This is a genomic window from Rhizobium albus, from assembly GCA_030160035.1.
Classification (GTDB): Bacteria; Pseudomonadota; Alphaproteobacteria; order Rhizobiales; family Rhizobiaceae; genus Georhizobium; species Georhizobium albus.
Genome location: BSNO01000001.1, coordinates 1,365,015 through 1,421,827 on the forward strand (window position 1 = coordinate 1,365,015; position 56,813 = coordinate 1,421,827).

Here is a 56,813-nt window from a genome sequence, read left to right on the forward strand (position 1 = left end):
GCTACAACGAAGAGCGTGTCCACGGCGCCGACGAAAACATTGGGCATTCCGCCAACGCGACCAATTTCATGACCCCGAAGACGGAGATGGAGCGCATCTTCCGCGATGAGGTCCTTCGGCTTGCGGCCGACGCGCCCTTTGCCCGGCGTCTCGTCAATTCTGGCCGGCTGTCGCTGCCCTGTTCGCTGGAAGGGCTGTCGCTGCAGACGCCGTGCGACGCCGGCGCACCCGTCAAACCGGGCACTGTTCTGCCCGATGCGCCGTTGCTCAAGGGCAACCGCTCGACCTGGCTGGTGAACGAGATCGGCGGCGAATTCTGCCTGCTGACCACGGAACGTGACCGGCCAATGTCGCATGGCCTGCCGACGATCCAGATTGCGGCCGATGCTTCGACCAGCGACGACTGCCTCATCGATCTGGACGGTCATGCGCTTAAGCGGCTCGGTCAGGGTTTCACCTATCTCGTTCGGCCGGACCAGCACATCGCGGCAGCGTTCGTCGCCCCCAGCGCCGACGACATTGCCACTGCACACCAACGGGCGCTTGGAGGCGGCCGATGACCGACATCCTGCAAGACCGGCTGGGCCCCGCCGGCGATCGGTTCTATGCCGAGCTCATGACGGCGCAACGCGCTCTCTCCAACGAAGAAGCACAGCGCTTCAATGCACGGCTCATCCTCCTGATGGCGAACGCCATAGGCGATGGCGAGACGCTGTCTGCGCTGATCCGCGAGGCTGCGCGGAACAAGGCCTGAAGTCTCTTCCGTTTTAACGTTGGAGCGCCTATCCCTCGCGCTCCAACGCATGAAGGGAGATTGCGCCATGGCATGGCAGCCGGCTGAAAACCGTTACGAAACGATGCGCTACAACCGTTGCGGCCGCAGCGGATTGAGGCTTCCCGCGATCTCCCTCGGTCTCTGGCACAATTTCGGCGACGACACGCCCCATCAGACCAAGCGCGACATTTGCCGCCGCGCCTTCGATCTGGGCATCACCCATTTCGACCTCGCCAACAATTACGGCCCGCCGCCCGGATCGGCCGAAACGGCCTTTGGCGAAATCTTGCGTACCGATTTTGCCGGCTACCGCGATCAGCTCATCATCTCCTCCAAGGCCGGCTACGACATGTGGCCGGGGCCCTATGGCGAGTGGGGCAGCCGCAAATACGTGATTGCCTCCTGCGACCAGAGCCTGAAGCGGATGGGTCTCGACTATGTCGACATCTTCTATTCGCACCGCTTCGATCCGGAGACGCCGCTTGAAGAAACGATGATGGCGCTCGACCAGATCGTGCGTTCGGGCAAGGCCCTTTATGCGGGCATCTCGTCCTACAACGCCCAGCGGACGCGGGAAGCTGCGGCGATCCTCAAGGACCTCGGCACGCCGTGTCTCATCCACCAGCCGAGCTATTCGATGCTCAACCGCTGGGTCGAAGATGACGGCCTTCTCGATGCGCTCGACGATCTCGGCATCGGCTCGATCGTCTTCTCGCCGCTCGCCCAGGGCATGCTCACGACCAAGTATCTGCAGGGCGTGCCGGAAGACAGCCGCGCCAGCCAGGGCAAATCCCTGATGCCGGAGTTCCTCAACGACAACAACCTCGCCAATATCCGCGCGCTGAACGAGATCGCCGAGAAACGCGGCCAGACGCTGGCGCAAATGGCCATTGCCTGGGTTCTGCGCCGTGGCCGCGTCACCTCGGCGCTCATCGGTGCCAGCCGCGTGTCGCAGGTGGAAGATTGCGTCGGTGCGCTCGCCAATCTCGATTTCACCGACGCCGAACTGGCCGAAATCGACAGCTACGCCCGTGAGGCCGACATCAATCTCTGGGCCGCATCGGCAGAGCGCAAAGGGCCTGCACGGAAAAAGAAGTGAAGCGTCGGCTTTTGCTCAAGAAATGAGCATCGGCAGCGGTTGTGTTTTGTCGCGGCCGCTGTCACCAATCGTTGCGACGGTGCCTTGATCTTCAAGGTGAAACGGGAAGCCGGTGAAAAGCCGGCGCCGCCCCCGCGACTGTCAGGGACGACGCCCCTCCATCATGCCACTGGTGCGCTTCTTGCATCGGGAAGGCGGAGGGGATTGGTCCCGAGCCAGGAGACCGGCCGTCAGCCACGCGGCAAAGCCGCAGATACGACCCAAAGATGGGGCGGAGGGCCCCGAAAGGATTTGATATGCGCATACTGACCACACTTGCAGCCTTCGCGCTTTCGACCGGGGCGGCCTTTGCCCATCCCGGTCATGGCGGCCATGACAATGCAAGCTTCGCCTATGGTTTCATGCACCCGCTGGGGGGCCTGGATCACCTGCTTGCCATGATCGCCGTCGGCTTCCTGGCGTATCTGGTTGCTGAGCGGACCAGCGCCAACCGCCCGCTCTGGCTCGTCCCCGCAGCCTTTGTCGGCGCCATGGCGATCGGCGGTGTTCTTGGCGCATTCGCCTTCGATCTGCCGCTCGTTGAACTCGGCATCGGCTTGTCGATCGTCGCCATCGGCGCAGCCGCCGCGTTCGGTCGCCAGATACCGGTCGCAGCAGCCATGGCTCTCGTTGGCTTCTTCGCCATCTTCCACGGTCATGCGCACGGCACCGAAATGCCGCAGGACAGCGCAGGGCTCGCCTATGGCCTCGGCTTCATGGCGGCAACGGCTCTGCTCCATGCTGCAGGCATCGCTGCTGGCCTTGGCATCGGCAAGCTGTCGCGCTCGCAGGGCGTGCTCGCAGCGCGCGCCGGTGGCGGCGTGATGGCGCTTGCGGGTGTTGCGATCGTCGCCGGCATCATCTGATAGTTTCCGGACTGCGAACAACTCGATCAAAAAAAGGCCCCGGCAGCGCTGCCGGGGCCTTTTTTGTCGAGATTTCACGAAGTGCAGCGATCAGCTTTCTTCGCCGAGACATGTCGTGAAAGACGTCGCCATGTTGCGGAGCAGTTCGAAGTAGAGATCCGGCCCATCGGCGATTTCCGCGCCTTCGGGATCCAGCACGCCGGCCTTCGCATCCGTGCCTTCGATCACGACGTTGACGATCCGGGGCTCGAATTGCGGCTCGGCGAAGACGCAGGCGGCATCCAATTCGTTGACGCGCTGGCGCAGTTCGGAGATGCGTTCCGCACCCGGCGCCACTTCCGGGCTGATCGTGATCGCGCCGGCAGCCTGGAGACCGAACCGGTTCTCGAAATAGTGATAGGCATCGTGGAAGACGATGAACGGCCGATCGGCAACCGGTTCGACGGTCGCAGCGATTTCGGTCGACAGCTCGTCGATTCGTGCCGTCAATGCTTCTGCATTGCTGCGATAGGTGTCGGCGTTGTCCGGATCGGCATCGGCCAGAGCGGCCTCGATCGCGCCGACCATCAGCTTGGCATTTTCCGGGTCTAGCCAATAATGCGGATCCGTGCCGGAATGATCGTGCCCGGCATGGTCATCGCTGGAATGATCGTGAGCCGCGTGGTCCTCGTGGCCATGGTCATGCGCAGCGCCTGCTTCCTCGGCGTGATCGTGGCCCTGCTCGTGATGATGGTCTTCGTTGTGGCCGTGGTCATCATGGCCGTGATCATGATCGTCATGGCTGTGGTCGTGATCGTCGTGCGCGTGCTCTTCGTGGGCATGGGCATGACCATCGCCATGGTCACCGTGATCATGCGCCTCGAAGGCGCCGCCTTCGCGGAACTCAAGTCGCGTCATGCCTTCGGTCTGTTCCAGCGTCACCACGCGCGCATTGGCGCTCAACGTGTCGAGCGGCTGATTGAGGAATGGCTCGAGCCCCGGACCCACCCAGAACACGAGCGGCGCGTCCTGGAGCATGGCTGCATCCGATGGGCGCAGCGTATAAGTGTGTGGGGACGCGGCGCCCTTGACGAGAAGTTCCGGTTCGTCCACGCCTTCCATGACGCCTGCGACCAGCGAGTGGATCGGCTTGATCGACGTAACGACACCGTCAAGCGCCAAGGCGGGGGAGGCTGTCAGGGCAGTCGCTGCCATGAACGCGGCGGCCGACGATGCGATGAGTGCGGAAGATTTCATGCCTGTCCCTCAGTTTCTGGGTCGATTGTAATCATATAACGTTTCTTGTGTAACGCTATAACGTGTGCCATATGCGGTGACAAGCGCCGAAATGGCGCATCGAAAGGGTTGATGGTGCAGCGGACAAACCTTGTGGAGATGAGCGGCGTCGGGGTCCGGCGCGGCGGGCGCTGGTTGGTGCGCGGCGTCGATTTCACCATTTCGCCCGGTGAGATCGTCACGCTGATCGGTCCGAACGGGTCCGGCAAGTCGACCACGGCCAAGACTGCCATCGGGTTGATGAAGGCGGACGAGGGCGTTGTTTCCCGCAAAGCCGATCTGACCATCGGCTACGTGCCGCAGAAGCTCGCCATCGACTGGACGCTGCCCTTGTCCGTGCGGCGGCTGATGACGCTGACCGGAAACCAGCCTCGCGCCGAAATCGACCAAGCGCTCGAGGCTGTGGGCATTGCTCACCTGGCCGATGCCGAGGTCCAGCATCTCTCGGGCGGCGAGTTTCAGCGCGCACTGATGGCGCGGGCCATGGTGCGCCGCCCTGATCTCCTCATTCTCGACGAGCCGGTTCAAGGCGTCGACTTTTCCGGCGAGATCGAGCTTTACGACCTGATCAAGCAGATCCGCGATAGGACCGGCTGCGGCATTCTGCTGATTTCCCACGATCTGCATGTGGTGATGGCGGAAACCGATACGGTCATCTGCCTCAACGGCCATGTGTGCTGCCGCGGCGCGCCGGAGATCGTGGCAAAGAGCCCGGAGTATCTGCAATTGTTCGGCGCGCGTGCTGCTTCGACCTTGGCGGTCTACAGTCATAACCACGACCACACCCATCTGCCCGACGGTCGGGTCAAGCATGCCGATGGTTCGGTCACGGACCATTGCCATCCCGATGATGGCCATCACCACGACCATGCCGGCGAGCATCATCATCATGCCGATGGCGCGTCGGTTACGGCCCATAAGCATGAGGATGGGCACAAGGGACATCACCATGCTGGATGACTTTTTCACCCGCGCGCTGCTTGCCGGTATCGGGGTGGCCATCACGGTCGGTCCGCTCGGCTGCTTCATCGTATGGCGGCGCATGGCCTATTTCGGCGACACCATGGCGCATTCGGCGCTGCTCGGCGTCGCCATCGCGTTTCTCTTCGACATCAACCTGATGGTCGGGGTCTTCGTCGTCGCGGCGCTCGTTTCGTCTGCGTTGCTTCTCCTGCAGCGGCGCCAGTCGCTCTCGACCGATGCGCTGCTCGGGATCCTGTCGCATTCGACGCTGGCGCTTGGCCTCGTCATGGTCGCCTTCATGACCTGGGTGCGCATCGACCTGATGGGCTTCCTCTTCGGCGATATCCTCGCAGTCTCGCGCACGGACATCGCTTTCATCTGGGGTGGCGGCGCGCTGGTGCTCGCCGGCGTCGCCTGGCTCTGGCGCCCACTGCTGGCTTCGACGGTCAATGCCGAGCTTGCCGAAGCGGAAGGCATGCATCCGGAACGTGCACGCGTCGCCTTCATGCTCCTGATGGCGCTCCTGATCGCGATCGCCATGAAGATCGTCGGCATTCTGCTCATCACCTCGTTGCTGATCATCCCCGCAGCGACCGCGCGACGTTTCTCCGGCACGCCGGAAATGATGGCGGTCATGGCCTCGCTGATCGGCGTTGTCGCCGTCGTTTCGGGCTTGTTCGGTTCGTTGCAGTTCGATACGCCTTCGGGACCGTCGATCGTGGTTGCCGCGCTTGCCCTGTTCCTTGTCAGCCAGATCGCGCCGGTGGTTCGCAGATCCGGGCCACAGCCGCAGGAGGGAGGTCGTCGATGACCAGCCACGTTCACGAACGTCCACTGAGCGATCTGACCAAGAACCAGAAGCTCGTCTTCGATGCGCTGAGCAGTGCGGACGGACCTTTGAGCGCCTACACGATCCTCGACCAGCTTCGCGACGAGGGTTTTCGGGCGCCGCTACAGGTTTATCGCGCACTCGACAAGCTGCAGGAACTCGGCCTCGTCCATCGACTTGAAAGTCTCAATTCCTTCATTGCCTGCGCCCACCCCCATTGCGCGAGCCACGGCATGATCGGTTTCGCGATCTGCGAGAATTGCGGGCAGGTGGAGGAGTTTTCCGACGCCGAGATCGAGACGCGGCTTGGGACATGGATGCGCGAACGCGCCTTCAAGCCGCGCAAGACGACGGTGGAACTGCGTGGCCTCTGCGCGACCTGCTCGACCCACTGAAAGCGGCCATCCAATAACTGGATACAACCGTTTGCCCCCGGGGAGTTGATCCGTCTTGCGCATCCTCGTTTTCAACGCGGGCAGTTCCAGCCTCAAGTTCGGTGTCTTTGACATGGATGGCGCCACAGTCCGCCATCGCCTCAAGGCGACGGTGGATCGGCTCGGCCGGTCCTCGGCGGAATTGAAGTTTGTCGTCGATGGCCGGGAAAGCCGAGAAGACGTTGATGCGACCGCGCTCGAAGCTGCCATCGCGGCCGTGCCAGCTATCCTTCAGCGCTTCGACCTCGGCGCGATCGACGCCATTGGCCACCGCATCGCCCATGGAGGCGAAAGGTTTGCCGCTCCGGCAATCATCGACGAATTGGTCATCGCAGCCATTGAAGCGCTCGCGCCGCTTGCACCTTTGCACAATCCCGGCGGCCTCGCTGGAATACGTCATGCCAGGGCGACATGGCCGGGCAAACCGCAGATCGCGGTCTTCGACACGTCCTTCCATCTGAAGAGCCCGCCGAGGGCGACGACCTATGCCGTGCCGGCCGCGTGGCGTGAGGCTGGGCTGCGGCGCTTCGGCTTCCATGGAACATCGCACAAATACGTCGCGTTGCGCGCCGCCGAAGCACTCGGCGAGAACCTCCGCGACCTGAGGGTGATCAGCCTTCATCTCGGCAATGGTGCGAGCGCCTGCGCCATCCAGCTCGGTGAGAGCATCGACAGCTCCATGGGCATGACGCCACTCGAGGGGCTCGTCATGGGCACGCGTTCGGGAGATGTCGACCCCGGCATATTCGGGTATCTTCAGCGTAATCTCGGGCTCGACGCAGAAGCCGTCGAAAAGGCGCTCTATGAAGAAAGCGGCTTGAAGGGCCTCACCGGGACCGCCGACATGCGGGACGTGGAGGAGATGGCCGCAGAGGGTGATGCGGCGGCGCAGCTTGCCATCGAAATCTATACCTACCGCGCCCGCAAATATGTCGGCGCCTACGCGGCGGCTATGGGCGGGATCGATGCGCTGGTGTTCACCGGCGGCATCGGCGAGAACTCCGCCACGATGCGCCGGCGCATCTGCGAGGGTCTCGGTTTTCTCGGGCTCATGCTGGACACCGATCGCAACGAGCATGTCGATCTCACCGATCAAGCCGCGCCGCAGATCCAGGCCCACGGCTCGCGTGTGCGGGTGCTCGTTACGGAAACGGCGGAGCAATTGATGATTGCCCGCGAAGTCAGCGCCTTGCTCAAAACGCCAGCGGACAGCGCCCTGACCGTGCCGGTCGCAATCTCCGCCCGCCATGTGCATCTCGATCAGGATGCGGTCGATGCTCTGTTCGGGAACTGTTACAGCCTGAGCCCGGCTGGTCAGCTGCGCCAACAGGGCCATTGGGTCGCCAAGGAACGCCTGGCGCTAGAAGGACCGCGCGGTCGGCTGGACAATGTCGCAATCCTCGGCCCGTTGCGTGCCAGAACCCAGATCGAGATTTCGCGGACGGATGGCTTCGCGCTCGGCATCGCCCCGCCGGTGCGCGACAGTGGCAAGCTCGATGGCACACCGGTCGTTCGGCTCATTGGTCCGGCTGGCGCCATCGACAGCGACGGGCTCATCATCGCCGCACGGCACATCCATACCAATCCGACGGACGCCGCCCGGCTTGGACTGAAGGATGGCGATGAAGTCGATGTTCGAGTCGGCCAGGGCGATCGCGCCCTGACGCTGTCTGGAACACTGGTTCGCGTTTCACCAAACGCCTTCACCGAGATGCACATCGATACGGACGAGGCCAACGCCGCCGGCATCGAAGGGCAGGCGGATGGGGCGCTTGTTGCTGTGGCTGCCACCATCAAGCCGTCCGCTCCCGTCTGACACCAGACTTGCCGTCGCAGTCCTAATACCCGATATGTCGGGACTAAAGCGGCCGCTACCAAGCGGCAACCATCCAAGTTCCGCCAGGCAGGCCATGACCTACCCCCAGCATACTTTCGCCGTCGCACCCATGATGGATTGGACAGACAGGCATTGTCGGTTTCTCCATCGGCTGCTGACGAAGCGGAGCCTGCTCTATACCGAGATGGTCGTCGCCGATGCCGTCATCCATGGCGACCGGAACCGGCTTCTCGGCTTCGATCCAATCGAGCATCCTGTCGCGCTTCAGATCGGCGGATCGGACCCCGAAAAGCTCGCCGAAGCAGCCCGGATCGGCGCCGAATTCGGCTATGACGAGATCAACCTAAACTGCGGCTGTCCGTCCGACAGGGTCCAGTCAGGCACTTTCGGTGCCTGCCTCATGCAGACGCCTGAACTCGTCGCCAAGGGTGTCGCGGCGATGCGGAGCGCGGTGTCGATCCCGGTGACCGTGAAATGCCGGATCGGCGTCGATGACCAGGATCCGGAAGAAGCGCTGGACGCGCTTGCATCGGCCGTTCTGGACGCTGGCGCAGATGCGCTCTGGGTGCACGCCCGCAAGGCCTGGCTGCAGGGGCTTAGTCCCAAGGAAAATCGGGATATCCCGCCGCTCGACTACGACCGCGTCTATCGGCTCAAGCAGAAATTCCCGCGTGTTTTCATCGGGATCAATGGCGGCGTTCAGGATTTGAATCAGGCCGCCGAGCATCTGCGCCATGTCGATGGTGTCATGATGGGAAGGGCTGCCTACCACAATGCGACTCAACTGGCTGACGTGGACCGGCTAATCTATGGCGAGGATTCTGCGCCGGTGGACTGGGCGGACGTGCGGGACGCAATGATGGAGCACGCAGCTCGCCACATGGCGGCAGGCGGGAGGCTGGTGCACGTCACGCGCCACATGATCGGTCTCTTCCAGGGTGTTCCGGGTGCTCGAAGGTTCCGGCAAATCCTGTCGGAGCGTTCCAGCCAGCTTGGGGCAGGTCCCGAAGTCGTCGCCGAAGCGTTTGCTGCTATGGACGGGCTCGACAGCTGTCTGGCTGCGTGAGGTCTGTTGCGCCTACAACCGGACAGCGGTAGCATTTCTCGCTGAGCGAAGATGTCTCTTCGCCTTCGCCGAGCGAGGAGGCTCTGTATGTCGTTTCTTTCCGCAAAATCGGTAGGTGTTTCGCTTGTTCTTCTGTCGATCCTGTCGGGCTGCGTCGTCGTAGAGGACGGGCCACGTCCGTACCCGCCCGGTCCTCCCGGGCCGCCGCCCGGACCGCAGGTTTGTCCCCAGATCTACGCGCCCGTATGCGGCGATCGCAACGGCCGGCTCGAGACTTTGCCCAACCAGTGCGTGGCGCGTGCCCAGGGCTTCCGGATCGTGGCCGATGGCGAATGTCGCCGGCCTGGCCCGCCACCGCGCCCCGGCTTCCCCGGAGGACCCGGGCCTGGTCCAGGCTGGGGCGGTCCTGGTGGACCTGGCCCCGGCTGGGGTGGTGGTCCCGGACCCGGTCGCCCCGGCGGTCCCGGCATCTGCACCCGCGAATATGCGCCCGTCTGCGGCCGTCGCGGTCCGCAGTTCCAGACCTTCGGCAATGCCTGCGAAGCGGACAATTCCGGCTTCCGCGTCGTGGCTCAGGGTCCCTGCTGAGACTCAGAAAAACTTCGACCCAATCAAATCAAGGGCGGCTTTCGAGCCGCCCTTTGTCGTTTGATGCTTCGCGAAGGCGTTGATGGCTCAAACAAAAAAGGGCGACCCGAGGGTCGCCCTTTCATGTGTGCCGGACCGTTCCAAGGAACGGCCGAAAGTATCAGCGCCTAGAGCTGCTGCAGGTTGACAGCCTTGTCGCCCTTGCCGCGGCGATCGGCTTCCGTGTCGAAGGAGACCTTGTCGCCTTCGTTGAGGTGCGCGATGCCGGAAGCCTGGAGAGCGGAGATATGGACGAAAACGTCCTTTGCGCCACCATCCGGCGTGATGAAGCCGTAGCCTTTGTCAGTGTTGAAGAACTTTACGGTGCCCGTCTGAGCCATGGTACTGGGTCCTTTTCCCGGTTGTTTCCGACCGCCGCGCGCCTATCGCGCGGATGGCCAGGCCGCGATCTGCGGCGGTGTCGAGCAGTCACGTACGGGGAAAGAACGTCAGTCCAGTCTCCGGGTCAGCACATCCCGAACAGCTTGAGCGTATGCATGAGTTGAAAACAAACGCAAGTAAATTTGCGAAGGGCGTTTCTGCGCCCCCTGTCACTCTATCGCCTCATTAGGCCGGCAGCAGGAGCCCAGTTTTGCGTAAAGAGGGTTTTTCATGGGCGATCAGCTGGCAATTGGCCGGTCTTTGGGCGTGCGTGCCATTACAGGGATCACAATCGTCGTGTCACTCAGCGGCTGCGTGGCGGGCAACGCGATCGACGAAATGGCAACGGGCTCCATTGCACCGGTATCGGCGCCAGTGGCCTACAGCGAGAAAGAGCGCGAGTGCCTGGAACGCGCGATCTTTTTCGAATCCAACCGGTCCAGTGAAGAAGGTCTCGTTGCCGTCGGCACTGTCGTCATGAACCGCGTGGAGGCAGATGAGTTCCCCGATACGATCTGCGAGGTCGTCGGTCAGAAGAACCAGTTCGCCCCCGGTGTGCTTTCTCGTGAACTGCCGCGGGAAAAGGTGCCGGATGTCGTCGCTGCCGCCGACAAGGTCCTCGACGGCCATCGTCATCCGGACTTGGACGCCGCCAAGTTTTTCCACATGGCTGGCCTGACCTTCCCTTACAAGAACATGCATTACCGGCTCGAGGCGGGCGGGAATGCGTTCTACGAGCGGCACTGACCGCTAGAGGTCGCACCGGTCAGTTGCGCGTCGACTGGCCGGAAATGTCGATGCGCATAATGCGGTCGAACTTGGCGATGAGTTGGGCCGCACCGTCGTCGGTCAGAAGCTCATTCAACTCGGCCAAACTGGCCCATTTGCGGATGCGCTGACCCTGCTCGGGCCAGCGCTCGAGCATTTCTTCCACCTGCAGCGCAAAGAGCAGCACGGTCACCGAGATGGGGCGTGGACGCTGTTTCGTCGTGCGATAGACGCCGATCGGCTCCCCATGCAGCCTGCCGCGCACGCCCGCTTCCTCCAGCGCCTCCTGCGCAGCCGACTGAGCCGCCGTTTTGCCTTTGACGAGACCGCCCTTGGGGAGAATCCAGCGACCGGTTCCCCGTGACGTGACCACGAGGTAATCGACGACGCCGGGTTTGCGCAGCCGATAGGGCAGAGCCCCATACTGGATGAGGCTCCCCTCGCGCATCTGGTCGAAAGTCGCGGGCGTCGAATGCATGGAAGTCCAAGCGAATCAGCTGGATGTCAGAACTTCATGATGCGGGCGCGTGGGCCGTCGTGTAAAGAACAAGCGCGTCTTGAGCCGTTGATCGGCCAAGCTTTCAAGCAAAAACCGGCTTCTTCTGCTTCGTCGTGTAGATGCTGTCGTCGTCGATGGGCGGAATGCTTTGCAAGACGCGCCGCGGCGGAAGGATCGCGATCGCTTCCGTGCCTTCGCGCAGCTTCGAGCGCAGCACGAACTGACCGCCATGCTTGGCGAGGATAGCCTGAACGATCGGCAAGCCGAGCCCGGTGCCCTGTTCAGCGCTTTTGATGGCGACGGAACCTTGCCCGAATGCCGACAGCACGATCGGTATTTCTTCTTCGGGAATGCCTGGGCCGTCATCGACCACGGACAGATACTGGCCGCCACCGGCCGTCCAGCCAACCTTGACGGTGACGATGCCGTTTTGCGGCGTGAACTTCACAGCATTCGACAACAGGTTAAGCACCACCTGCCGCATCGCACGTTCATCAACCCAGACGAGCGGCAGGGACGGCTCGACCTGTGCGCGAATGTCGATGTGCTTGCTGCGTGCTTTCAGCTGCACCATGCCGATGCAGTCCTCTGCAATCTCGACAAGCGACAGGGCCTCCTCGGTCAGATCGTACCGGCCGGCCTCGATCCTCGACAGGTCCAGGATCTCGTTGATGAGGTTGAGCAGATGTTCGCCGGAGCGGTGGATGTCGGCGGCATAATCCTTGTAGGTCGGATTCGGCATTGGCCCCAGGACCTCCTGGCTCATCACCTCCGAGAACCCGAGGATGGCGTTGAGCGGGGTGCGGAGCTCATGGCTCATGGAGGCGAGGAATCGAGACTTCGCCAGATTTGCCTCTTCAGCGCGGCGGCGTGCTTCGTCGGATACGGCGTTCGCCACTTCCAACTCCGCGATCAACGCCACCTTTTCCGACTGGAAGGAGAGCAGCGTCAGGTTGGAAACATAAAGACGGTTCGAAATGAACACGAAGTAGCAGAAGGCGGCGCCGAGCACGGCGGCCATGCCGAGATCGTAGGGGCTCCCGTGCAAATAGGCACTGAGGCCAAAAGCAATCACAGGTGGACCGAAAGACGCGATGATCGCCCGCTTCAGCGTGAATGTCGCCATCGCGGAGGCGGCGAGGGCAACGAGCAGGATGACGCCCTTGTAGAACGAGAAGGAAGGGCCGGAACAGGTCGCACAATCCTGATAGGCAAAGATCGCCCAGCACAATCCGATCATCAGATGCGCCACGAGAAAGCGGATGGTCCACTTTCGCGTCGTGGCCGGGTCGAAGCTTTTCGCTGATGCCCGCCGCGCCAGGAACACCAGAATGGCGTAGGCGGCCAGTGTGAGTGCCGACCAAGGGATCAGTTCGAAGGATTCGCCGAAATAGATGCTGATGCCCGTTGCGGCCAGAACCAGCAACGGCATCGCTGCCGCGCCCTGCAGCAGCGAATTGATGTGCAGCAGCATCATCTCGCGCGCGAAATGGTGGCTCAGCGGTTGGCGAAACTGAAGTCGTTCACGGGTTGCGCGCACGGCTTGAGACACGCCGGCATTGCGCTGCGGGCGTGATCGGTCGACGATATTCTTGTCGCCGGTGCTCTCGAGTGCGATCGTCATCGTCCGTCTTGGTCATGCGGTTCTTTGCAGGAAGGTTAACGAGAATTTATTAAGAAGACCCTTCGACGGAGATGCCGCGCGGACACGCCATCCGATTGCGGCTAGCGCGGCGAGCCCCTAGAACCTAGCTCGAAGCACGAGGAAAAGCTCTCGTGCGGCACTGGGAGGAAATTCGGTTCATGAAGCTTTATGATGGTGGCAAGGCGCCAAACCCGAGGCGTGTCTCGATCTTCCTGGCTGAAAAAGGCGTCGAGATAGAGCGTGTTCCAGTCGATATGGGCGCGCTCGGCCACAAGAGCGATGCGTTCAGCAAACTTAATCCCTTGCAGCGTTTGCCTGTTTTGGAGCTTGATGATGGAACGGTGCTGACGGAGTCAGTCGCCATCTGTCGCTACATCGAGACACTTCATCCTGAGCCCAACCTTTTCGGCCACCGCGGTCTGGAAGAAGCGCAGGTCGAAATGTGGAACCGGCGCGTGGAACTGCACTTTCTCAATTCCGTCGCGGCCGTCTTCAGGCACCTGCATCCCGCGATGAAGGACTGGGAAGTTCCGCAGGTGAAGGAATGGGGCGAAGCCAATCGACCGCGCGTCACCGAATTCCTGGCTTTGCTGGATGGTGAGCTCGCGCACCGCGATTTCATCGCCGGCGACCGGTTCACCATCGCCGACATTTCGGCCATGGTTTCCGTCGGCTTCATGAAACCGGCGAAGATCGACATGCCGGAGCACCTTGCTCATCTGCGCGCCTGGCATGAGCGCGTCAGCGCGCGTCCGAGCGCGCGCGCCTGACGGTTTCACATTGGCCACATCCGACGATGACAGCCTGATTGCACTCGGCGAACGCATCGCGGCGTGCCGCATCTGCCGCGATCGTCCGGATCCACGCGCGAGACCGCTGCCCCATGAGCCGCGCCCGGTGTGCGTGTTGTCGTCCACGGCGCGGATCGTCATCTGCGGGCAAGCGCCGGGCACCCGCGTCCATGCATCCGGTCGTCCTTTCACGGACCCGTCCGGAGATCGCTTGCGCACATGGCTGGGGGTAGGTGAGGATGAGTTCTATGATCCGGCGCGGTTTACCATCGTGCCGATGGGGTTCTGCTTTCCTGGGCTAGATGCCAAGGGCGGCGACCGTCCGCCCCGGCGCGAGTGTCGTGCCAACTGGCATGACACGGTCTTTGCCACCATGCCCCAGATCGATCTCGTCCTGGCCGTCGGCCGGTACGCCCAGGATTACCATCTGCCGCAGTGGCGCGGCCGGTCGCTTCACGACGTCGTCCAGTCGTGGGAGGAGATCGCCGAAGAAACCGCGCGGGCAGGGCGGTGCATCATCCCGCTGCCTCATCCCTCCTGGCGCAACAATGCGTGGCTGTCGCGCAATGCCTGGTTCGACGAGAAGCTGGTTCCTCATTTGCAAAAAGAGGTCGCCGCACGTCTCAAGCACGCTGTCGATCAGCGAGAGCATTGAGGCGGCAGAAGCGCTGTGCTAGAGCGCAGATGAGAGAAGTCTTGGAACAGCATTCCATCAGGTCGGCTGCGTCCGGGCATCCACGCAAAACCATTCTAGAGAAGTCCGTCCATGGATCGTCTTGATCGCAAAATCCTCCGTCTTCTGCAGGAAGACTCGACGCTGGCTGTCGCCGACCTTGCCAAGAAGGTGGGCTTGTCGACGACCCCTTGCTGGCGGCGCATTCAGAAGCTCGAGGAAGAGGGCGTCATCCGCAAGCGGGTCGCTCTGCTCGACCCGGCGAAGGTCAATGCCCAGGTCACGGTCTTCGTGTCGATCCGGACGAGTGCGCATAGTCATGAATGGCTGAAGCGCTTTTCGGAAGTGGTGGTGGATTTTCCGGAAGTGGTCGAGTTCTACCGGATGAGCGGTGATGTCGACTATCTGTTGCGCGTGGTGGTGCCCGACATCGCGGCCTACGACAATTTCTACAAGCGCCTGATCCAGCGCATCGAAATCCGCGACGTATCGTCGAGCTTCGCGATGCAGCAGATCAAGTACACGACGGAGCTACCGCTCGATTATCTCGTTGTGGATGGCGGGCGCTCCAGCGATTCCTGAGGTCACTCGTCGACCGGCGCAGCCATGCCGAGCGTCCGGATCGGCTCGAAGAATTCGTAGATCATCCCCACGAATTCCGGTTTGCCGTCTGCGGTCTCACGGTATTTCCCGACGGTGCGGATGAAGCGATATTCGCTCTCGCGCGATCGCAACCGTATGATCGCGTGGAAGGGCGCCCGGATGATCGTGGCTTGCTCGACCATCTCGAGCATCGCGTTGAGATCATTCGGATGGATGGCCGCATTGGCTTCCGTGAGAGAGATGGGCCCATCCCGATATTCCATACCGAAGATGTCGAAGACGCCGCGCGTCCAATAGGTGAGCCCCTGCTCGATATCCGTGCGCCAGAAACCGGTGCGTCGGAAATAGGAGGACAGGTCGCAGACGTCGTCCGCGGTCAGTCCGATCTGTTCGAACTGCGGTCGTGCTCCGGTCAGCGTGTCGAGATCGTATCGGATAAGCACCAGAAGCATCCGTGGTCAGGTTTGCCGCGACTTCTCCGCCCGGCTGCTTCTGGTGTATGATACCCCTACTAACGGCCTGTAAACACGATTTGTCAGATACCGTGTCAATATCGTGTGGAAACGCTATTTCTCCAGGCGAGCCAACAGCGAGGATGTATCCCAGCGGTTGCCGCCCATCTTCTGAACTTCCGCATAGAACTGATCGACGAGGGCTGCGACCGGCAGAGACGCGCCGTTGCGCCGTGCTTCATCGAGCACAATGGACAGGTCTTTTCGCATCCAGTCGACTGCGAAACCGTGCTCGTACTGACCCTGCACCATGGTCTTGTAGCGGTTTTCCATCTGCCAGGAGCCCGCGGCTCCCTTCGAGATGACGTCCACGACAGCCGCAATGTCGAGCCCTGCCTTCATGCCGAAGTGCAGGCCTTCCGAGAGGCCCTGAACGAGGCCGGCGATGCAGATCTGGTTGACCATCTTGGTCAGCTGGCCAGCGCCGACGTCTCCCATGCGACCAACCATCTTCGCATAGGATTCGATGACCGGCTTTGCCTTGTCGAACGTCGCCTGGTCGCCACCGACCATCACGGTCAGCGCGCCGTTTTCGGCGCCTGCCTGGCCGCCGGACACGGGGGCATCGAGAAAGCCGAAGCCCTTGTCGTTGGCCACCGCGGCAAGCTCCCGCGCGACTTCTGCAGAAGCAGTCGTGTTGTCGATGAAGACCGCGCCGGCTTTGACACCATGGAAAGCACCGTCGGGACCTGTGGTCACAGCGCGCAGATCATCGTCATTTCCGACGCAGCTGAAGACGAAATCGGCATCCTTGGCGCATTCGGCCGGCGTCGGCCGCGATGCCCCGTTGAACTCGGCGGCCCACCTTTCCGCCTTGGCGGCGCTGCGGTTATATACCGTGACGTCGTGGCCACCACGATTCTTCAGGTGACCGGCCATGGGATAGCCCATGACGCCAAGACCGATGAAAGCGACTTTCGCCATTGCGTTCTCTCCTCATTCAAATTCAAGCCGAGCCGGCAGACGCGTTGCCAACCTGCTTAGGTGCCAACCGGAAATAGATCAATGAAGCGTGCGCTCAAAGTCCTCATTGCACTGACATTTGCGGTGCTGCCATTGGCGCTTCTCGCCGCTGGCCTCGGTGTCGTGTGGCTCGCCCGCTCGCTGCCGCCTGCAGCAGGCACGATCCAGATGGCGGGCATGAGCGGCCCGGTCACGATTGCGAGGGATGCGAATGGCGTTCCGCACATCCGCGGCACTGCGCGCAACGATGTCTTCGCAGCGCTGGGTGTTGCCCACGCACAGGATCGGCTGTGGCAGATGGAGGTGGCGCGCATGGCGGCGCAGGGCCGTCTCTCTGAAATGTTCGGCTCGACCACGCTCAATACGGATATCTTCCTGCGCAGTGTCGCCATCTACGATGCATCGGTCGCTTCGCTCGAAGCCTTGCCTGCGGCCGATCGCGAGGCACTCCAGCGCTATGCGGATGGCGTGAATGCCTGGCTGCAGCGCGACAACCGCTTCTTTGCCTCGCGCCTTCCAGTCGAATTCGTGGCGCTCGGCCATCAACCTGAGCCATGGACACCCGCCGACAGCGTCGCCGTCGTCAAGATGATGTCCGTTGGCCTCGCAGCCAATATCGGCGACGAGATCAACCGCCTCGCTTTTGCCCGCCAGGGCCTGAACTCCGAAGAGATTGCCGAGCTCATGCCTTTGGTCCCGGGGCTTGATGCACCGGCACTGCCGGACCTCATCGATTTGCTGGAGCTACGCGACGCCGCACCGCTGCGCGAAGCGGGTCTTGGCCCGCAACCGTTCGGCTTGATCGAGCATGGCGGCATGACGGGCGAGGGCGCTTCGAACAACTGGGTCGTGTCCGGCCAGCGCACCGATACAGGCCTTCCGATCCTTGCCAATGATCCGCATCTTGGCCTGAACGCGCCATCGGTCTGGTACCTCGCGCATCTGCGCGTAGACGGCGCCGACGATGAGGCCGCGCAGAACCTCGTGGGTGCAACCCTTGCCGGTGCGCCGCTCGTGCTGCTTGGCCGCAACGATAACGTTGCCTGGGGCTTCACCAACACGGGTACCGACGTTCAGGACCTCTTCATCGAGCAGGTGCGGCCAGGCGAGCCGGATCGTTACCGCACCCCGGACGGATGGGCGCTGTTTGGCAGCCGCGAAGAGACGATCGTCATTTCCGGTGCCGAGCCGCATCGTTTCACACGTCTCAGCACCAGACATGGTCCGGTTCTGCCGCCAAGCTACCGGAACCTGGATCGACTGCTGCCGGCAGACCATGTGGCGGCACTTCAATGGACGGCGCTTGCTCGCGACGACACCACCATATCGATCGGCCTTGCGCTTTGGGATTTTGAGACGGTCTCGGACTTCCAGGCCGGCATGGAAGGGTTCGTCACGCCGATGCAGTCGATCGTCGTTGCAGATCGGCAAGGCGACATTGGCTTGATTGCACCCGGCCGCGTGCCTGTTCGCCACCCCGACAATCTCGTGATGGGCCGTGCACCCGTTCCGGGGTGGGACGCGATCTATGACTGGCAGGGCTTCGTCGATTTCGAGGCGCTACCGCGCGAGATCAACCCGCAGGTCGGCGCTATCGGAACGGCCAACACGCGGATCGTCGGTGACGATTATTCGGAGATGCTGACGCTCGACTGGGACGAGCCCTATCGCCAGCAGCGCGTGGATGCACTCATCGTCGATGCCGAAGACCAGCATACGGTCGAACTGTCGGGCGCAGCGCAAGCCGACGTCTATTCGCCGGTTTTCGCCGAGCTGATGCCGATGATGCTGTCGATGGCACAAAGTGAAGGCGGGGGCGATCCTTTCGTCCTTGCGCTTTTGGCCGATTGGGATTTTCAGATGGCGCGTGAGCGCCCCGAGCCGCTCATCGCGATGGCATGGCTTCGCGAGGCGACGCGTGCGATTTTTGCCGATGATCTCGGCCCTGCCTTCGATGGCTGGTTCCAGGCGCACGGCCTCGTGATGGTCAACGTGCTCGGTGGGAATACCAGTCGCGACTGGTGCGACGATGTCGGCACCGAAGCGAGGGAAACCTGCGCCACCATCGTGCGTCAGGCGCTCGATCGCGCCCTGATCGATATCGAGCGACGCTATGGTGACGATCGGAGTGCCTGGCGCTGGGGCGAAGCACACCGTGCGGTGAGCGTGCACCAGCCTTTTGGCCAGGTCTCTCCGCTTGACCGCATCTTCAAAGTCGAAGTGGAAAGCGGTGGTGGGCCATTCACGCTCGACCGCGGCAGGACGGTGTTTTCAAACGAGGACGACCCCTTCGCGAACCGCCACGCGTCGAGCTACCGGGCGATCTACGATCTTGCCGATCTGGACGCATCCACCTTCATGATCACGACGGGTCAATCCGGCAACATCTTCTCTCGCCACTATAGCGATCTGGCCAAGCCGTGGAGCGATGTGGAAGGGCTGAGGATAGACACGGATCCTGCGAAATATGAGCCATCCGTCGAAGGCGCATGGCAAATAATTCCTTAACGCTTTCAGAGACTTTCATGGAAGCTGCTCTAGGTGTCCCGATATCGACGCACCGATGGAACTCTTTTCACGGATCGGGAGTTGATCCAGCAATCATTCGAGATGACGCCGTGGGCCAAGCCTGGGCGCTTCTATAATCGAGGCACTGTGGCTTGATCGACGGGCGTAAACCACCAACGGGTCGCCAAATCTCCGACGCTAAGGTTGCCGAACAGCTGCTCTATAGTCAGCACGCCATCGGTGACCCCTTCGCGGCGGCGATCAATGGTACCCGCATGGCCATGATCATCACGGGACCCTCGGAACAGGACAACCCGATCATCTTCGCCAACAAGGCGTTCTGTCGATTGACGGGATATGACCACGACGAGATCATCGGGCACAATTGTCGCTTCATCCAGGGTCCCGATACGAGCCGTCGTGCGGTCGAGCGGATTTCGCAAGCGATCAGGCGTGAAGAAGACGTTCATGTCGAACTGGTGAACTACCGCAAGGACGGTACACCGTTCTGGAATTCGCTGTTCCTGTCGCCCGTCCGAAACAGCGAAGGCGAAGTGAAGTTCTTCTTCGGCTCGCAGCTCGATGTCAGTGACAAGAAGCAGACGGAATTCGATCTTCATTCTGTGAACGATGAATTGCGCGAGACGAAGACGTTGCTCGAGCAGCAGATCGACGATCGCACCGGCGAGCTGATGCGGCTCCTTTCGCAGCGTTCGCGGCTGATCAACGAGCTCGATCATCGCGTCAAGAACAATCTTCAGTTGATCAACTCTCTGCTGGGGTTTGAACTTCGCCGCGATCTCGGTCCGGAAGCTCGCGAAGTGGTCAATCGGCTCCATCAGCGCATCGATGCTCTGGGCCTTGCCCATAAGGACCAGCACAACAAGGAAGCGATCGGCTATTTCCGCGTCGACACCTTCGTCCGCATTCTGGTGAGCAAGGTTCTGACCAACCACCCGCGATGGCACTCCGAGCCCACTTACCGGATGGAAGAGGTGCTGCTGCCGATCGGTAAAGCGGCCCCGCTGGCGCTCGCGCTCAACGAGTTCGTCCGCAGCCTCGTGTCCAACACCGAGGACATCGTCGACGGCGCCAAGTTGGAAATCAGCGCGCGCACGCAGAATGAGAAGCTCGTCATCGACGTCTCGTCGGCCGATTTGACGGAAGCAAGATGCCGTCGCGCCTTTGACGGCATTGAGGGATGGACGATGCGCCTCATTGAGCGGCAGCTCGAAGCGCGCATCGAATTTACGGATATGGATGGGCACTGCGGGGTGAAACTCGCGATGCCGCTGAACGGGGGTTCCCATGGCGATTGATCATCGCAAGCCGCGCAAGATCGTCATCATCGAAGACGAGGTGCTGCTGGCGCTGGATCTGGAAATGATCGCCGAGGATGTCGGCTTTACTGTTGCCGGCCAAGCCGGCCGGAAGAACGAAGCGATCGATGTCATTCAGCGCTCACGACCGGATCTATGCCTGGTCGATGTCCATCTTCTGGACGGGCCCACCGGCGTAGATGTTGCCCGCTTCGCAGTTGAGAACACAAACGCACTCGTTGTGTTCGTCACGGCCAATCGGGCCGCCTTGCCAGAAGATCTGGTCGGCGCATACGGCATCATATCGAAGCCCTACACGGTCTCAGGCGTCAAAGACGCCCTGCGCCATCTGCTCGGCGTGATCAACGACAACAATGACGCAGACGCCGTAACACCAGCGGAATTGCGCGCAGCTGCTCGCTGAACCTCAAGCCAGCGCAGCTTCAGGCCTAAAGCGCGGCGTTCTTTAGCGGAAAAGCGATCGCAACCTGTGCACCTTCCGGTGGCCAGGCGAAGTCCAGCTTGCCGCCCAATTGTCCTTCGACGCTGATCTTGGCGAGCCGGCTCCCGAAACCGCTGGGTTCGGGCGTCGATCGGATTTTGGGCCCACCGGTCTCCTTCCAATTCAAACGGAATGCATCGTCATCGGTTTCCCATTCGACGCTGATGCGTCCCTCGGATGTCGACAGCGCACCGTACTTCGCGGCATTGGTGGCCATTTCGTGGATGACCAGCGCCATGCTGGTCGCGGCCTTCGAGCCGAGGACGATAGACGGCCCCTCAATCTTCATCCGCGAACCTTCGGCGTCGACATGTGGCGCCATGATCCGCTCGACCAGATCGTGGAAGGCGATGCGCCCGCCTTCGGCATCGGACCCGGCATCGTTCATGACCATGCCGTGCGCGTGGGACAATGCGCTGAGGCGCCCGGTCAGAATTCCGGCCATCTCTTTTGGCGTCGACGCGTTGCGCGCCGTCATGGTGACCATCGAGATCGCGACAGAGAAGAGGTTCTTGACGCGGTGGTTGAGTTCGCGGAGCAGCAACTCGCGGCCGCGCGCCGATTTGACGCTCTCCGTGCGGTCCAGCCCCTGGACGAAGACACCGGTGACCTGATCAGCGCTATCGAAGATAGGATGATAGGTAAAATCGAGGAAGGCTTCGCTTTCCGGTCCGCCTTTTTCCTGCTGCAGCACGATGCGCGCGGCTTCACGGCTGATGGGCTCGCGCGTCTGATACACGCTGTCGAGCATTTCGTAGAAACCTTGGCCAGACAGCTCCGGCAAAGCCTTGCGCACCGGCTTCCCGACCAGATTTCGGCGGCCGACAAAGCGGGTGTAGGCTTCGTTGACGAAGGTGAACACATGCTCGGGGCCAGAGAGAACCGCGATCATGCCTGGTGCCTGGTTGAACAGCCGGCGGAAATCGTTGTTTTCCTCAAGAAGCGCCTTTTGTGCTTCTTCGGCCTCCTGCGCACGACGGATGAGAGCCGTTTCGAGACCAACGGTTCGGAACGGGACGAAGGTCGAGCGACGTAGGCGATGCAACTCCGTCACATCGACCGTGTTCTGCACAACGTGTGTCACCGTCCCTTCCTCATCATGGATGGGGAAGTGGATGGCCGTCCAATAGCGATCGTCGAACCCATCGCCTTTGGCATTGGGAATGGCGTAATGGATGTGCGCCAGCGTGTCGGCCTTGCCGCTGCGCAAGACGCGATTCAGCGAATCGCGCAGATCGCGCCCCGCCGGCCCATCATTCGGAAAGATATCGAAAATGCAGTTGCCGAGAAGAGCATCCAGGCTCTTGCCGGTCGCTTTGCAGTAGGCTGGATTTGCCGCGACGTAACGCAGCTGTGGGTCGAGTACCATGTAAGGGCTGGGGATTGCGTTGAACAGCTCCCCAAATCTCTCGAATTCCGCAGAAGCCACGCGCGCTTTCTTTCGATATCAAGTGCCGGCAACGACAAGTCGATCGGCAAAAGTCGGCAACGATCTCGACAGCCAGGTAGAGTGACCGAAGAGCGGGAAGCTGTGTCCGTAAAAGCGCGTCCCTCGATTTTTCAAATCACATGAACATCCCGGTAGTCATCCATCGCCCAGAAGACATGGCATTTCAAGCATTTTCACCGTTGTGCGCAATTTGAGGAAATTCTTTTATACCGTATTTTCAGGCGGTTAACGTTTGAGGTGACGCGTGAGGCGCCGTTCTAAGACGGCCCACAAATTGCGCAGCGCTTCCACGATCAGAAGATAGAAAACGGCAGCCCAGAGATAGGTCTGGAAGTCGAAGGTGCGTGAGAAGGCGCGCCGTGTTTCGCCCATCAGATCGAAGACCGTGATGATGGAAACGATCGCCGAGCCCTTGATCATCAAGATGATCTCGTTGCCGTAGGGCCGAAGCGCTACCATCATCGCCTGCGGCAGGATGATCTTGCGGAAGGTGACGTTGCGGGGCAGGCCGAGCGCTGCAGCACCCTCGTGCTGGCCAACGGGAACGCTCGCGATCGCCCCGCGCAGAATTTCGGCTTGATACGCGGCGGTATTGAGCGTGAAGGCGAAGAGGGCGCAATACCAGGGCTCGCGGAAGAACGTCCAGAGCCCAACCGTCTCGAGAGCCCCGCGGAACTGGCCAAGACCGTAATAGATCAGGAAGAGCTGCGCGATCAGCGGCGTGCCGCGAAAGAAGTAGACGTAGACATAGGCAAGGGCGCCGAACACCTTGTTCGTCGACATGCGTCCAAGAGCGACCGGCACGGACAGGATGGCGCCGAGCACGACGGAAATGATGACCAGTTGCAGCGTGATCCAAAGGCCGCTGAGATAGCCGGGTCCGTACTGGATCATCTTCTGGCTGTCGTAGCTTCCCACCAGAAAGAGGAAAAGCGCGACGCTTCCGGCAATCCAGATCGCCAGGAAGAGGTGTCCGATGATGCGCGATGCCGACCAACCGGCTGCCAATGCAGGCGGAGGTGGCTCAGGCGGCAGCACGCGCTGGATGACGCTCATGTGCGGGCCTCGTCACGACCGGCCCACCGCTCGATATAGTGGATGACGATCGAGGACAGCATGGCGAGGACGAGGTAGATCAGGCAGGCGAGACCGAAGAACATGAAGGCCTCGCGCGTTACGCGCGCAGCGATGCCGGTCTGGCGCAGGATGTCGGCCAGGCCAATGACGGAAACGAGTGCCGTCTCCTTCAACAGGATCATCCACAGATTGCCGAGGCCAGGCAGGGCGATGCGCACCAATTGCGGGATGATGATGCGCCGCATGGTCGTACTTCGCCGAAGGCCAAGCGCCGCGCCCGCCTCATATTGTCCGTTCGGAATGGCGTGGAAGGCAGACACGAGCACTTCGCTCGAATAGGCCGAGAAGACGAGGCCCAGCGCGACCATGCCGGCCAGAAAGGCGTTGATCTCGATCGTCGTCGACGATCCCATGGCCGAGAGTAGGTTTTGCAGGCCGATCTGCGCGCCGTAATAGACGAGGAACAGCGTCAACAGTTCAGGCAGGCCGCGAAAGATCGTGGTGTAGATATCGGCCGCCAGCCGCAACGACTTTTCCTTGCTCTGCTTGGCGAGTGCCAGCATGAAGCCGGCGAAAAGGCCGAGGGGAAGGGTCGCCAGTGCAAGGGACACGGTGACGAACACGCCGGATGCGATCTCGTCGCCCCAGCCGGTATCGCCACAGGCAAGCAGGCTGTCGGAGGGAAAGAGACGGAAGATGCCAAGGGTGCCGCATAGCGGATCGAGCCAAGTCATCAGGGCTTGAAGCATTGCCGCTATCCCGTTTCCCCATCATCCATGCCGCGATGGATGCACAAAGCCATCATGGCCGGTTTTGAGCCAGCCGGCCATGATGGAGTTCGAATGATCGTCGGGCTTAGCTGCCGTAGACGTCGACGTCGAAATACTTGTCGTTGATTTCCTGGTAGGTGCCGTTTTCGCGGATGGCCAGGATGGCTGCGTTGAACTTCTCGCGAAGCTCATCTTCGCCCGGACGGACAGCGATGCCAGCGCCTTCGCCGTTGATGACCGGATCGGTTTCCAGCGTGTCGAGAAGCTTGCAGCAGGCGCCGTCTTCGGAATCGAGCCACTCGCTCAAGACGATAACGTCGTCGATGACGGCATCGATACGACCGGATGCGATGTCGAGCTTGTACTCGTCGGCAGTCGGATAAAGACGCAGATCAGCCGATGGCAGCTTCTCTTCAGCGTAGTTCGAATGCGTTGTGGAGGACTGCGCGCCGAGCGCGATGCCGGAGAGCGCTTCGTCGGTCGCTTCGGTCAGTTCGCTGTCGTTCGGCACGGCGATGGCTGGCGGCGTGTTGTAGTACTTCTCGGTGAAGTCGACCTGCTGCTTGCGCTCCTCGGTGATCGACATGGATGCGATGATCGCATCGAAACGGCCAGCGAGCAAACCGGGGATGATGCCGTCCCAGTCGGAGGTCACGAATTCGCACTGGACTTCCATCTCTTCGCAAAGGGCGTTTGCGATGTCGATGTCGAAGCCGGTCAGGGTGCCGTCAGCTTCGAGCACGTTGAAGGGCGGGTAGGCGCCTTCGGTGCCGATGCGCACGACTTCCTGGGCGCTGGCTGCTCCCATCGTCAGGGCGAGGGTTGCCGCCGAGGCTGCAAGCATGAACTTTTGAATGCGCATTATGGTCCTCTCTGTGGTTAAGCCGGTGCCCCGTTGTCCATCTTCGGCGTCGGGGTCTGATTGAAGCGCTTTGAATGGGATTAATGCGGACGCCATTCGCAAATGCAATAAAAATCCAGATTGACGTTAGCGGCCTGCACGTAAGTTTTCAAAGGCCGAATTCGTTGAAGGGGATAAAAGCGACGCGGTCGCCTTCGCGCACCTCGTTCACCTCTTCATCGAGTTCGATCAGCCCGGTCGCCTGCCGCAGTCCGGTGATGAGCCCCGAACCGTCGCGTGGAAATTTTTCGATGCGGGTGAGGCCGTCAGGGCCGTTCGCAAGCCAGCCCCGGAGAAATTCGCGGCGGTCGGTCTTCTTGCGGGCGATGTGGAATGCTGCGGGCAGCTGGTAGCGGACAGGTTCAAGGGCCTGGCCGCCGCCCAGGATCGTCAATGCGGGCCGAACATAGAGCAGGAAGCAGACGAGAACGGCGACCGGGTTGCCCGGCAGGCCGAAAAACACGCAATCCCTTTGGTCCGTGGGGATTTGGCCCACGACCATCGGCCGCCCGGGCTTGACGGCGATCTGCCACAGATGCCGCTTGCCGAGCGCATCGAGCGTCGTCACCACATGATCTTCCTCGCCACGCGACGCGCCGCCCGTGCTGAGGATCACGTCATGCTTACTGGCTGCATCTTCGATCGTACGCGCAATGAGGGAAGCATCGTCCTTGAGGATGCCGAGATCGGAGATCTCGATCGGCAACGTTTCAGCCAACGCGGCTAGCATGGTCCGGTTGCTGTCGAAAACCTGCCCGGGTTGGAACGTGTCGGCGCTGCCCGGTTCCACGAGCTCGTTGCCAGTGGAGAGAACGGCAATCCGCAGGCGGCGATAGACGGGCACCTGGTCAAGCCCGAAGGAGGCGATCGCGGCAAGATCCTGGGCGCGCAGCCGAACGCCCGGTTCGATCGCGATCGACCCCTGCGGGACATCCTCGCCAGCGCGCCGTCGATTGGCGCCAGGCTTCAGGCCTTTGGGTACGGTCACCGTCGACCCGTCTTGCGAAAGTTCGCAATCTTCCTGCATGGCAACGGTATCGGCGCCGGCCGGCATCGCTGCACCGGTGAAAATGCGTGCCGCTTCGCCCTTGCCGATCTCGACGGAAGCAAGGTCACCAGCGGCGATGCGCGTGCGGATGCCGAGCGTATTGCGCTTGAAATAGTCGGCATAGGCGAAGGCATAGCCATCGACTGCGGAATTGTCGGAAAAGGGAACGTCACGCGGGGCCGCGATCGGCTCTGCGAGGATTCGGCCGACTGCTTCCCGCAGTGGGACCAATTCCGTCGGCACGATGGGCGAGAGCCGCTCGGAGATCAAAGCGAGCACTTCCGAATGCCGCATGCGGTCACGGTCGTGGAGGAAACAATCGTCGAGAAGCCGGCGTCCCGCACTCATGATGCAGCGCTCCGACGCTCGGCCAAGCCAGTGACGCGCTCGATGAAATCGGAAATCGCGATGGTGTCGTTCAGGTCGAAGACCGGGAGGTTTTGCTCTGCAACCGAATGATCGGCAGCGATTGCGATGATGCCCGGATCGCCGGCGGCCAATGGTTCACGGTTGGCGGCATCCAGCCGTCGGGCTTCGATCTTGGGATGGTTTTCGCGCTTGTAGCCTTCGATGACCACAAGGTCGCAAGGGGCCAGGCGCTCGAGAATGTCTTCAAGCGCAGGCTCGGCTTCCTGGCGCAATTCATGCATGAGCGCCCAGCGCTTGCCGGAGACGATCGCCACTTCGCCCGCTCCGGCCTGACGATGACGCCAGCTGTCGGTGTTTTCCCTGTCGATGTCGAACTCGTGATGGGCATGCTTCACGGTGGAGATGCGCCAGCCCCGGCGGGTGAGTTCCTCGACGATGCGCACGGTCAGGCCCGTCTTGCCGGAGTTCTTCCATCCGGTGACACCGAAGACGCGCTGGGAGTGTCTCGTCATGAAATCTGCTGCTCCCGAAGGAAATTTTCGGCTTCGATCATATCGTCCGGCGTGTTGGCGTTGAAGAACGGATCGAAACTCTGTTCGCCGTGTCTTACCAAATCAAAGTCCACCGTCGCCAGCCTGTGGCGGTGGACCCAAGCCAGCACCTTGAAGGTATCGCTTTCCTTCAGCCATGCCTCCAGATCGTCGGCGAGCGCGACCGGCCACAGGCCGAAGACGGGATGACGATTGCCGCCGGAGGTGGCGAGAACAATTGTGTCAGGTGTCGTTGCCATTTCGGCGAAGCGTTCCACCAAGTCGAGCGGGAAGAACGGTGTATCGCTGGCAGCCGTTGCGACATGGCTGATCGGCTCATCCATGGCTTGTGCATGGCGCATGCCGGCAAGAACCCCGGCGAGCGGACCGGCGAAGTCGCCGACAGTGTCCGCAACGACAGGCAGGCCGTAATCCGCAAAGCGGTCGGCATCGCCATTGGCGTTGAGGACGAGTGCGGACACTTGGGGTTCGAGCCGACGGATGACACGGGTCAGCATCGGGGCGCCGCCAAGTTCCAACAGCGCCTTGTCGCCGCCGCCCATGCGCCGGGAGAGACCGCCAGCGAGAATGCAGCCAAGGATGTCATTCTGCGAGGGACCGGTCATGCCTCGGCCTCGATACCACGGCGGCTGCCTTTACGCCCGGACCGGCCGTCTTCGTCCGGCACCTGATCGGGATCGAGATCGAAAATGATGCGCTCGGTACCGGCAAGCGCCACGAAGCGTTTCCCACGCGCCCGACCGATGAGCGTCAATCCGATCTTGCGGGCAAGTTCGACACCCCAGGCGGTGAAGCCAGAACGTGATACAAGGATCGGGATGCCCATCATGGCGGTCTTGATGACCATCTCGGAGGTCAGGCGCCCGGTCGTATAGAAGATTTTGTCGGACGGGTCCTCGTTCGTCTGGAACATCCAGCCGGCGATCTTGTCGACGGCGTTGTGACGGCCGACATCTTCCATGTAGACGAGCGGCCGGTCTTCCTCACACAGCACGCAGCCATGAATCGCGCCTGCTTCGAGGTAGAGCGAGGGCGCGGTGTTGATCTTGTGCGTCAGCGCGTAGAGCCATGAGGTGCGCAGCCGGGCGTCCTTGGACAGTGAAATGCTCTCCAGATTGTCCATGATGTCGCCGAAGACGGTGCCCTGGGCGCAGCCCGAGGTGCGAACCTTTTTCTTCAGCTTGTCCTCGTAATTGGTTTCTTCCTCCGTGCGCACGACGACGACTTCGAGCTCTTCATCGTAGTCGATGCCGGTGACGCGGTCAGTTGGCTTCAGCATGTTCTGGTTCAGCAGGTAGCCGAGCGCCAGAAGGTCGGGATGGTCGCCGATCGTCATCATGGTGACGATCTCCCGGGCGTTCAGATAAAGCGTCAGCGCCTTTTCGGTCACCACCCGCGTATCGACCGCATTGCCGTTCTGATCGATGCCTTCGACGATCGTCGAGAGCCGCTGATCGGTCGCGTCGGGCCGAACGATGAATTCACGTTCCGTCAAAATACTCTCCGTCGGACCTACTCTTCTTCCATAACGATGCCGGCCGACCGGTCCTGACGCACAACATAGAGGACGTAAAGCGCCGCCGCGACCCCTGCGATCGAGGAGGAGAACATGACGTAGAGAAGCGGATATGGGCCAGATTCCTCTGACAGAAGAGAACCGGCCAGCACCGACAGCAGAGCGCCGCCGCCGATCATCAATGCGCCACCGAGCCCCGAGGCCGACCCGGCAAGGCGCGGCCTGACCGACACGATACCGGCATTTGCATTGGGAAGCGCCATGCCGTTGCCAAAGCCGACGAAGAAGATCGGCCCGAAGAACGCCATCGGATGGAAGAAGCCGGACCAGAAGAGCCCGATCGAAAGCGCCATGCCGAGGGCAGAGATCAGGTTGCCGATCACCATCATGGCATTCAGTCCGACATTGACGGAGAACCGCGCCGTCAGAAAATTGCCGATCATGTAGCCGAAGGCGATGAAGAAGAAGTGGTAGCCGAGTTCGGCCGGCGTCATCCCGAGAATGACATTGGCGACATAGGGGCCGCCGCCCAGGAACGAGAAGAATGCGCCGGACGCAAAGGTGGCCGTGAGCGTGTAGCCCCAGAAGCGCCGTGCCTTCAGCAGCTCGGGATAGGCGCGGAACTGCTCGACGAAATTGGCAGACATAGCTTGGTTGGTTTCACCCTGGTCGCGCCAGCACACGATCAGCACCATAACCCCGAAAAGGAAGGTGAGGATGAAATTGGCCTGCCAGCCGAACATCTGGTCGAGAAAGCCGCCAAGTGCCGGGCCGACCATTGGCACCAGCGTCATGCCCATCGTGACGTAACCGATCATGGAAGCGGCCTGGGCGGGACCGACGATGTCGCGCACGATGGCGCGAGACAGAACGAGGCCCGCCACCACCACCGCCTGCAGGACGCGGCCGATGAGCAGGATTTCGATCGTCGGCGCGAAGACGCAGATCAGCGTGGCGCCGAGGAAGAGCCAGATGCTGACCAGCATGACCGGACGACGGCCGAAGCGGTCGGAGAGCGGGCCGATGAAGATCTGCAGGAACGCGGTGCCTGCGAGATAGGCGGAGACGGTCAATTGAACGAGCGCGTAGTCGGCGTTGAAATAGCGCGCCATGCCCGGCAGCGACGGCAGGAAGACGTTCATGTTCAACGCACCGAGCGCTGCCATGAGGACCAGCGTAACGATGTGCGGCGGTGTGCGGGGATCGAGAAAGCGAGCGGGTGGCATGCGGGATCATTCCTTCGCCGACCAATTGGGGCATCGATACCGAAAAGGAAAGGCGGCCTTAGCTTTTTGTTGTGCCGATTTCGTTCGGAAGGGGCAGGCGAACTACGGCGAAGGCTGTCGTGCCGTTTCCGCGGCCACCGGATCGGCCTCGGGGCGCTTGCGTTCGCGGTAGAGGGTGTAGATGCCCGAGACGACGATGATCGTGGCGCCGATGATCATATAGGCATCGGGGACGTCGCCGAAGACGAGGTAGCCGGTGGGGATCGCCCACAGCAGATTGGTGTAGCGGAAGGGCGCGACGAAGGAGATATCGCCGCTGCGCATGGCCATGATGATGAACTGGTAGCCGATGAGGAGCAGGACGGCGCAGAGGACCAGAAGGCCGATGTGCCCGCCATCGACCGGCGTCCAGCCGCCCATCATCGGGACCATGATGACGCCGGTGAGGCCGACGATGGGGGAGGTGACCACCGACAGGAAGAGCGACGGCACCTCGGCCTGCACCATGCGGGTGGCGAGATCACGCATGGCGGCGAAGAAGACGGTGCCGAGCACCAGCATGGAATAGACGCTGAAGCCGTCGACACCGGGCCGCACGATCAGCATGACGCCCATGAAGCCGATGGCGATGGCGCTCCAGCGGCGCCAGCCGACGGGCTCGGACAGGAACAGGGCCGCACCCATGGTGACGGCGAGCGGCAGAGCTTGCAGTATGGCAGAGGCGTTGGCGATGGGGATGTGGGTCAGCGCGATGAGGAAGGTGACGGTGCCGCCGACCTCGCCGATGATGCGCAGCAGGATCATCGGCTGGAACGCCACCCGGATCGGCCGCAGCGCGTGGCGCCACCAGGCGAGCGCGGTGATGGCGATGGTGGCGAAGATGCCGCGCAGCGCCATGACCTGGCCGACATTCATGTCGGCGGCGAGAACCTTGACGACGGTGTCGTTGAACAGGAAGCCGGCCATGGCCAGCGACATGAAGATCGCGCCGCGGACATTGGCTGAAAAAGGCATCTGCGGGACCGGGACCGGGAGCGAGTGAGGGTTGCGCTCTGGCTAGACGTGCACCCTTTTGTCGACAAATCAATTCTGGTGATGGATCGGGCGTTTGCGCTGACCGGTCAGCTGTCGGCGTCGCCGTTCCCGCTATTGCCACCATTGGGTTTGGCGGCGAACCATCCCTTGACGAACGGGGGGCTGGCCGGAAGCGGGTCGCCGGTCTTGCCGGGTGCCGCTTTGCGGTCTTCCGCCTGCCAGAGCTTGTAGAGGGCCTGATGGCGGGCGGCCATGGGCTTGGATTTCTCGGCGAGGATCCGCGCGCCGGCGGCAAGGGCCGTCGCCTCGATGGCGGCCTGGCGCGCATAAGCAAGATCGATCAGCGCGACGCGGGTGGGGTGATGGCCGAGATCGTCCTGCCCAATCGCGCGGACGAGTTCGGCGAGATCGTGGTGGCGGCCGAGATCTTCGGCGAGAGCGCGGGCGGCGGCGACCTGGGGGTCGATGGCTTCCGGCCAGACGGGGGCGAGGATGCGCAGATGCTGGGCGTGGGCCTTCACGCGCTTGCGCCATTCGTGCAGCGCCTCGGCCGCGTGCCACCGGGTTTCGGCGGCTTGCGGCGATGCGGGGTCGGTGTCGATCGCGGCGAGCGTCTTCACGGCATGGACGCGGGCCTTGCGGGCGGCGCGGTGGGTATCGGCGAGGCCTTCCGCGAAGGCTTTGGCGCCCTTCGGCCGGATCTTCCACGAACGGGCGCGTTCGGCGATGGCGGCGAGCTCGGTGGCGGCGGCTTCGATGACCGGGGCGGCGGCGCCGGTTTCCTCGGAAAGCGGCACGACGAGGCGGCGGCGGAGGGCGGTGACGGACTGGCTGCGCAGCGGCGGCAGCGCGGTGTCGGAGCGGTAGGCGGCGACGAGGTCATCGAAAGCGGCGATCAGCGACTGGGCCTCGCGGTGGGGCGCGAGCGACCGACCGACATCGCGCAGCGCCGCATTCTCCTTGGCATAATCTGAAAAGGCGGGGCGGACCATGCGGATGAGGCCGCGCACCTTCTTGATGCGCTTGCGCAGCTGGTGGACGCGCTGGCGTTCGGTGAGACCTTCCGTGACGGTGGCCGCGCCCCCGGCTTCAGGGTCCGCATCCGGGTTCGGCGGGACGGCGCGGGCTTCCTCGATGGCGCGGGCGAGCTGTTCACCGGCGATGCGGCGCACGCTCTGCTGGAAGCTCTTGTCCTTCGGTGTCAGGCGGTAGGGCATGGCGCGCGCCTCCTCACGGGCCGTTGACGAGGGCGAGGATGAGCTGGTGGACATTGCCGCCATTGCCCATCTCTTCGCGGTCGAAGGCGCGGGCGCGGGCTAGCCGCTCGGCCGCCATGCCGGCCAGGAATTCCTGGAGCTTGGCGCGGACCTTGTTGCAATCGGCATCCGCCGGCGCCGACAGGCCAGTGGAGAAGGCCTGGATCTTCTCCGTCATCTCGATCACGTGGTCGCCATGGACGCGTTCGTGCTTCTCGACGCCTGCGATGAAGCGGGCCCAGCTGGCCGCGACATCCGGCGCAAGGCCTGACGGCGCCACCGGCCAGCGGTAGATGATGGTGAGGCTCGGCCGGGCGGAGGCCAGGATACAGGAGCCATCCGGCTGCGGCCGGTAATCGCGCGACCACAGAAGCTCGAAATCGGTGAAGGCAATGGCCTGGCCGACACCGGCCGACGGCGCGCGATCGCCGATGGAGCGGTAGAGATCGATGCCCGTCGCGCCCGTGACCGCATAGGTCTCGATGCGCTCGGAGTGCTGCCAGTCGCGTGCCAGCGCGGGCGCCGGCAGGAGCGCCAGCGTGGCCAGCGCGGCGAGGAGGGCGGCGCCAAGGGCCTTGGGCCGGGCGGCGGCGAAACGGGAGGCGCCAGAAAGGGAGAGGGCGGGGGATCGCTTGAGCAGGGTCATGGCCCCCTGCTTAAGCGAGATCGGCGATGCGATAAAGAGCGCTTGGTAAAGCGCGGCGTCAGCGCCGCCGGTCGCGTTTCTGCCGCTCGCCGTAGGCCTTTACCTGCTGCTCGGTGACAACGTTCCAGGGGAATTCGACGTCTTCCGCGGCCCGCTCGGCCGCTTCGGCCCGTTCAAACGGGATGCGCTCGCAGGCGCGGCGGATGGCGTCGCTCTGGCAGGCGCGGTGGCGCCGGCAGGCGGCGAGCGGGCAGGCCCTGGCATCCTCGGTCGGGGGCAGGCGCCATTGACGCCGTGCCATCGCCTCGAGGGTGGCGCCGATGGCACCGAGCTGCGCATCGACCGCGGCGCAGGCGAGGCGGAACTTGAACCGGTCCCTATCCGGGTAATGCTTGCGCGGCATGAGGGATCTCCGTTGGTGTTTTAGGACGCGCCAATACTTCCGACGGGGCGGTTTGCCGCGGCGGGGAGAGGGCAGAGATGACGGGTCCGGGGCGCAAGGATCGAGCCGCCTGGGTAAATGTAGTTCGAGTGGCACGGTCATCGCGCCCCGGCGGCGTTCTCGGGAGCATCCTCCGTCAGATCCCGGTTCCAGCTCTCTGCGCGGGACCCGACCACCCCCGGGCGCGTCGCCTGGCTGGGGGCTTGCGGTCGGCCCGCTTGCACGGGCACGCAGCCGAACCTGCTCGTAGTGGCAGGGGGAGCCGTTTTGGGACCTCTCCAGCCGGCCGCTACGTTGGCCACCGGCGGAAGCGCCGTCCCTCACCGCTGAAACCGGACCGTCGACCTGTCCCATCCCGTCTTGGTGAAGGATGAGGGGAGTATGGCATGGGCGCGAGGGGCGGGGATCAAATTCTTTCGGGTGTTGCAAAAAGTGTGACCATCGCGATCTTCTTTTCCGCAACCAAGTCAATCAAATCTTGTACGCGCTTATTGCTCGGTTCGACAGAACGCCAAAAATGAAGCCGGCCCATTATTCGGTCAAAAACGAACGGGTCTTTCAAGATTTTTTCTTCTATGGCCGGGAGGCTGCTCTTAGCAAAAAGGAAGGCCTCGTTTCTGATGCTTCTTTTTTTCTGACGAGGCACGCTTAGACTGCTACCGCTAACGGATATCCCGGTGACGATCTTACGACCTCGCGTCATCATGTATGACTTCGACTCGTTAGCCTCGAAGCCAAAGCTTCTCAGTACCTTTTTCGTCAAATCGAAAAAGGACGTAGATATGAATTGCCCACTGATAAATATATCGTCGGCATATCTCGTATAAATAAAATTGTTCCGAGCACATAATTTGCTCATTGCTTCATCAAATTTGACTAACGCGATATTACTAAGCGCAGGACTTGATGGTGCACCTTGAGGTAGGCAACCTTCTCTGGTGCAGATTAATCCCATCAGCTTAGCGTCGGCGTGATCGTAGCCGATGCATTGAAATATATTGATCACGAAATCCAACTGTATTGACGGGAAAAAGTCGCTGATATCGATCTTACATATAGTTGGTTGGCCAATATGCATATTGGCATTGGTGAGTATTGATCGGTTCGTGAGGTATGAGTGACAGTGGGGAGAAATGCGAACTTTCGAAAGCGTATGTTTCAGCAAGGTTTTTTGAAGCGCTTGAAGCGCAGGTAGTGGAGTCGAGATGTCGCGAACACCTCCAGTACGCTTCGGTACGCTGAAATTCCTATAGTAGTGGCTGCTGTCGTGAATTATCCGATTGATGACTGAACGTCGAACGTCAGAGACCTCGGATAGTTCTTGTATGGAAATTGGAGAGAAGTCGGACGATAATTCATAGGTAAAATTGTGTTCCAACACTACTATCCATTAACTTCAACTTGAAGTCGTCCCTCTAATCGCTTTAAAATAAAGTCAAGATTAGCACGCCCAAAGGGCGTAGGGTAACCCGAAGGGTTGCCCTGGGCGGTTAAAAAGAGCGTAAGCCCCAGAGGCGCAACCGCCTCTTCGTCCTAGCGCCGGAACACTGCGCAACAATATCTAGACGCATTGCCCGGTCAAGTCGTTTTCGCTTTTGCCCAATCGGGAATATCGACCCATGTCGGCGGCCGATTGAATATTTTATGCCGGTGAATGAACAATGCCGCGGCAAAATCCGGCGAACGGGCGATGTTTAATCTGCGCCACTGCACTAAGCCGATCTGTTCTAGCTCTGCAACAGACCGAGCCACTCTAGCAGGGGTAATTCTAAAGCGCTCATGCAATAGATAAGATTCAAACTCATCATGATCCAACAAAATAGAAACTATTATGGAGTGTGTTGAATTAAAAAACATCAAATTCGATCAAATATTGTTGATGAGAAAGATCTTTTCCAAAAAACCGGAAATACATTGTTGGGTACGCCCAATGATTCGCAGTAATATAGCGCCTCACTTTTTTCATATCCAAAACGATATTTTTCGGACACGCGATTACGACGTTCGATTGTCTTCATCAGATCTAGAGCTGTCGTAACCGATTGTGGATCTGATATTTGTTCAGATATCCCCTTGTTCAGCTTTACGTGCGAGTAGATATCACGGAATGAGGGCGTGTACGACTTTGATAGTGCGGTCGCCATTGCTGCGACGCAAACAACGTACAGGTTAGGATTCGCTTTTCCGCGCTTTGCAGCCTCGAGTTCAAACCACTCACAAAAGTCGTACAGTTGATTACCTGAGCCAATGAAATCATCGGCCACAACGAAGTTGCTTGTTGAAGGTTTATCTAAGCACTTTCTGACGTGGTTTGAAAAATTATTCTTACTCCACCCGGCGGAAATATACGGCGAGAACTTATGCTTCAGGCTGTGGACAACTGCATCGGAGCTGTCAGTGCCATCGTCTAAGTTCTTTGAGATTATCATAGTATCTTGTGGTTTGAGCCGCCAATTATCTACAATTGTACTGGCAATCATCTTCAACGACTGTTCGTATTCAAATCCGTTTAAGTATTTGAAACGATTAATTAAATCGATTAATAGGAGCTCCTCCTCCTCGCATTCCATCGAATATATAAGGTGTGCTATCTTTTCGGAATAATTTGTGGACCATGTTGCACTCTGGTGCAAACTGATCAGCCTTTCGTACAGATCGCGGCCTAATTTCTGCTCAAAGCGATCAGGAATGTCGTCGTTTTGCGAAGATGGAGGTTTCGGGGACATTTATGGTCACTGCATTGGATGAACATCGTATGATGGGCTTGGCCGCCCGATGGTCGGAACTTATGTTGACATTTACTGAGTACATTGAAAAGCGATTGGTTGATCGGTTCTCACATGTCGAACTTTTTCCATCCATTTGAGTGGGCGTTGCACCAGCTGTTGATCGATGTGTTATTTAACTCTGCTAGCAGGCCTCCACGTTCATTCATGCGATTTTTGGCTGGCGTGTATACCCGCAAATAACTGGGTGGGGCGGCGAGGCTTGCTGGCAACATCCGAACAGCTTCCATGGTTGTTTGGGCAGGCGAGGGCACCAACAAATGGATATGCCCTCCAGCCGACATCTTTCCTGTGATGGAAGCGAATGGGCTTCGCAGCTTTAACTACCGTCCCGGTCGGCCCGTTTTGCCTGGGCGGCGTTTTTGGCGATGCGCTTCGGATTCGTCTTCGAAGGAGCCGGCGCCTATCTTGCCGCGGGCGAGGGGACGTGGGTCGTTCCCCTCACCAAACGCGCCAGTCCGCTCGGGCTTCGCCTCGCGGGGCTTGCTATCCTCTCCCCCTGGGGGCGAGGTGGCTGCGGCGGCTGGTTCTACCGTCCCGGTCGGCCGGTTTTGCCAGGGCGGCGTTTTTGGCGGCGGGCTTCGGATTCGTCTTCGTAGGAGCCGGCGCCGATCTTGCCGCGGGCCAGGGGGCGTGGGTCGTCGGATTGAGCAAGCGGCCCTCGCCCTTCGACAGGCTCAGGATGAGGGCCTAGGGTGGCTTTTGCCGACGCTATCGGTTTCTCCGGGATCTTGCCCTGCACGGGTTTTTCGGTGCGGCCGACGGTCATTTCGTCGAGGTGGGGTTTGTGGAAGAGGGAGGGGCGACCCTCGTCCTTCGAGACGGCGCTGCGCGCCTCCTCAGGATGAGGGTCTGCTGCAGCGGATGTCTCTCCACCCTCACCCTGAGCTTGTCGAAGGGCGGGGGTGGCCCCATCGCGTGCTCCAGCCCCTCGTGGTTCGACAGGCTCACCATGAGGGGACACTGAGGTCGCGGCGCTTGCATCCGGCGCGGCGGACGATTGTCCGCTGCGCGTCGCTGCGCTCGCTCTTTCTTTTCCCTTGGTCGATTTGGATGCGGAGCCGCCTTCGCCGGCGTTGCCCTGCACTCGGGCGAGCGGGTCGTCCATCGTTTCCAGTTCGCGGGCCTTGAGGCGTTTGATTTCGTCGCGCAGGCGGGCGGCGGTTTCGAAGTCGAGGTCGGTGGCGGCGGCGCGCATACGGCGCTCGAGGTCTTCGAGGTGGGCGGCGAGGTTGTTGCCGATGAGGTTGTTGGGATCTTCGCCGCGCTTGCCCTTGCCGCGCACGCCGATATCGGCGCGGACGTGGTCACGCTCGTAGACGCTGTCGAGGATGTCGGAGATGCGGGCCTTGACGCTTTCGGGCGTGATGCCGTTCCTGGCGTTGTATTCCAGCTGCTTTTCGCGGCGGCGGCCGGTTTCTTCCATGGCGCGGGTCATGGAGCCGGTGATCTGGTCGGCATAGAGGATGACCTTGCCGTCGACGTTGCGCGCGGCGCGGCCGATGGTCTGGATCAGCGAGGTTTCGGAGCGCAGGAAGCCCTCCTTGTCGGCATCGAGGATGGCGACGAAGCCGCATTCCGGGATGTCGAGGCCTTCGCGGAGCAGGTTGATACCGACCAGCACGTCGAAGGCGCCGAGGCGAAGATCGCGGATGATCTCAATCCGCTCTAAAGTGTCGATGTCGGAGTGCATGTAGCGGACGCGCACGCCCTGCTCGTGCAGATATTCGGTGAGGTCCTCGGCCATGCGCTTGGTGAGCACGGTGACGAGGGTGCGGTAGCCGGCGGCGGCCGTCTCGCGGATTTCGCCGAGAACGTCGTCGACCTGGGACTTCGCCGGGCGGATTTCCACCGGCGGATCGATAAGGCCCGTGGGGCGGATGACCTGCTCGGCGAAGACGCCGCCGGCGGCCTCCATCTCCCAGCCGCCGGGGGTGGCGGACACGGCGACGGTGGGCGGGCGCATGGCATCCCACTCCTCGAAGCGCAACGGGCGGTTGTCCATGCAGGACGGCAGGCGGAAGCCGTATTCGGCCAGCGTCGCCTTGCGGCGGAAGTCGCCGCGATACATGCCGCCGATCTGCGGAATGGTGACGTGGCTTTCATCGACGAAGAGCAGCGCATTGTCGGGGATGTATTCGAACAGCGTCGGAGGGGGTTCGCCGGGCGCGCGGCCGGTGAGATAGCGCGAATAGTTCTCGATGCCCTGGCAGGAGCCGGTGGCTTCCAGCATCTCGATGTCGTACCGGGTGCGCTGTTCCAGCCGCTGGGCTTCGAGCAGGCGGCCGGCCTTTTCGAGCTCGGCGAGGCGGTGCTTCAGCTCCTCGCGGATCGACTTGATCGCCTGGTTGAGCGTAGGTTTCGGCGTCACATAGTGCGAGTTGGCGTAGATCTTGACGGATTTCAGCTCGGCGGTCTTGTGGCCGGTCAGCGGATCGAATTCGGTGATGGACTCGATCTCGTCGCCGAAGAGCGAGATGCGCCAGGCGGCATCCTCCAGGTGGGCGGGGAAGATCTCGATCGTATCGCCCCGCACGCGGAACGAGCCGCGCTGGAAATCCATGTCGCGGCGCTTGTATTGCTGGGCGACGAGATCGGCGAGGAGCTGGCGCTGGTCGAGCCGGTCGCCGACGGCCATCTGGAAGGTCATCGCCGTATAGGTTTCGACCGAGCCGATACCGTAGATGCAGGAGACGGAGGCGACGATGATGACGTCGTCGCGTTCGAGCAGCGCGCGGGTCGCCGAGTGGCGCATGCGGTCGATCTGCTCGTTGATGGAGGATTCCTTCTCGATATAGGTATCGGAGCGCGGGACGTAGGCTTCCGGCTGGTAGTAGTCGTAATAGGAGACGAAATACTCCACCGCGTTGTCCGGGAAGAAGTTCTTGAACTCCGAATAGAGCTGGGCCGCCAGCGTCTTGTTGGGCGCGAGGATGACGGCGGGGCGCTGGGTCTCCTCGATGACCTTGGCCATGGTGAAGGTCTTGCCCGAGCCGGTGACGCCGAGCAGCACCTGGGAGCGCTCGTTCTCCTTCACGCCGGCGACAAGATCGGCGATCGCGGTCGGCTGGTCGCCGGCGGGCTGGTACTCGGTCTGCATGGTGAAGGCGATGCCGCCTTCGGATTTTTCCGGTCGGGCGGGGCGGTGCGGCGTCCACAGCTTGCCGTCCTTGAACAGTGGATTGCCGCTTTCGATGAGCTTGGACAGGGCGTCGACCGTGGCGGTGACGGCGCCGGTGGCGAGCGCGGAGGCATCCTCCAGGCTCACATCCATGCCGGCGACGGGATTGAGGCCGGCGGCGGCGCGGGCGCGCGGATCGGTCGTGCCGCCCATGGAGGTTCCGCGGGAGGATTTGGATGCGGTGGTTTGACCTGTCCTCACGGCCGTACCGCGCTTCGCGCTGGCCTCCGGACGGGGCGGCGCATCGGCGCCGGCGCCCGCTTGGGCGCTGCGCTTCGCTCTGCCTTTTTCCTCGCTGGCTTCGCGTTCGGCTTGTCTCAGGCGCTCGTCGGAGGCAGCGCGTTCGACCTTGCGGCGGTGCTTGCCGGCCTTGGAGGCGACGTCGTGGCGGGTTTCGATGGTTTCGGCTTCGGCCATGCGCTCCATCTCGCGGGCCCAATCGGAGACGGAACCTGAGGAGAAAGGGGCGCCTTCCAGGTCGCGCTGGGGCGCCTGGGAAAAGCCGCGCGTGCGGGTCGGGTCGAAATCCTCCGCGCCGGCATCGTCGGGGCGGGGCGAGGTCTTGTTGGGTCTGGAAGCCATGGGAGGAATATGGGCGGAGTCCCGGCCGATTGGAAGGGGAGCGCGCCGGTTTGAGCCGTTGAATGACCGCTTTTCGAGAGGATCGGGGACGCTTCCCGCTGCCGTCACGCCGCGTGCACGGGTAGCCGCGCCCACAATACGAAAACGCGCCGCCCCATGGGGACGACGCGCTCTCGCGTGCACTTAAGGATCAGGCGGAGGCCCGATCCGGTCCGACGGGATCAGTCGGTCTGGAAGCGGAACGGCTCGTTGCTGCGCAGACGGCGGATCGTTTCGTCGCCACGGCGCCAGTCACGACGGTCCGCACGCCAGTCGCGGCGGTCTTCGCGCCAGTCGCGGCGGGCCTCACGGCGCCAATCACGACGGTCGGCGCGCCAGTCGCGGCGGTCGTAGTAGCGGCCCGGACGGCGGTAATCGCGGTCGTTATTGCTGAGCGCGGAGCCGATGACGACGCCAGCGATCAGCGGAATGCCGATGGAAGCGGCAGACGACGAGAAGTTGCCGCCGGCATAGCGGCCTTCCTGCTGGGCGAGATATCGGGACGAGGCCCAGCCATCATAGCCATGATAGTTCACGCGGCACCAGGAATAGCCCGAGGCGCAACCGGCGACATTGACGACAGCGCCGCTCGGCAGGACGCCGACGGACTGGTAGCCGGTGCCGGGGCCGGCGCGCAGGTTGAGATCGGTGGTGACGAGCGCCGACTGGGCCAGCGCGCTACCGGCGCCCAGCATGCCCACGACGAAGGCGGCTGCTTTCAAAAAGGTTTTCATGACGTACCTCACTGCTTTTCTTGACGTGCAGTTATCGTTGATTTCGGCTCTCAAACGGTCGCAAGCGACAGATAGTTCCCGAAATCGCCGCCGTTCACGCGGGCGTGACCGTTGAGACCTTGATGAATTGTTGACGGAAGGGACGTGAATGGGGGCTGAATGGGTGTGGGCATCGTCGAGATGGCGATGATAGCTTGGCGCGTCAACTCATCTACGGCAACAGATGTAAAACTTGCCGAACCTCACTCAATCAAACCCTATCACTCGAACGGCTTGCCGCTGCCAGTCACGCCTTTCGAGAATGTGTTGCAGGGTTAGAGTGGAGCCCCACCCGCTGTTCAAAATATCGATACGAGTCTCGATGCTGTTCATCCCAAGATTGCTTATTTGAGCTGTCTGTCTCGCCCGGATTCCGTGCCTGGCATTAGTGATTAGGATGACTGATGGTACGCATGCGCCATACCGCTCGAAATCGGCGAGCCCTGCGAGCGCCTTTCATTGCCGGCCGTTAGGATTTTCTCCGTTGCCAAGATCTCACTGACAATCTGGTCTTGTTTCACCATTGACTCGATAATTACTGGAATCTGCGACATCTGCGAGGCGAATGGCTCATATGCAAGCTTTGCAGCGAAAGACATCGTAAAGTGGCGACCTTTACTGTTGACCTCGCTGATATGAACCTGGGCCAGGCGCCCTGCGTATCGGCGCAAGATTCGCACGGCCTCTGTCATAGACGAATCAACCTGTCTGGCATGCGCCACATCAAAACAAAGCCGCGCATCCGGCAACTGGTCAAAGTAAGAAGCTAATTCTGCAGCAGTTCTTCCAGTCGGTTTGCGAGAATCCATATTCTCAATACAGAGTCGTGCGCCTAGGGCGTTCCATGCAGCTACGTCATGCATGGTATCAGGATGAACAACTATATTTAGTCCCATATCAGCAATGACTTTCAGTTGCAGCACTAGGCCGTGCTCATCAGTAAAGTCGGTCGGCGCGTGGAAGCTTATGTACTGATATCGGCGTTGCAGCTCCGAAAGCCGAAGTGGCAAGGCCGCCAGAAGGGCGGGAAGTTCTGTGGCTCTCAGAGCGGAGAGTTCAACGGCGTTCGCACGCGTCGGAGCAAGTAGCTCCAATGCAGTGGCAAAATCGTCTAATGCGATGGCGCCGGTTGAGAACCCAATAACATTCATCAGAATATTCCATATTTTTTGACGAGTTTCGTAACGTCATTGTTTACATCGAACAACAGCTGCGTGAGCGCTTCGTCGAAACTTAAAGCAGTTGAACGGGCTTGGAGAAACACATCGTCTCCATAGGCGGCATCCGGCGACAGCTTTTCAAGCCATTCACGCTTTTCTTTGTCATTGAGCAGCGTGAGAAATGCCTCGTAGCTGTCGAAAATCTGTGCGGCGAGATCGGGGGCGTGAGATGCAATCGTTGCCGCCAAGGATTCTAAGGGTGTTGTGTCAGTCCATGTCTTTAAGTGATTGACCAAGTCCTGTGTAACAAACTCACCCTCTTCGGAGCTGCCCTCACGCAATGCCCATGAGATACACATCAAAAAGCCCGACACAAACAATAGTTTGCGGGACATACGCAGCTTGATATTGCGCAGAGCCCATTTGTCTCCAGCGCGAGCGCGATACTTATTGGCGTAGTCTACCGCCATCGTACGCCAAAATCTGACTACATCATTTAAAAGGAACCTTGGTATCTTGTCAGCACGAGGATTGCTTCGAATGAAGCTAGCATCCTCCTCGACGTATCTGCTCAAAATGGCACTAATGATACGCGCCCGTACTGCCTCTCCGCTTGCAGCTTGGACGGCGCGGGACTCCAACAAGAGCAGCAAGCGCCTAGTCATGTTCTTGTTGGTGTCCTCGTCCCCACCGACTGCGTGTACGAGATCGTGGCTGAATATGAGTCCACCAAATACCCCGGTCGGACCGGGCTTTATGAACTCGGCCTCGGTCAGCCGTTTGCTGAGCTGATGGACGGTCTTGTGGTGAAGAGAATCTGCCCGCCCATCGATCAAAACGGTCCAATCGAGATCGCTACCACCGGTGAACTCTCCGCGAGCCATTGAGCCGAAGACCACTGCGCTGCCCTCGTCGGTAGGTAGAAGATCCCCAACCAATGTCGCGAGCTCCTGTAACTTTTCAGAGCTACGTATCTCCGCTGCAGCGATTTGTGGCCAGCGACGCTCGTCGCCATTGCGCAGCTCGTTCAACGCTGAAGTTTGCATCGGCGCAGCATGTCCTTGATGAATCATTTCACGACCACCTGTACCCGTTCCACCGAAGTTTGTCTCTGGACTGCTAGCGATGTTGAGCCAACCTATCTCCGTCACTGCAACAAGGCGTGTGACATTCGTTGCTCCGTGCAGGTGATGAAGGCATCAGGTCCTTTCCATTCAGGTCAGAAAGATAGCAACTTTCGTTTATTCGGCTAGCTGTCCCCAGCCGATCACTGCCCTTCGGCACATGGCTGCTCTCGAATGTCACTTTGAAGCAGGTCGCCTTGTCGTGAGGATCTGATCGCCGATGAAAATTCAGAGGTTGCGGGCGACGTCGATAAAAATTTTACGCCGATCATGGCGTTGAGGGACCGGACTAAGTGCCAGTTAAAGGTGGGCAGCTGTGCGGTGCCGAAGAGCAGGGTGGAGACAAAGAGGACGATAGTGATTGCCGTTGCTTACCGGAGATGCAGTTTGAGGTAGCGAGCCAGAGCGTTACAATGCTGAAGCCAAAGTGCTGCGGGACGGTGCCGAGAGCCTAAAGCGTTCAACGTACAACATTCCCTAAGCGGCGCCCACCCCCTCAATACCGCGGCACGAGCCTCGACTTCGGCAGCGGCATCGTCAGGTGCAGCGAGAATCCCGTTTCGGCGTAGTCGGTGTGGATCTCGGCGCTGCACTGGACGGTGAGGACGCGTTCCAGGAGGACGGAGCCGAAGCCTTTGCGGGTGGGGGTGGTGGCGGCGGGGCCGCCTTTTTCCTGCCAGCTGAGGGTGAGGTGGCGGTTGCCTTCGGTTTCCTCGATCGACCAGCGGACGTGGATGCGGCCTTCCTCTACGGAGAGGGCGCCGTATTTGACGGCGTTGGTGGCGAGTTCGTGGAAGGCCATGCCGAGGGGGACGGCGATATCGGAGACGAGGTGGGCATCGGGGCCTTCGATGATGAAGCGGCCGGCCTTGGTGTCGTAGATATCGAGTTCCTGGGTAAGGATGCGGCGCAGCGATGCGGTCTGCCAGTAATCCTCGGTGAGCTTTTCGTGGGTGCGCGAGAGCGACACGATGCGGCTGGAGAAGGCGCGGGTGAAGCTTTCGATATCGGTGTGGGAGCGGGCGGTTGCGCCGAGCATGGCCTGGACGTTGGCGAGCGTGTTCTTGACCCGGTGGTGGAGCTCGCGGATCAGGAGTTTCTGGCGCTCATCGGACTTTTCGCGCTCCTCGATATAGGCCTTGACCTGGAGCTGGCGGGTGCGCGCGCGTGCGGCGGAGGCGACGGCGCTCTTGAGCGAGGCAGCGCTGAAGGGGCGTTCCAGCACGATGTGGCCGTGGTTGAGGAAGGCGAGGCGCTCATCGAGTTCCTGGCCGCGCGAGCCGAGGATGATGACGGGGAAATCGGACCAGGGCGGCTGGCTTTCGATCCATGCGGCGAGCTGGCTGCGTTCGCCCTCGAGCAGGGCTTCCTCGGTGATGACGAGGCAGAGCGCATCGGGCAGGGCAGGCGGCAGGAGGGCGAGGATTTGGGGCAAGTCGGTGCAGGAAACGGGATCGAAGCCGGCATCGCGGATGAGGCCCGACGCGATCGCGCCATCGCGGCCAAAGGGCGTGCAGACGATGATGCGGGCAGGTTCAGCCGACACGCGCCAAGGATCCGGTTTATGACTCAGGCTGCGATTTGCGCATCAGCGAGGCCCGATCGCCTTCGAAGCGCGGAATGCCGGAGAGCACGCCGGAAAACTGCGAGAGCGGCTCGCCCACCGATAGTCCCTCCGACGACAGGGTGAATTCACGGATCGAATCCTCATGGGGCCCGGTGCGCTTCTTCACCACCGAGACGGCGCGGCGGATCCGGCCTTCGGCTTCGAAGTAACGCAGCAACATCACCGAATCGGACAGGTAGGTGAGATCGACCGGTGTGTTCATATGGCCGATCAGCCCGTGATTGGCGAGCAGAAGAAGCGTGACGATGCCCTGCTGGTTCAGATAGGTGAGGATTTCGTGCATCTGCAGGAGCAGCTGCTGCTCCTCGGGCAGGGAATTGAGATAGCCGGTGAGGCTGTCGATGATGACCATCTTGACGCCCGACGCCTCGACGGCCTGCTGCAGGCGGCCGGTGATCTCGCCCGGCGACAGCTCCGCCGGATCCACCTGATCGAGCGTGAGCAGGCCGCTTTCGACGAAGGGGGCGAGGTCCATGCCCAGGCCCTTTGCGCGGGCGAGCACGATGCGTTTGGTCTCCTCGAAGGTGACGAGATAGACGGGCTCGCCGCGCCTCAGCGCCGCATAGGCATAGCGCGCCGAGATCGACGACTTGCCGGTGCCCGACGGGCCCATGAGCAGCGTGCTGGTGCCGCGCGGCAGGCCGCCCTTGAAGAGATCGTCGAGGCCGGTGCCGCTTTGCGCATCCGCGCCGAATTCGACCTGGGCGTGATCGGCGGCGGTGAGGCGCGGGAAGATCGTGACGCCGCCCGGCCGGATGACCATGTCGTGGAAGCCGCCGCGGATCTGCACGCCGCGCATCTTGATCAGCCGCGCGCGCCGCCGTTCCGCGCCATAGGCGGGGACGTAATGTTCCAGCCGCAGGACGCCGTGGCAGACGGAGTGGAGGTTGAGATCGTCCTGCTCGCCGGTGAGATCATCGAGGAAGAGCGTGGTGATGTCGTTCAGGAGCACGAAGCTCTTCAGCGCGAGCACCTGGCGGCGATAGCGCAGCGAGCCCTGTGACAGGAGGCGGATTTCCGACAGGCTGTCGAAGACGAGCCGGGTGGGCTTGTGCTTCTCGATGGCGGCGAGCGCCATCTCCAGCGTCTCGCCGAGCTCGAGCTCGGAGGAATGGAGCATCGACTGGTACTTGGACTTGTCGAGGCTGAGTTCGGGCGGGACGAGCTCGTAGATGGCGAGGCCATCGAGCGACCAGCCATGGCGGTGCGCGACCGAGATGAGTTCGCGCCGGCTTTCCGACAGCGTGATGTAGAGGCAGGTCTCGCCGCGGCGCACGCCATCGAGCAGGAACTGCAGGCCGACCGTGGTCTTGCCGCTGCCCGGCCGCCCCTCGACCAGATGCGCCCGACCCTTGGCGAAACCGCCGCGCATCAGATGATTCAACCCCGGCACGCCGGAATCGATGGGCGCCGCATCGTCCATAACAACCTGATTTTTCATGGACGGCTCCTGAACTGAAGGGAAGGGAGCCGCTGTGTAGGCCGATGAGCGGGGGTGTCTTTAAGATAGGTTATATGGGGGTGGGGGTGTGGTCGCTCGACTAGTACGCCGCCGAGGCAAAATGAAGTTCGTCGTTTGCTATTTCTTTGAAGCGGTGAGGTTGTGTCTTGAGCAGCCGGGCGAACGCTGCCAAATGATTGCATTTGTTCTATTTCTGTTCCATACACTCAAAGGTTGAGAAAGTTGGCTGCGGGGGTCTCGTACAATGAGCAAGAAATTCTTTGAAGAGCGGAAAGACGAGTCTGAGGTGAAAGCTCGCATCGTGAACAAGTACTTCGCTGCTTGGGCTCAGGTCGTTATGCCGACCGTAGCGAAGCGCGGCAGAAAGATCGCTTACCTGGATCTGTACGCGGGGCCAGGCCGCTACAAAGATGGAGCAGCTTCCACTCCTTTGCTCATACTGCAAACGGCCATCGAAAATCCACAGATGGCACAAATGCTCATGACCTATTTCAATGACTCCGATGGCGATAAAACAGCCACGCTTGAGTCGGAAATCCAAAATCTGCCAGGCATTGGAAAGCTAAGATATAAGCCCGTCGTTACGTGTGGAGAAGTCGATGACGATGCTGCCACCTATTTCAATGAAACGCGACTTGTCCCTTCATTCTCGTTTGTCGATCCCTTCGGCTACAAAGGGTTGTCGTTAAGGATCGTCCAAGGCGTCATTAAAGACTGGGGTTGCGACTGTATCTTTTTCTTCAACTATAATCGGATCAACGCAGGCATAAGCAACCCGAATGTGAAAACACACATGGATGCGCTTTTCGGCGAAGAGCGTGCCGATGCACTGCGGGCGAGGTTGCCCGGTTTAAGGCCAGAGCTGCGAGAAGCTGCCATTCTTGAGGAACTGGCCAATGAGATTCAGTCACTCGGCGGCAAATATGTGCTGCCGTTCACGTTTCGAAACAGCGGGGGTACACGAACCTCTCACAAGCTTATTTTCGTTTCGAAGCACTTCAAGGGCTATGAGATCATGAAGGACATCATGGCGGCCGAGAGCTCAACTCAGGACGAGGGCGTTCCCTCACTCGCTTACTCGCCTGCTGATGCATCGATGCCGCTGCTATTTTCACTGACCCAGCCAATGTCGAAGCTGAAAGAGATGCTGCTGAAGGATTTTTCTGGGCAGACATTGTGTCTCACGGAAATCTATGAGCGGCACAGCGTGGGAACGCGTTATGTGAAAAGAAATTATCGGGAGGCGTTGAGCGCTTTGGAAGCGTCAGAGATGGTGACCATACTTGCGACGAAAGGGACGCGACGCAAAGGTACCTATCCCGATCACGTCATGATTAAGTTTGGTGAGTGCTAATTATGGCGACGGCTTCGTCAATTGAATGGACAGAGGCTACTTGGAATCCGGTAGCAGGCTGCACGGTGATTTCGCCAGGTTGCACAAATTGTTATGCGATGCGGATGGCTCGCAGGCTTGAAGCAATGGGTCAGCAAAAGTACGCTGGCACGACGCGCATGTCAGGCGGGCGACCGAAGTGGAATGGCGTTGTTCGCCTTGACGAAGATAGCCTTAAACTGCCTGCCACGTGGCGCACCGGTCGAATGATTTTTGTTAATTCGATGTCAGATCTGTTCCACGACCAAGTGCCGCTTGAATTTGTGCGACGCGTTTTTGAGGCGATGACAGCGACACCGCAACACACCTATCAGATCCTGACAAAACGTGCGGAGCGCCTTGAAGAGCTCGCGCCCGAGTTGGATTGGCCTAACAATGTTTGGATGGGTGTTAGTGTTGAAAGTGCTGACTACCTTCATCGAATTGGTCCGCTTCGCCGGACGAAAGCAGCGATCAAGTTTCTGAGCTTGGAGCCCTTGCTTGGACCGCTTGACGCGATGAACCTCGAGATGATCGATTGGGTCATCGCAGGGGGTGAGAGCGGCCCAGGCGCCCGCCTGGTGGATCCGAACTGGATTCGATCGATAAGGGATCAATGCAAGTCTGCTAAAGTGGCTTTCCACTTCAAGCAGTGGGGAGGCGTAAACAAGAAGAAGGCTGGTAGGTTGCTTGATGGCGAAACGTGGAGTGAGTTTCCTAGAAAGCCGCTTGAAAGTCGGGCGGCCTGAAGTGAGCTAAAGGGACGCCCAACAGTCGATTGTCGCGTCAAACTTGTCGAGAACATCATCCGTCAGCCAGCGACTTCCGCCGCCGATGTTCCGTCTCCTCACCCATCACTCCGGAACCGGCGTCGGCTTGCCGTTGCCGTCCAGCGCGACCATGACGAAGGTGGCGTTGGTAACCTTGTCCATCTGGTCGGAGAGGTAGCGTTGGGCCCAGGCTTCGACGGTGAGGGTGATGGAGGTGCGGCCGACCTTGGCGATGTCGGTGTAGATGCAGAGCGTGTCGCCGATCTTGACGGGCATGGCGAAGGCCATTTCGTTGACGGCTGCGGTGACGACGCGACCTTTTGCGCGTTCTGCGGCGCGAATGCCGGACGCGAGGTCCATCTGCGCCATGACCCAGCCGCCGAAGATATCGCCCGCGGCGTTGAGGTCGGCGGGCATGGCAAGCGTTCTGAGCGTCAGTTCGCCGGTCGGTCTCGGGGCTTCGTTCATGCGGGGTCCTTCAGGGATTTGCCGAAGTGATGTCGCGTTCTTCGACATCGTTTGCCTGGCTCCAGCGTTTGGATTTGCACGTGCCTTAACAGTGAACCGGTCGCCGCTTCACCTGGCAATGCTTCGGCAGATCCGGCGCTCAGTGCGTCTTCCCGTTTAGCGAGCGGGGGCGGGCGGCCGCAAGCGTTCAGTCCTCATTTACCATGATCGTTTAAGGTATCTCTCCAAGGGACCGGTACGCTACCTGGAGACGCATGTTCATGGCCATCGACCGAGCGGACGACGCGGACGGCCGCGACAACGGTCTTGCTGCGCAACAGAGCCGGAGCGCGAGGGCCCGTCTTGTCGCAGGACCGCGCAAGATTGCGGGGCTTGGACGGCTTCTCGCCGGTGGGTTTGCGGCGGCGCTTCTCGTTTCCTGCTCGGCCTCGAGCGTGCTTGCGCCACCTGAAGCGATTTCCACGAGTTCGATTGCACCTCAGCCGCCTGCGGCTCTTGACGGGCAACAGGCGACCTATGGCGCGCCGCCCGCGCAAGGGTTGCCGGCCTATGAGAGCCTGGCACAAGGAGCAGGCGGAGGAGCGGGGGGCGGGGCCTCGTCCGGCGCTGGTGTGGCTGGCGTGAGTGGGCCTGGCGCCGATCTCGGCTATGGGTCGGGTCTTGCTGTGCTGCAGCGCGGCCAGCCACTGCCTGTCGACGACGCAGCACTTGCGCAGATGCAGGGGCGGCCCGTGCCGGACGGGTGGCAGCCCGGCTATGTTCCGTCGGACCAGCCGCAGATCCTCGGCACGCTCGGGCCGAACGGCGAGGCGCGGCTTGCGGGCCAGCCGAGCCCGATGCAAAGTCCTGTGGCGTCCGTCGCGCCTCAGCCTTCGATGATGCCGCCTGCGGCTGCGCCGGTGCAGATGCAGCCTTCGGCGCCGATCGCCGCGGCACCTCCCGTTTCGGCGCCGGTTTCGGCCCCGGTTGCCGTTGTCGCGCCGCCGGTTGCTGCCGCACCGCCCGTTGCTGCTGCACCAGTCGTGCAACAGGCGCCCGAGCCGCAGCGGGTCGCAGGCCTCTTTCCGCGTGCGCTCAATCCGTTTGCCCGCTCGCAGGCGCCGCAGAGCAATCTGCCGGCGGCGGAAGCTGCGTGCCGGCAGCGGCTGGAGCGGCTTGGCGTGCAGTTCACCAACAAGCCGGCCGTCGGCAATGGCGGGTCCTGCGGGATTGCCCATCCCGTGGAGGTTTCGGCGCTTTCGGGCGGGGTGAAGGTACGGCCCGCGACGCTGCTCAACTGCCAGATGGCGGAGGCCTTCGCGACCTGGGTGAAGAACGAGCTCGCGCCTTCGACGCGCAAGCGCTACCTGTCCGGCATCGACACGGTCGGCTCCATGGGCGGCTATTCCTGCAGGACGATGAATTCGCGGCGCGGCGCGCCGATGTCGGAGCATTCCAAGGGCAATGCCATCGATGTCGGCTCGGTCAAGCTGAATTCGGGCCGGGTGATCGATGTGAGCGCCAAGGGCTTCTTCGCGTTTCGCGAGCGCGGGCTTTTGAATTCCGTGCGCGACGACGGCTGCAAGTATTTCAACACGATCCTGGGACCCGGGTCGGACGCCAACCACGCCGACCATTTCCACTTCGACCTTCGGGCGCGGCGCAACGGCTATCGCCACTGCGACTGAGTGCCAAGGCTTGCCGCACGCAGTGCATGTTCCGGTAAGCGGTTGTTAGCGCTCCCCGTGCCATGGTGCGGGCTAGAAGGTGGGGGCCTGTCTTGGCGGCAAAGTTTGACATGGACGCGGATCTGAAGCTGCAGCTGGATGCGCTCTACAAGGCGGCGCCGGCTTCGGTGATGTCGATCGTGGGCGGGCTGGTCGCGCTGTCGATCTATTGGGAGCAGGGCATTCCGGCCGGACTGATCGCCTGGTTCGTGGTGGTCGCCGGGGTGGCGGTCGTGCATCTGATCAGCGCGGGCTTGCGCCACTACGGCCTGCCGCGCGGGTTTACGACGCGTCACTGGGCTCGCCTGGTTTGCGGTATCTACGGCACATCCGGTGTGGCGTGGGGTGCGGGCGCAGCTCTCATGATCCTTGAGGGCAATGCCGCGCAGGCACTCGTCGTCTGCTGCCTGATCACCGGCGCGGTCACGGTGACCTTTCCGGCAGCGGTCTACCAGCGGGCCTACAATCTCTTTCAGTTTCCGGCGCTGCTGCTCACCTGCGCCGGCCTGTTTGCAAGCGGGGTGCCCTACAGCAACGCTCTCGCCATTGCCGGCGTGCTTTTGTGCGGGACGCTCGCGGCGATGGCGCGTGGGCTCGGCACGCAGCTGACGCTGGCGCTGAAGCTTTCGCGGGAAAATCTGCGGCTCGTCGCCGATCTGCAGGAGCGCAAGGCGGCGCTGGAGGCGGCAAACCGCGACCTTGAGATCCAGACGGAGACGGACCCGCTGACGGGGCTCGGCAACCGGCGGCGGCTGATGCGGGTGCTGCGCGCATCCTCGGGCGCGCTCGGCGTTCTGCTGATCGATGTCGATCACTTCAAGAGCTACAACGACACTTTCGGCCATGCCGAGGGCGATACCTGCCTGAGGCGGATCGCCGACGCGCTGAGCCGCTCGACGATCGCCGGCGTGACGCTGGTTGCGCGCTATGGCGGCGAGGAATTCGCGATCGTCGTCGATGCGCGCGACCATCACCATGTGCGGGCGGTGGCGGAAGCCATGCGCAAGACCGTGGAGGCGCTGCACGACGAGGGGGGCAGTGCGCTGCGCCGGGCGGTGACGATCAGCGTTGGCGTGGCGCTGCGCGAGGCCGGCGAGGACAAGACCATCACGCAGCTGATCACCGAGGCGGACGAGCGGCTTTATGAGGCCAAGCGGGCCGGCCGCAACCGCGTGCATGACGGGCGCGAGCCGCGCGCGAACCGGGCAGCGGTCGCTTAAAGAACCAAAGCACAGATGTGGCCTCTTCCGCCTCGGCGTGCCATATAGTATAGTCCCCTAGGTTATATCTAAAGGAGCGTCGATGCACACGCAGAAGCACAAGGACAGGCTGATCGGCCGGGTGCGGCGGCTCAAGGGCCAGTTGGAAGGCGTGGAGCGGGCGCTGAACGGGGAGGCGCCCTGCGGCGAAATCCTGAGGCAGCTCGCCTCGATCCGCGGCGCGATCTCGGGCCTGACTGCGGAAGTGATGGAGCACCATCTGCGCGAGCACGTGCTGGAAGCCGAGACCGAAGCGGACCGGCACCAGGGCGGCGAAGAGCTGATGGGCGTGCTCAGAACCTATCTGAAATGACAGCGACCGCCGCAAGCGACGACGGCGCGCAAACAGGGAGGCCATGATGGCCGGGCAATCGCAACTGGACGGGAACCACGATTACGACCATGGGCACGTGTTTCTCGGCGACAACCACGCGCGCAACGAGAAGCGCGTGTGGCTGGTCATCGCGCTGACGGCATCGATGATGGTGATCGAGATCGTCGGCGGCGCGATCTATGGCTCGATGGCGCTGATGGCCGATGGCTGGCACATGGCGACGCATGCTGCGGCGCTGATGATTTCGGCCGTCGCCTATCTCTATGCCAGGCGCCATGCGCGCGACCGCCGCTTCACCTTCGGCACGGGCAAGCTTGGCGATCTGGCGGGGTTCGCCAGTGCCGTGGTGCTCGGGATCGTCGCGCTTCTCATCGGCTGGGAAAGCCTGTTGCGGCTCGCCAATCCGGTGCCGATCAGTTTCAACCAAGCGATCCTCGTCGCGGTGATCGGGCTTGCGGTCAATCTGATCAGCGCATGGCTTTTGCGGGAAGATCACGGGCATCACCATGGACATTCCCACGGCCATGATCACGACCACGGGCATGGCCATAATGGACATGGCCATGTGCATGGGCAGGACAACAATTTGCGGGCGGCCTATCTGCATGTGCTGGCGGATGCGCTGACATCGGTTCTGGCGATCGTGGCGCTGGTGGTCGGTAGCTTCAATGGATGGGTCTGGGCCGATCCGCTGATGGGCGTCGTCGGCGCGCTGGTGATCGCGCGCTGGTCGATCGGGCTCATGCGGCAATCGGGCGGCGTGCTGCTCGATGCGGTGCCGGAAGACGGGCAGCTCGCGGGCGCCATCCGCTCTGCGCTTTCGGGCGAGGGTGGAACGATCACCGACCTGCATGTGTGGCAGGTGGGGCCGGGGCACCACGCGGCGATCATCGCGCTTGCCTCGCCGCGGCCGAAGGCGCCCTCGCATTACAAGGCGCTTCTGGCGGACATCCGACAGCTGTCGCATGTGACGGTGGAAGTACAGCCGGCGCGCTGATCACTGCGCGGCTGATGCGCCGTCGTCTATGGGGTCTGCGGATCTGAGACGGCGGAGCGCGCTGTCGACGGTGCGGTCGAAGCGCACCACGGGTGGCGCCACGCCATGGGCGAAGAGCTCGCGCCGCAGCGGGCCGGTCGTGCCGGTGATGATGACGCGGCCGCCGCGCCGCTTCTTGGCTCGCGCGATGGAGGCGATCATCTCGCCGGCGGTGGAATCGATCATCGGGACCGCTGACAGATCCAGCACGAGCACAGGGGCCGACGTGGCGACGCGATCGAGCAGGCTGCCGATCGAGGCGGCCGCGCCGAAGAAGAGCGCGCCCGAGACACGGTAGACGATCACGTCGCCCTGCTGGGCGAGGCGGTCCTCGTCCGGTCCGGTCGACCCGTCCGGCTCGTCCTCGGCGACGAGCGGCTCGGCGAAGGTTGCCGTCGACATGCGGTGGATGAAGATGAGCGCACCGAGCGCGAAGCCGACGACGATCGCTTCGGTCAGATCACGGAAGATGGTGAGCAGGAAGGTGACGAGAAGCACCGCCGCATCGCCCCAGGAGGCACGCAGAAGCGTCGCGAAGGCGTGCTTTTCCACCATGGACCAGGCGACAACGGCAAGCACGCCGGCGAGGCTGGCGAGCGGGATATAGCTCGCGAGCGGAGCAGCGAGCATCATGAAGCCGAGCAGGAAGACGGCGTGCAGCATGCCCGACACGGGTCCGACCGCGCCGGCGCGCACATTGGTGGCGGTGCGCGCAATGGTGCCGGTGACGCAAAATCCGCCGAAGAGTGACGAGCCGATATTGGCGACGCCTTGCGCCACGAGTTCGCAATTGGAACGGTGGCGCCGGCCGGTCATGCCATCGGCCACGACCGCCGAGAGCAGCGACTCGATCGCGCCGAGCAGCGTGAAGGCGATGGCGCTCGGCAGGACGGCGATGACGAGATCGAGATCGAAGGACGGCAGCGAGGGCGCCGGCAGACCCGACGGGATGCCGCCGAAGGCGGTGCCGATCGTCGCCACCGGCAGGCCGGCTAGGGCTGCGACGAGCGTGGTGAGGACGACCGCGATCAGCAGTCCCGGCCAGTGCGGTTTCAGCTTGCGGACGGCGACGACGATGCCGATGGCGGCCAGGGCAAGGGCAGCCGTGACGGGGCTCACCGTCGGCAGGGCGGCGAAGATCACCGGCAGCTTTTCGATGAGCGGCCCGGGCTCGGGCGAACCGAGGGTCAGGCCGAACAGCGGGGTCAACTGGCTGGCGAAGATGATGACGGCGATGCCGGCCGTGAACCCGACCGTCACGGGATAGGGAATGAACTTGATGTAGGTGCCGAGCCTGAGGAAGCCGATCGCCGCAAGCATGAGGCCGGACAGGAAGGTTGCGAGGATGAGGCCGCCCATGCCATGGGCCTGGATGGTGGCGGCGACGAGCACGATGAATGCCCCGGCCGGCCCACCGATCTGGTGGCGGCTGCCGCCGAGCAGCGAGACGAGAAAGCCGCCGACGATGGCCGTGATCAGGCCTTGCGCCGGCGTCGCGCCCGACGCGATCGCGATCGCCATGGAGAGCGGCAGGGCGACGATGGCGACGGTCAGGCCGGCCACCGCATCGGCTCTGAAATGCGAAAGCCGGTAACCTTCCTCCAGCACCGTCACAAGTTTCGGCTTGAACAGCTCGGAAAAGCGCCCCTTTTCGGATTGCGCATGCGGATCGCGAGGGCGCGGCGACTTTACCGGAGCATGCATGGCGGGCGATCAACCTCCCTCTCACACGGGAGACCCGATTTCAGCGACTCGATCGTCAAGCGCAGTCCCCCCACGCCAATTTAGCCCGTGTTTGGTAGGAAAACGCGTAAAAAGGTGATGGGTGCTGCCAAAGTAGCGGTGGGACGGTCCGTACGATCGATGCGGCGGGTGCGTAGTGCAGGTTCGGCCGGGTTTTTGTTCGGCCGGCGGCGTCGGTTTTGCGGCGGGAAGCGCTGGCCGCTTCAGGCGCAGTTTCGCAGCGCGGCTTGGCGGTTGCCGGCGGTGCCGGGAGATGTATCGCGGTGGGCCTGGGATCCGGTGCCGGTGTGGGCGGCGGCCGTGGAGCGGGAGCTGGCAGTCGGGGTTTCGTTGATTTCGAAGCCGGCGACGAGGTCGAAGAGGGTGGCGGCTTCTTCGGACAGGCGCGCGGTGGCGCTCGATGTCTCGACGAACATCTGGGCGTTCTGCTGTGTCGTCTGGTCCATCATGTTGACGGCGCTGTTGATCTGCTTGAGGCCGATCGCCTGCTGCCTGGAGGCTTCCGCAATGGCCTGGAGGTCGCGGTCGACGCCGACGACGCGATCGACGATGGCGCCGAGCTCCTCGCCGGTATTTTCGACGAGCGTGACGCCGCGCCCGATCAGGTCGTTCGAGCCGTGGATCAGGACCTTGATCTCCTTGGCGGCGGTGGCGGATCGCTGGGCGAGTTCACGCACTTCCTGCGCGACGACAGCGAAGCCTCGGCCCGCATCGCCCGCGCGTGCGGCCTCGACGCCGGCATTGAGCGCGAGAAGGTTCGTTTGGAACGCGATCTCGTCGATGACGCCGCTGATGCCGGAGATCTCGCTAGCGGAGGTGCGGATCTTGCCCATGGCGTCGATGGCCTGGGTCATCACGGCGACGGACTGCTCGGCGCGTTGCCTCGTTTCGCGCGCCTTGCCGCCGGCGTCGCGGGCGCGCTCGGCGGTATCGGAAACCGTGACGGTGATCTCTTCCAGCGCCGAAGCGGTCTCCTCCACCGAGGCAGCCTGTGCGTCGGTCTGGCTGGCGAGGTGCTGCGATGTCGCGTCGATGGAGCGCGAGGCCGACGTGATCGCCTCTGCCGCGCTGACAATGGTTTGCAGCGCCGCTCGCAAGGTCGAGGAGGTGTCGTTGAAGTCGATGCGCAGGCGCTCAAGCGCGGGCAAGAACGGCTGATTGAGCGTGGCGGTGAGATCGCCGGCAGAAAGCCTTTTCAACGCCGCGGCGAGGCTTTCCACATTGGCGACGCGATCGGTGACGTCTGTCGCAAGCTTGACGATCTTGAAGACCTTGCCGTCGGCATCGAGGATCGGGTTATAGGACGCCTGGATGAAGACGGGGCGGCCGTTCTTGCCGATGCGGACGAATTCGTCGGAGAGGAAGCGGCCGGCGGCGAGCTCCGGCCAGAAGCTCCGGTAGGCTTCGGAGGCAACATAGGCGGGCTCGCAGAAGATCGCGTGATGGCGTCCGACGATCTCGTCGAGCTCGTAGCCCATCGCCTTCAGGAAATTGGCGTTTGCCGTGAGGATCTTGCCGGTCGGCGTGAATTCGATGACGGCCTGGGCGCGCGACAGCGCCTCGAGCTTGCCGCGGTCCTCGGCTGCCTGCAGAGCCTGCGCGGTGACATCGGTGGCGAATTTCACGACCTTATAGGGTTTGCCATTGCGCATCACCGGGTTGTAGGAGGCGGCGATCCAGACCTCCGATCCATCCTTGCGCAGGCGGCGATATTGCCGCTGGTCATGCTGGCCGGAAGCTAGCTTGGCCCAGAACGCGGCGTAGTCCGGGCGTGCCGCCTCGGCCGGATCGACGAAGATGCTGTGGTGACGCCCCACGATCTCCTCGGCGCGATAGCCCATCGTGCGGCAGAAATTGTCGTTGGCCTTCAAAATGGCGCCGTCGAGGCCGAATTCGATGATGGCCTGTGATGCGTTGAGTGCATCCAGAACGGCGCTCGCATCGCGCGCAAAAAGCTGCAGCATGTCGATCTCTTCATGAGCGGAGAGATGCCGCCGGTTCGACGCATTTCCCCATGAAATTTCATGGTGCATCTTCTTGCGTAAATCCGTTTACGCCGCATGAAGAAATCCGTGGTTGCCGCCCCGACGCGCAAATTCTCTTGAGGTGACCGTTTACCCGGCGAAGGCC

53 protein-coding genes, 1 pseudogene and 1 riboswitch (2 of these 55 cut by a window edge) are annotated in these 56,813 nt (G+C 61.8%); of the genes and pseudogenes, 23 read left to right on the forward strand and 31 right to left on the reverse strand.

What is annotated here, in order from left to right:
- From QQL76_RS06575 to QQL76_RS06590, 4 genes are all read left to right on the forward strand, one after another.
- On the forward strand, positions 1-560 hold the 3' end of the coding sequence (locus QQL76_RS06575) for an FAD-dependent oxidoreductase (RefSeq protein ID WP_499206888.1). Its footprint begins 1,060 nt before the window's first position; the window shows 560 of its 1,620 coding nt (coding positions 1,061-1,620); the start codon falls outside the window, past its left edge; its stop codon occupies positions 558-560.
- Positions 557-754 (forward strand): DUF2783 domain-containing protein, encoded by a 198-nt coding sequence (locus QQL76_RS06580; RefSeq protein ID WP_499206889.1) that lies wholly within the window; start codon positions 557-559, stop codon positions 752-754. The genes QQL76_RS06575 and QQL76_RS06580 overlap by 4 nt, the downstream gene beginning before the upstream one ends.
- A gap of 67 nt (positions 755-821) precedes the next feature.
- Positions 822-1,874 (forward strand): aldo-keto reductase family protein, encoded by a 1,053-nt coding sequence (mgrA, locus tag QQL76_RS06585; protein WP_499206890.1) that lies wholly within the window; start codon positions 822-824, stop codon positions 1,872-1,874.
- A gap of 60 nt (positions 1,875-1,934) precedes the next feature.
- Positions 1,935-2,121, forward strand: a riboswitch (cobalamin riboswitch).
- A 49-nt stretch (positions 2,122-2,170) separates the two neighbouring features.
- Positions 2,171-2,779, forward strand: a complete 609-nt coding sequence (locus QQL76_RS06590; RefSeq protein WP_499206891.1) for a HupE/UreJ family protein — start codon at positions 2,171-2,173, stop codon at positions 2,777-2,779.
- 90 nt (positions 2,780-2,869) lie between these two features.
- Here QQL76_RS06590 and QQL76_RS06595 read toward each other — a convergent pair whose 3' ends face one another.
- Positions 2,870-4,015, reverse strand: coding sequence for a zinc ABC transporter substrate-binding protein (locus QQL76_RS06595; RefSeq protein ID WP_499206892.1), 1,146 nt, complete (start codon positions 4,013-4,015; stop codon positions 2,870-2,872).
- Positions 4,016-4,126: 111 nt separating this feature from the next.
- Here QQL76_RS06595 and QQL76_RS06600 point away from each other — a divergent pair, with 111 nt between their 5' ends.
- From QQL76_RS06600 to QQL76_RS06625, 6 genes are all read left to right on the forward strand, one after another.
- Positions 4,127-5,014, forward strand: coding sequence for an ATP-binding cassette domain-containing protein (locus tag QQL76_RS06600; RefSeq protein WP_499206893.1), 888 nt, complete (start codon positions 4,127-4,129; stop codon positions 5,012-5,014).
- Complete coding sequence (locus QQL76_RS06605) at positions 5,004-5,828, forward strand: ABC transporter permease (RefSeq protein ID WP_499206894.1); 825 nt, start codon at positions 5,004-5,006, stop codon at positions 5,826-5,828. The genes QQL76_RS06600 and QQL76_RS06605 overlap by 11 nt, the downstream gene beginning before the upstream one ends.
- Positions 5,825-6,241 carry a Fur family transcriptional regulator gene (locus QQL76_RS06610; RefSeq protein WP_404861594.1) on the forward strand — a complete coding sequence of 139 codons (417 nt, stop codon included), beginning with the start codon at positions 5,825-5,827 and terminating at the stop codon, positions 6,239-6,241. Before QQL76_RS06605 ends, QQL76_RS06610 begins: the two co-directional genes overlap by 4 nt.
- Before the next feature lie 55 nt (positions 6,242-6,296).
- On the forward strand, positions 6,297-8,096 hold the full coding sequence (locus tag QQL76_RS06615; protein WP_499206895.1) for an acetate/propionate family kinase: 1,800 nt from the start codon (positions 6,297-6,299) through the stop codon (positions 8,094-8,096).
- 94 nt (positions 8,097-8,190) lie between these two features.
- On the forward strand, positions 8,191-9,183 hold the full coding sequence (dusA, locus tag QQL76_RS06620) for a tRNA-dihydrouridine(20/20a) synthase DusA (RefSeq protein WP_499206896.1): 993 nt from the start codon (positions 8,191-8,193) through the stop codon (positions 9,181-9,183).
- An 87-nt stretch (positions 9,184-9,270) separates the two neighbouring features.
- A complete protein-coding gene (locus tag QQL76_RS06625; RefSeq protein WP_404861597.1) occupies positions 9,271-9,771 on the forward strand; it encodes a Kazal-type serine protease inhibitor domain-containing protein in 501 nt (166 codons plus the stop codon).
- Positions 9,772-9,938: 167 nt separating this feature from the next.
- Here the strand turns inward: QQL76_RS06625 and QQL76_RS06630 are convergent, their stop codons facing one another.
- Positions 9,939-10,151: a cold-shock protein gene (locus QQL76_RS06630; RefSeq protein WP_126009980.1), complete on the reverse strand. Its 213-nt coding sequence runs from the start codon at positions 10,149-10,151 to the stop codon at positions 9,939-9,941.
- A gap of 379 nt (positions 10,152-10,530) precedes the next feature.
- Here QQL76_RS06630 and QQL76_RS06635 point away from each other — a divergent pair.
- Positions 10,531-10,932: pseudogene (locus QQL76_RS06635) on the forward strand (cell wall hydrolase); the annotation flags it as partial.
- Positions 10,933-10,957: 25 nt separating this feature from the next.
- Here QQL76_RS06635 and QQL76_RS06640 read toward each other — a convergent pair.
- Both QQL76_RS06640 and QQL76_RS06645 read right to left on the reverse strand, forming a co-directional pair.
- Positions 10,958-11,437, reverse strand: coding sequence for an NUDIX hydrolase (locus tag QQL76_RS06640; RefSeq protein ID WP_499206897.1), 480 nt, complete (start codon positions 11,435-11,437; stop codon positions 10,958-10,960).
- Between the two features lie 103 nt (positions 11,438-11,540).
- Entirely contained in the window at positions 11,541-13,082 is a 1,542-nt protein-coding gene (locus QQL76_RS06645) for a sensor histidine kinase (protein WP_499206898.1), read from the reverse strand.
- A 179-nt stretch (positions 13,083-13,261) separates the two neighbouring features.
- On the opposite strand from QQL76_RS06645, the gene QQL76_RS06650 reads away from it, so the two are divergent.
- The 3 genes from QQL76_RS06650 (at position 13,262) to QQL76_RS06660 (ending at position 15,149) form a co-directional block, all read left to right on the forward strand.
- The gene (locus QQL76_RS06650; protein ID WP_499206899.1) at positions 13,262-13,873 is read left to right on the forward strand and encodes a glutathione S-transferase family protein; all 612 of its coding nucleotides are present in this window, start codon (positions 13,262-13,264) and stop codon (positions 13,871-13,873) included.
- A complete protein-coding gene (locus QQL76_RS06655; protein WP_499206900.1) occupies positions 13,836-14,549 on the forward strand; it encodes a uracil-DNA glycosylase family protein in 714 nt (237 codons plus the stop codon). Before QQL76_RS06650 ends, QQL76_RS06655 begins: the two co-directional genes overlap by 38 nt.
- A 111-nt stretch (positions 14,550-14,660) precedes the next feature.
- Positions 14,661-15,149 carry an Lrp/AsnC family transcriptional regulator gene (locus tag QQL76_RS06660; RefSeq protein WP_126009986.1) on the forward strand — a complete coding sequence of 163 codons (489 nt, stop codon included), beginning with the start codon at positions 14,661-14,663 and terminating at the stop codon, positions 15,147-15,149.
- Between the two features lie 2 nt (positions 15,150-15,151).
- Here QQL76_RS06660 and QQL76_RS06665 read toward each other — a convergent pair whose 3' ends face one another.
- Together QQL76_RS06665 and QQL76_RS06670 are read right to left on the reverse strand one after the other, a co-directional pair.
- Positions 15,152-15,613 (reverse strand): PAS domain-containing protein, encoded by a 462-nt coding sequence (locus QQL76_RS06665; RefSeq protein ID WP_499206901.1) that lies wholly within the window; start codon positions 15,611-15,613, stop codon positions 15,152-15,154.
- A 123-nt stretch (positions 15,614-15,736) separates the two neighbouring features.
- The gene (locus QQL76_RS06670; RefSeq protein ID WP_499206902.1) at positions 15,737-16,606 is read right to left on the reverse strand and encodes an NAD(P)-dependent oxidoreductase; all 870 of its coding nucleotides are present in this window, start codon (positions 16,604-16,606) and stop codon (positions 15,737-15,739) included.
- 81 nt (positions 16,607-16,687) lie between these two features.
- Here QQL76_RS06670 and QQL76_RS06675 point away from each other — a divergent pair, with 81 nt between their 5' ends.
- The 3 genes from QQL76_RS06675 (at position 16,688) to QQL76_RS06685 (ending at position 20,896) form a co-directional block, all read left to right on the forward strand.
- Complete coding sequence (locus tag QQL76_RS06675) at positions 16,688-19,153, forward strand: penicillin acylase family protein (protein WP_499206903.1); 2,466 nt, start codon at positions 16,688-16,690, stop codon at positions 19,151-19,153.
- A gap of 152 nt (positions 19,154-19,305) precedes the next feature.
- The gene (locus tag QQL76_RS06680; protein WP_499206904.1) at positions 19,306-20,472 is read left to right on the forward strand and encodes a PAS domain-containing protein; all 1,167 of its coding nucleotides are present in this window, start codon (positions 19,306-19,308) and stop codon (positions 20,470-20,472) included.
- Positions 20,462-20,896 (forward strand): response regulator, encoded by a 435-nt coding sequence (locus tag QQL76_RS06685; protein WP_499206905.1) that lies wholly within the window; start codon positions 20,462-20,464, stop codon positions 20,894-20,896. The genes QQL76_RS06680 and QQL76_RS06685 overlap by 11 nt, the downstream gene beginning before the upstream one ends.
- 25 nt (positions 20,897-20,921) lie before the next feature.
- On the opposite strand, the gene QQL76_RS06690 is transcribed toward QQL76_RS06685, so the two are convergent.
- The 21 genes from QQL76_RS06690 to QQL76_RS06790 form a co-directional block, all read right to left on the reverse strand.
- Entirely contained in the window at positions 20,922-22,403 is a 1,482-nt protein-coding gene (locus QQL76_RS06690) for a sensor histidine kinase (RefSeq protein WP_499206906.1), read from the reverse strand.
- A 246-nt stretch (positions 22,404-22,649) separates the two neighbouring features.
- The gene (locus QQL76_RS06695; protein WP_499206907.1) at positions 22,650-23,480 is read right to left on the reverse strand and encodes an ABC transporter permease; all 831 of its coding nucleotides are present in this window, start codon (positions 23,478-23,480) and stop codon (positions 22,650-22,652) included.
- A complete protein-coding gene (locus tag QQL76_RS06700; RefSeq protein WP_499206908.1) occupies positions 23,477-24,250 on the reverse strand; it encodes an ABC transporter permease in 774 nt (257 codons plus the stop codon). Before QQL76_RS06700 ends, QQL76_RS06695 begins: the two co-directional genes overlap by 4 nt.
- A gap of 106 nt (positions 24,251-24,356) precedes the next feature.
- Complete coding sequence (locus tag QQL76_RS06705) at positions 24,357-25,133, reverse strand: ABC transporter substrate-binding protein (protein WP_499206909.1); 777 nt, start codon at positions 25,131-25,133, stop codon at positions 24,357-24,359.
- Between the two features lie 148 nt (positions 25,134-25,281).
- A complete protein-coding gene (locus tag QQL76_RS06710) occupies positions 25,282-26,568 on the reverse strand; it encodes a molybdopterin molybdotransferase MoeA (protein WP_499206910.1) in 1,287 nt (428 codons plus the stop codon).
- Positions 26,565-27,101: a molybdopterin-guanine dinucleotide biosynthesis protein B gene (gene mobB, locus QQL76_RS06715; protein ID WP_499206911.1), complete on the reverse strand. Its 537-nt coding sequence runs from the start codon at positions 27,099-27,101 to the stop codon at positions 26,565-26,567. Before mobB ends, QQL76_RS06710 begins: the two co-directional genes overlap by 4 nt.
- Entirely contained in the window at positions 27,098-27,745 is a 648-nt protein-coding gene (gene mobA, locus QQL76_RS06720) for a molybdenum cofactor guanylyltransferase (protein ID WP_499206912.1), read from the reverse strand. Before mobA ends, mobB begins: the two co-directional genes overlap by 4 nt.
- Entirely contained in the window at positions 27,742-28,635 is an 894-nt protein-coding gene (gene fdhD, locus QQL76_RS06725; protein WP_499206913.1) for a formate dehydrogenase accessory sulfurtransferase FdhD, read from the reverse strand. The genes mobA and fdhD overlap by 4 nt, the downstream gene beginning before the upstream one ends.
- Before the next feature lie 17 nt (positions 28,636-28,652).
- Positions 28,653-29,882: a multidrug effflux MFS transporter gene (locus QQL76_RS06730; RefSeq protein ID WP_499206914.1), complete on the reverse strand. Its 1,230-nt coding sequence runs from the start codon at positions 29,880-29,882 to the stop codon at positions 28,653-28,655.
- Positions 29,883-29,984: 102 nt separating this feature from the next.
- Positions 29,985-30,896 (reverse strand): DMT family transporter, encoded by a 912-nt coding sequence (locus tag QQL76_RS06735; RefSeq protein ID WP_499206915.1) that lies wholly within the window; start codon positions 30,894-30,896, stop codon positions 29,985-29,987.
- Positions 30,897-31,003: 107 nt separating this feature from the next.
- Positions 31,004-32,134 carry a CHAD domain-containing protein gene (locus tag QQL76_RS06740; RefSeq protein WP_499206916.1) on the reverse strand — a complete coding sequence of 377 codons (1,131 nt, stop codon included), beginning with the start codon at positions 32,132-32,134 and terminating at the stop codon, positions 31,004-31,006.
- Positions 32,135-32,147: 13 nt separating this feature from the next.
- Positions 32,148-32,819 carry a DUF922 domain-containing protein gene (locus QQL76_RS06745; RefSeq protein ID WP_499206917.1) on the reverse strand — a complete coding sequence of 224 codons (672 nt, stop codon included), beginning with the start codon at positions 32,817-32,819 and terminating at the stop codon, positions 32,148-32,150.
- 58 nt (positions 32,820-32,877) lie between these two features.
- Positions 32,878-33,222: a hypothetical protein gene (locus tag QQL76_RS06750; RefSeq protein WP_499206918.1), complete on the reverse strand. Its 345-nt coding sequence runs from the start codon at positions 33,220-33,222 to the stop codon at positions 32,878-32,880.
- A 445-nt stretch (positions 33,223-33,667) separates the two neighbouring features.
- Positions 33,668-34,639 carry a reverse transcriptase domain-containing protein gene (locus QQL76_RS06755; protein ID WP_499206919.1) on the reverse strand — a complete coding sequence of 324 codons (972 nt, stop codon included), beginning with the start codon at positions 34,637-34,639 and terminating at the stop codon, positions 33,668-33,670.
- A 478-nt stretch (positions 34,640-35,117) separates the two neighbouring features.
- Positions 35,118-35,987, reverse strand: coding sequence for a phosphoribosyltransferase-like protein (locus tag QQL76_RS06760; RefSeq protein ID WP_499206920.1), 870 nt, complete (start codon positions 35,985-35,987; stop codon positions 35,118-35,120).
- A 589-nt stretch (positions 35,988-36,576) separates the two neighbouring features.
- Positions 36,577-39,810, reverse strand: coding sequence for an excinuclease ABC subunit UvrB (gene uvrB, locus QQL76_RS06765; RefSeq protein ID WP_499206921.1), 3,234 nt, complete (start codon positions 39,808-39,810; stop codon positions 36,577-36,579).
- Positions 39,811-40,031: 221 nt separating this feature from the next.
- A complete protein-coding gene (locus QQL76_RS06770; protein ID WP_499206922.1) occupies positions 40,032-40,583 on the reverse strand; it encodes an SH3 domain-containing protein in 552 nt (183 codons plus the stop codon).
- 431 nt (positions 40,584-41,014) lie between these two features.
- A complete protein-coding gene (locus tag QQL76_RS06775; RefSeq protein ID WP_499206923.1) occupies positions 41,015-41,773 on the reverse strand; it encodes an IolE/MocC family protein in 759 nt (252 codons plus the stop codon).
- Positions 41,773-42,855 (reverse strand): nucleotidyltransferase domain-containing protein, encoded by a 1,083-nt coding sequence (locus tag QQL76_RS06780; RefSeq protein WP_499206924.1) that lies wholly within the window; start codon positions 42,853-42,855, stop codon positions 41,773-41,775. The genes QQL76_RS06775 and QQL76_RS06780 overlap by 1 nt, the downstream gene beginning before the upstream one ends.
- A gap of 547 nt (positions 42,856-43,402) precedes the next feature.
- Positions 43,403-44,452 carry a sensor histidine kinase gene (locus QQL76_RS06785; protein WP_499206925.1) on the reverse strand — a complete coding sequence of 350 codons (1,050 nt, stop codon included), beginning with the start codon at positions 44,450-44,452 and terminating at the stop codon, positions 43,403-43,405.
- Between the two features lie 16 nt (positions 44,453-44,468).
- A complete protein-coding gene (locus QQL76_RS06790) occupies positions 44,469-45,974 on the reverse strand; it encodes a P-loop NTPase family protein (RefSeq protein ID WP_499206926.1) in 1,506 nt (501 codons plus the stop codon).
- 265 nt (positions 45,975-46,239) lie between these two features.
- Between QQL76_RS06790 and QQL76_RS06795 the strand changes: the two genes are divergently transcribed.
- Both QQL76_RS06795 and QQL76_RS06800 read left to right on the forward strand, forming a co-directional pair.
- On the forward strand, positions 46,240-47,349 hold the full coding sequence (locus tag QQL76_RS06795; RefSeq protein WP_499206927.1) for a three-Cys-motif partner protein TcmP: 1,110 nt from the start codon (positions 46,240-46,242) through the stop codon (positions 47,347-47,349).
- 2 nt (positions 47,350-47,351) lie between these two features.
- Positions 47,352-48,116 carry a DUF5131 family protein gene (locus QQL76_RS06800; protein ID WP_499206928.1) on the forward strand — a complete coding sequence of 255 codons (765 nt, stop codon included), beginning with the start codon at positions 47,352-47,354 and terminating at the stop codon, positions 48,114-48,116.
- Positions 48,117-48,221: 105 nt separating this feature from the next.
- Here QQL76_RS06800 and QQL76_RS06805 read toward each other — a convergent pair whose 3' ends face one another.
- Positions 48,222-48,605 carry an acyl-CoA thioesterase gene (locus QQL76_RS06805; protein ID WP_499206929.1) on the reverse strand — a complete coding sequence of 128 codons (384 nt, stop codon included), beginning with the start codon at positions 48,603-48,605 and terminating at the stop codon, positions 48,222-48,224.
- A gap of 260 nt (positions 48,606-48,865) precedes the next feature.
- Between QQL76_RS06805 and QQL76_RS06810 the strand changes: the two genes are divergently transcribed.
- From QQL76_RS06810 to dmeF, 4 genes are all read left to right on the forward strand, one after another.
- A complete protein-coding gene (locus QQL76_RS06810) occupies positions 48,866-50,272 on the forward strand; it encodes an extensin-like domain-containing protein (RefSeq protein WP_499206930.1) in 1,407 nt (468 codons plus the stop codon).
- 92 nt (positions 50,273-50,364) lie between these two features.
- Positions 50,365-51,531: a GGDEF domain-containing protein gene (locus QQL76_RS06815; protein WP_499206931.1), complete on the forward strand. Its 1,167-nt coding sequence runs from the start codon at positions 50,365-50,367 to the stop codon at positions 51,529-51,531.
- 82 nt (positions 51,532-51,613) lie between these two features.
- Positions 51,614-51,883: a metal/formaldehyde-sensitive transcriptional repressor gene (locus QQL76_RS06820; RefSeq protein WP_126010012.1), complete on the forward strand. Its 270-nt coding sequence runs from the start codon at positions 51,614-51,616 to the stop codon at positions 51,881-51,883.
- A 46-nt stretch (positions 51,884-51,929) separates the two neighbouring features.
- Complete coding sequence (gene dmeF / locus QQL76_RS06825) at positions 51,930-52,901, forward strand: CDF family Co(II)/Ni(II) efflux transporter DmeF (RefSeq protein ID WP_499206932.1); 972 nt, start codon at positions 51,930-51,932, stop codon at positions 52,899-52,901.
- On the opposite strand, the gene QQL76_RS06830 is transcribed toward dmeF, so the two are convergent.
- The 3 genes from QQL76_RS06830 to QQL76_RS06840 form a co-directional block, all read right to left on the reverse strand.
- Positions 52,902-54,644, reverse strand: coding sequence for a SulP family inorganic anion transporter (locus QQL76_RS06830; RefSeq protein ID WP_499206933.1), 1,743 nt, complete (start codon positions 54,642-54,644; stop codon positions 52,902-52,904).
- A 242-nt stretch (positions 54,645-54,886) separates the two neighbouring features.
- Entirely contained in the window at positions 54,887-56,647 is a 1,761-nt protein-coding gene (locus QQL76_RS06835; RefSeq protein ID WP_499206934.1) for a methyl-accepting chemotaxis protein, read from the reverse strand.
- A gap of 150 nt (positions 56,648-56,797) precedes the next feature.
- Positions 56,798-56,813 carry the 3' portion of a VOC family protein gene (locus tag QQL76_RS06840; protein ID WP_499206935.1) on the reverse strand. 437 nt of this gene lie beyond the right edge of the window, so only the last 16 of its 453 coding nucleotides appear in the window; its start codon lies beyond the right edge, outside the window — the gene reads right to left on this strand; its stop codon occupies positions 56,798-56,800.

What these genes read in the sequence shown, in the direction of transcription:
- QQL76_RS06640 (WP_499206897.1), bottom strand. Translation starts at nt 11,437, where the DNA reads ATGCATTCGACGCCCGCGACTTTCGACCAGATGCGCGAGGGGAGCCTC.
- QQL76_RS06740 (WP_499206916.1), bottom strand. Translation starts at nt 32,134, where the DNA reads ATGCCCTACCGCCTGACACCGAAGGACAAGAGCTTCCAGCAGAGCGTG.
- mobB (WP_499206911.1), bottom strand. Translation starts at nt 27,101, where the DNA reads ATGACGAGACACTCCCAGCGCGTCTTCGGTGTCACCGGATGGAAGAAC.
- QQL76_RS06630 (WP_126009980.1), bottom strand. Translation starts at nt 10,151, where the DNA reads ATGGCTCAGACGGGCACCGTAAAGTTCTTCAACACTGACAAAGGCTAC.
- uvrB (WP_499206921.1), bottom strand. Translation starts at nt 39,810, where the DNA reads ATGGCTTCCAGACCCAACAAGACCTCGCCCCGCCCCGACGATGCCGGC.
- QQL76_RS06600 (WP_499206893.1), top strand. Translation starts at nt 4,127, where the DNA reads ATGGTGCAGCGGACAAACCTTGTGGAGATGAGCGGCGTCGGGGTCCGG.
- QQL76_RS06650 (WP_499206899.1), top strand. Translation starts at nt 13,262, where the DNA reads ATGAAGCTTTATGATGGTGGCAAGGCGCCAAACCCGAGGCGTGTCTCG.
- QQL76_RS06705 (WP_499206909.1), bottom strand. Translation starts at nt 25,133, where the DNA reads ATGCGCATTCAAAAGTTCATGCTTGCAGCCTCGGCGGCAACCCTCGCC.
- mgrA (WP_499206890.1), top strand. Translation starts at nt 822, where the DNA reads ATGGCATGGCAGCCGGCTGAAAACCGTTACGAAACGATGCGCTACAAC.
- QQL76_RS06625 (WP_404861597.1), top strand. Translation starts at nt 9,271, where the DNA reads ATGTCGTTTCTTTCCGCAAAATCGGTAGGTGTTTCGCTTGTTCTTCTG.
- QQL76_RS06685 (WP_499206905.1), top strand. Translation starts at nt 20,462, where the DNA reads ATGGCGATTGATCATCGCAAGCCGCGCAAGATCGTCATCATCGAAGAC.
- dusA (WP_499206896.1), top strand. Translation starts at nt 8,191, where the DNA reads ATGACCTACCCCCAGCATACTTTCGCCGTCGCACCCATGATGGATTGG.
- QQL76_RS06670 (WP_499206902.1), bottom strand. Translation starts at nt 16,606, where the DNA reads ATGGCGAAAGTCGCTTTCATCGGTCTTGGCGTCATGGGCTATCCCATG.
- QQL76_RS06775 (WP_499206923.1), bottom strand. Translation starts at nt 41,773, where the DNA reads ATGAATGTTATTGGGTTCTCAACCGGCGCCATCGCATTAGACGATTTT.
- QQL76_RS06675 (WP_499206903.1), top strand. Translation starts at nt 16,688, where the DNA reads ATGAAGCGTGCGCTCAAAGTCCTCATTGCACTGACATTTGCGGTGCTG.
- QQL76_RS06770 (WP_499206922.1), bottom strand. Translation starts at nt 40,583, where the DNA reads ATGAAAACCTTTTTGAAAGCAGCCGCCTTCGTCGTGGGCATGCTGGGC.
- QQL76_RS06695 (WP_499206907.1), bottom strand. Translation starts at nt 23,480, where the DNA reads ATGAGCGTCATCCAGCGCGTGCTGCCGCCTGAGCCACCTCCGCCTGCA.
- QQL76_RS06580 (WP_499206889.1), top strand. Translation starts at nt 557, where the DNA reads ATGACCGACATCCTGCAAGACCGGCTGGGCCCCGCCGGCGATCGGTTC.
- QQL76_RS06805 (WP_499206929.1), bottom strand. Translation starts at nt 48,605, where the DNA reads ATGAACGAAGCCCCGAGACCGACCGGCGAACTGACGCTCAGAACGCTT.
- mobA (WP_499206912.1), bottom strand. Translation starts at nt 27,745, where the DNA reads ATGACCGGTCCCTCGCAGAATGACATCCTTGGCTGCATTCTCGCTGGC.
- QQL76_RS06610 (WP_404861594.1), top strand. Translation starts at nt 5,825, where the DNA reads ATGACCAGCCACGTTCACGAACGTCCACTGAGCGATCTGACCAAGAAC.
- QQL76_RS06790 (WP_499206926.1), bottom strand. Translation starts at nt 45,974, where the DNA reads ATGAAAAATCAGGTTGTTATGGACGATGCGGCGCCCATCGATTCCGGC.
- QQL76_RS06605 (WP_499206894.1), top strand. Translation starts at nt 5,004, where the DNA reads ATGCTGGATGACTTTTTCACCCGCGCGCTGCTTGCCGGTATCGGGGTG.
- QQL76_RS06795 (WP_499206927.1), top strand. Translation starts at nt 46,240, where the DNA reads ATGAGCAAGAAATTCTTTGAAGAGCGGAAAGACGAGTCTGAGGTGAAA.
- QQL76_RS06710 (WP_499206910.1), bottom strand. Translation starts at nt 26,568, where the DNA reads ATGAGTGCGGGACGCCGGCTTCTCGACGATTGTTTCCTCCACGACCGT.
- QQL76_RS06810 (WP_499206930.1), top strand. Translation starts at nt 48,866, where the DNA reads ATGGCCATCGACCGAGCGGACGACGCGGACGGCCGCGACAACGGTCTT.
- QQL76_RS06780 (WP_499206924.1), bottom strand. Translation starts at nt 42,855, where the DNA reads ATGATTCATCAAGGACATGCTGCGCCGATGCAAACTTCAGCGTTGAAC.
- QQL76_RS06835 (WP_499206934.1), bottom strand. Translation starts at nt 56,647, where the DNA reads ATGCTGCAGCTTTTTGCGCGCGATGCGAGCGCCGTTCTGGATGCACTC.
- QQL76_RS06830 (WP_499206933.1), bottom strand. Translation starts at nt 54,644, where the DNA reads ATGCATGCTCCGGTAAAGTCGCCGCGCCCTCGCGATCCGCATGCGCAA.
- dmeF (WP_499206932.1), top strand. Translation starts at nt 51,930, where the DNA reads ATGGCCGGGCAATCGCAACTGGACGGGAACCACGATTACGACCATGGG.
- QQL76_RS06760 (WP_499206920.1), bottom strand. Translation starts at nt 35,987, where the DNA reads ATGTCCCCGAAACCTCCATCTTCGCAAAACGACGACATTCCTGATCGC.
- QQL76_RS06655 (WP_499206900.1), top strand. Translation starts at nt 13,836, where the DNA reads ATGAGCGCGTCAGCGCGCGTCCGAGCGCGCGCGCCTGACGGTTTCACA.
- QQL76_RS06700 (WP_499206908.1), bottom strand. Translation starts at nt 24,250, where the DNA reads ATGCTTCAAGCCCTGATGACTTGGCTCGATCCGCTATGCGGCACCCTT.
- QQL76_RS06735 (WP_499206915.1), bottom strand. Translation starts at nt 30,896, where the DNA reads ATGCCTTTTTCAGCCAATGTCCGCGGCGCGATCTTCATGTCGCTGGCC.
- QQL76_RS06590 (WP_499206891.1), top strand. Translation starts at nt 2,171, where the DNA reads ATGCGCATACTGACCACACTTGCAGCCTTCGCGCTTTCGACCGGGGCG.
- QQL76_RS06750 (WP_499206918.1), bottom strand. Translation starts at nt 33,222, where the DNA reads ATGCCGCGCAAGCATTACCCGGATAGGGACCGGTTCAAGTTCCGCCTC.
- QQL76_RS06800 (WP_499206928.1), top strand. Translation starts at nt 47,352, where the DNA reads ATGGCGACGGCTTCGTCAATTGAATGGACAGAGGCTACTTGGAATCCG.
- QQL76_RS06730 (WP_499206914.1), bottom strand. Translation starts at nt 29,882, where the DNA reads ATGCCACCCGCTCGCTTTCTCGATCCCCGCACACCGCCGCACATCGTT.
- QQL76_RS06745 (WP_499206917.1), bottom strand. Translation starts at nt 32,819, where the DNA reads ATGACCCTGCTCAAGCGATCCCCCGCCCTCTCCCTTTCTGGCGCCTCC.
- QQL76_RS06660 (WP_126009986.1), top strand. Translation starts at nt 14,661, where the DNA reads ATGGATCGTCTTGATCGCAAAATCCTCCGTCTTCTGCAGGAAGACTCG.
- QQL76_RS06595 (WP_499206892.1), bottom strand. Translation starts at nt 4,015, where the DNA reads ATGAAATCTTCCGCACTCATCGCATCGTCGGCCGCCGCGTTCATGGCA.
- QQL76_RS06820 (WP_126010012.1), top strand. Translation starts at nt 51,614, where the DNA reads ATGCACACGCAGAAGCACAAGGACAGGCTGATCGGCCGGGTGCGGCGG.
- QQL76_RS06645 (WP_499206898.1), bottom strand. Translation starts at nt 13,082, where the DNA reads ATGACGATCGCACTCGAGAGCACCGGCGACAAGAATATCGTCGACCGA.